Source organism: Jannaschia sp. R86511 (genome assembly GCF_042466345.1).
Taxonomy (GTDB): Bacteria; Actinomycetota; Actinomycetes; order Actinomycetales; family JBBAYJ01; genus Aquipuribacter.
In genome coordinates, this window is sequence record NZ_JAXHCD010000001.1 from 3,662,765 (window position 1) to 3,720,435 (window position 57,671).

Below are 57,671 nucleotides of genomic sequence, written 5' to 3' on the forward strand. Positions count from 1 at the left end.
TGGCCGTGGCCGTCGCGGTCGTGGTGGTGTCCAACACGTTCTCGGTGCTGCTGGCCCAGCGGGTCCGCGAGCAGGCACTGCTGCGCTGCATCGGCGCCACGCGTCGGGACCTGTGGCGGGCCGGGACCATCGAGGCGGGCCTGCTGGGCCTGGTCGCCGGGGTCGCGGGCCTGCTGCTCGGCTGGGGCGTGGCCGCAGCGGCCGCCGTGGTCGTGACGCGTGCGTTCCCGGTCGTCGTCGACACCCCCGTGCCCGGCCCGCTGGAGGTCGGTGGGGCCCTGGGCCTGGGGGCCGTGGCCACCCTGGTGGCGTCGGTCGCGGCGCTCGTCCGGGCCGGCCAGGTGTCGCCGCTGGCGGCGCTGCGCCCCGTCGAGGCGGTGCCGGAGACCGCCCGGGCCTCGGTGCTGCGGGTGGTGCTCGGCACGCTCCTGGTCCTGCTCGGCGGGGCCGGGGCGGTGCTGGGGGCCGTGGCGGGGCAGGTGCTGCTGGCGCTGCCGACCGCCGTGCTCGCCTTCGTGGGCGTGCTGGTGCTCGGTCGACTGCTGCTGCCCTCGGTCGCGGCCGTGCTCGGCCGGGGCGTCCGGGCGGTCGGCGGTCCCGCGGGTGCGCTGGCCGCGGCGTCGGTCGGACGCAACCCCCGCCGCACCGCCGCGACCGCCGGCGCAGTCGTCATCGGGGTCACCCTCGCGGTGACCGCCGCCGTGGGGGCGTCGTCGCTGCGGGCCACCGCGGTGGCCGAGCTGTCGGCCTGGACCCCGGTCGACAGCACGGTGCGGGTGCCGTCGCTGGACGAGGCCGGCACCGCGGCGCTGGCCACCACGCTGGCTGGCACGGAGGGCGTCGCGGGCGCCGGCATCGGGGTGGAGGCCGACGTGGTGCTGATCCCGCAGCGGGAGCCGGGCGAGGAGCTCAGCTCGGCCACGACCGCGCTGGCCGGCGACCTGGCCACGGCGGTTCCGGCCGCCGACGTGCCCGCGGACGACGACACCGTGGTGCTCTCGCCCGACATGGCCGGTGACCTCGAGGTGGCCCCCGGCGACGTCCTGGGCGTCGCGGCCGACGACGGCACCGCCACGGCCGCACCGGGCCGCTCCCTGGTGGTCGTGGTCGACGAGGACACCCCGGTCGCGGTCCAGCTAGGACCCGGCACCGCACGCGAGCTGGGCGGCACGGACCTGGTGATGGTCTCGCTGGTCGACGGGCTCGGCCGGGACGAGGTGCGGACCACGGTCGACGCGGTGACGAGCGCAGCCCTGGCGGCGGACGACGCGGCCGAGGTCGACTCCCCCGTGCTCCAGCTGGGGTCGTTGCAGCAGATGTTCGACGTGCTGCTCGCCGTGGTCGGCGGCATGCTCGCCGTGACGGTCGCCATCGCGCTGGTCGGCGTGACCAACACGCTGTCGCTGTCGCTGACCGAGCGGCGGCAGGAGAACGCGCTGCTGCGGGCGCTGGGGCTGAGCCGGGTCCGGCTGCGGACCATGGTGGCCTTCGAGGCACTGGTGCTGGGCCTGGTCGGGGCGGTCGTGGGCGTCGCGCTGGGGATCGCGTTCGGGGTCGCGGGCACCTACTCGCTGATCGGCGCCAACGGCGTGACCGTGGTCGACGTGCCGTGGCTGGGTCTGCTCGGCCTCACCGCGGTGGTCGCCTCGGTGGCGGTCGGGGCGTCGCTCTGGCCGGCGGACCGGGCCTCCCGGGTCGCCCCGGCGAGCGCTTTGGGCGCGGCTGCCTGAGGATCGTGGCGGGGCGGTACGGGTACGACGGGGCTCAGCGGGTCCGACGCAGCCGTATCGCCCCCTTCGCCGTGCTCGGGTCCACGACCCGGCCGGCCTGGGTGATCTCGACCTCCCCCGCCACGACCAGGCGCCGGGCGGCCATCCGGGCCGGCTCCATCAGCGCCCGCCAGGCCGCCTCGTCGGCTTGCCGGCCGGCCACGGCCCGGGCCACCTCGCTCGGGCAGACGGTCGCGCTGCGGGCGCGGGCGTCCAGCAGCGCCAGCGTGGTCCGTTCCAGGTCGGCGTCGGTGCCGTCCAGGCCGCGGCGGCGGCAGCCCTGGGAGCAGTAGCGGACCTGGTCCCAGTCCCGGGCCCAGCGGGCACGCCACTCGATCGCCCGGCCGCAGACGACGCAGGTCCTGGGCTCGGGCACGGCCGGGGCACGGTCTCGGCGGGAGGGCACCGGACCATGGTGGTCCCGCCGCGGCCGGCGCACACCCCGGGGCCGACGGCGCGCGGTCGTCCGGGGCCGTTCTGTCGGAGGCCTGCGGCAGGCTCCGGCCATGACGACGACCCAGGGCCCGCGGGCCCGGCCCCACCCCCGCATCGACGCGCTGAGCGTGATCTGCTCCGACCTCGGCCGGTCGGTGGCCTTCTACCGCGCCCTGGGCTGCGACCTGCCCGAGCCCGACGGCACCGGGCACCTGGCCTGCGACCTGGGCGGGGTGTCGCTGATGCTCGACTCGGAGGAGGTGCTGGCCTCCTTCGCCCCCGACGAGCCGGTCCCCCAGGCCCCCAACCGGGTCACCCTGGCCGCGCGCTGCGCCACGCCGGAGGCGGTCGACGCCCTGCACGACGAGCTCGTACCGATGGGTCGGGGGTCGCTGATGGCGCCGTTCGACGCCTTCTGGGGCCAGCGGTACGCCGTCGTCCTGGACCCCGACGGCAGCTCGGTGGACCTGTACTGCGACCAGCCGGGGGCGCCCGTCCTGCAGGCGCCCCCGACGTGAGGCCTCAGCGGGCGGAGGAGCCCTCGGTGTAGTCGTCGTCGCCGTCGGACACCCACGCCATCATCTTGCGGAGCTCGCGCCCGGTGGTCTCGATCGGGTGCTTCTCCTGCTCCTCGCGGAAGGCCTTGAACTCCGGGCCGCCGGCGTCCTGGTCGTCGAAGAACCGCTTGGCGAAGGAGCCGTCGACGATGTCGCCCAGGACGTCCTTCATCCGGGCCTTGACGGAGTCGTCGATGACGCGCGGGCCCGAGACGTAGTCGCCGTACTCGGCGGTGTCGCTGACGCTCCAGCGCTGCTTGGCGATGCCGCCCTCGTACATCAGGTCGACGATCAGCTTGAGCTCGTGCAGGCACTCGAAGTACGCGACCTCGGGCTGGTAGCCGGCCTCGACGAGGGTCTCGAAGCCCGCCTGGACCAGCCGGCTGGCCCCGCCGCACAGCACGGCCTGCTCGCCGAACAGGTCGGTCTCGGTCTCCTCGGCGAACGTGGTCTTGATGCCGCCGGCGCGCAGGCCGCCGATGGCGCGGGCGTAGGACAGCGCGAGCGCCTCGGCCTCGCCGGAAGCGTCGGTCTCGACCGCGACCAGGACGGGCACGCCGCGACCCTGGACGTACTCGCGCCGGACCAGGTGGCCCGGGCCCTTGGGGGCGACCATGCAGACGTCGACGCCCTCGGGCGGGGTGATGTACCCGAAGCGGACGTTCAGGCCGTGGGCGAAGAACAGCGCCTTGCCGGGGGCCAGGTTGGGCTCGACGGCCTCGGCGTAGACGGTGCGGGCGACCTGGTCCGGCACCAGCAGCATGATGACGTCCGCCTCGGCGGCCGCCTCGGCGGGCGTCATGACCTTGAGGCCCTCGGCCTGCGCCCGCTCGCGGCTCTTCGATCCCTCGGCCAGGCCGACCCGGACGTCGATGCCGGAGTCGCGCAGGTTGAGGGCGTGGGCGTGGCCCTGCGAGCCGTAGCCGATGATCGCGACGACGCGGTCGGCGAGCACTCCGGCGTCTGCGTCGGCGTCGGTGTAGATGTGGGCCATGGGTCAGGTCTCCTCGGTGGGTCGTGGGTCGGTGGGTCGTGGGTGGGTGGGCCTGCCAGGTGATGCTGGCAGGTCGCTCAGGCGGTGCGCAGCGACCGGTCGCTGATGGCGCGGCCGCCGCGTCCCAGCGCGACCGCGCCGGACTGCACGATCTCGCGGATGCCGAACGGGGTCAGCACCTCCAGCAGGGCCGCGATCTTCTCCGGCCGGCCCGTGGCCTCGATGGTGACGGCGTCGGTGGCCACGTCGATGACCGAGGCCCGGAACAGCGCGACGACCTGGACCACGTCGGCGCGGGTCGTGGCGTCGGCGCGCACCTTGACGAGGATGAGCTCGCGCTGCACCGAGTGCTCGGGCTCGAGCTCGACGATCTTCAGGACGTTGACCAGCTTGTTCAGCTGCTTGGTGACCTGCTCCAGCGGCTGGCTCTCGACGTCGACGACGACCGTGATGCGCGACACCGCGGCGTTCTCGGTCGGCCCGACGGCGAGGCTGGTGATGTTGAAGGAGCGGCGGGCGAACAGGGCGGACACCCGGGCCAGGACCCCCGGCTTGTTCTCGACCAGCACGGACAGCGTGTGGCGGCTCATGTCAGATCCCTCGTCATCTCGGTCCCCTCACTCCTCGCGGTCCCACGTGGGGGCGATCCCCCGCGCGACCTGGATGTCGTCGTTGCTCACGCCTGCGGCCACCATCGGCCAGACCATGGCGTCGCGGTGGACGACGAAGTCGACCACCACGGGCCGGTCGTTGATCGCGAGCGCCTTCTCGATGGTGGCGTCAACGTCGGTCGCGCTGTCGCAGCGCAGGCCCTCGCAGCCGTAGGCGTCGGCCAGCTTGACGAAGTCGGGGATGCGGACCGCCTCGTCGCCCAGCTCCCGGCCGCCCTTGCGGTGCGAGCCGAGGTCGGTGTTGGAGTAGCGGGAGCCGTAGAACAGGGTCTGCCACTGCCGGACCATGCCGAGCGAGGAGTTGTTGATCACGGCGACCTTGATGGGGATGTTGTTGATGGCGCAGGTGGCCAGCTCCTGGTTGGTCATCTGGAAGCAGCCGTCGCCGTCGACCGCCCACACCGTGGTGCCCGGCATGCCGACCTTGGCCCCCATGGCGGCCGGGACGGCGTAGCCCATCGTCCCCAGGCCGCCGGAGTTCAGCCACGTGTTGGGCTTCTCGTAGCGGATGAACTGCGCGGCCCACATCTGGTGCTGGCCGACCCCGGAGGCGAAGATCGCGTCCGGTCCGGACAGCGCCCCGAGCCGCTCGATGACGTACTGCGGGGACAGCGAGCCGTCCTCGGCCTCGTCGTAGCCCATCGGGTAGCGCCCACGCAGGTCGTCCAGCTGGGCCCACCACGGCGCGAGGTCCGCGCGGGCCGCGACCGGGTGGTCGGCCTCCAGCGCCGCCAGCAGCTCGGTGATGACCTCGCGGGCGTCGCCGACGATCGGGACGTCGGCGAAGCGGTTCTTGCCGATCTCGGCGGGGTCGATGTCGGCGTGGACGATGGTCGCGCCCGGGGCGAAGGAGTCCAGCCGGCCGGTGACGCGGTCGTCGAAGCGGGCCCCCAGGGCGACGATCAGGTCGGCCTTCTGCAGCGCGCTCACCGCGGCCACCGTGCCGTGCATGCCGGGCATGCCGAGGTTGGCCGGGTGGGAGTCCGGCAGCGCGCCGCGGGCCATCAGCGTCGTCACGGCCGGGGCGCCGGAGGCGTCGACCAGCTTGGCCAGCACGTCGGAGGCCTCCGCCCGGATCACACCGCCGCCCACGTACAGCACGGGCCGGCTGGCCGAGGCCAGCAGCTGGGCCGCCTCACGGATGCGCTTGCCGTGCGGGCGCGTGACGGGGCGGTAGCCCGGCAGGTCGATGCGCTCGGGCCAGCGGAACGTGGTCTGCGCCTGCAGGGCGTCCTTGGAGATGTCGACCAGCACCGGGCCGGGACGGCCGGTGGAGGCCAGGTGGAAGGCCTCCGCGACCACGCGCGGGATGTCGTCGGGGTCCGTCACCAGGTAGTTGTGCTTGGTCACCGGCATCGTCATGCCCGTGATGTCGGCCTCCTGGAAGGCGTCCGTGCCGATGGCCGCGCTGCTCACCTGGCCGGTGATGGCGACCATGGGCACCGAATCCATGTGGGCGTCGGCGATGGCGGTGACCAGGTTGGTCGCCCCCGGGCCCGACGTCGCCATGCAGACCCCCACCCGCCCGGTGGCGGCGGCGTACCCCTCGGCCGCGTGCCCGGCGCCCTGCTCGTGGCGGACCAGGATGTGGCGGACCTTGTCGGAGTCCAGCAGCGGGTCGTAGGCGGGCAGGATCGCCCCGCCGGGGATGCCGAAGACGACGTCGACGTCGGCGGCCTCGAGCGAGCGGACGAGCGAGGCGGCACCGGTGATCGTCTCGGTCGGTGCCTGGGCTGCGGTGGTGTCGGCGGTGCTCGTGCGCAGGTCGCTCATCTCGCTCCTTCGTCGTTCGTCGGGTGCCCCGCGGCCCGGCACCCCGGACACAGGACGACCCCTCGCCCGCGGTGGGCTGAGGGGTCGCGCGTCGCCGGGCCGTGGCCGTCAGGCTCGGTCAGGCGACGCGCCTACCGAGTACGAGTACCCCGGGCGCCGGGGCCATGTCGGCCACGTCGCGAGCGGGGGAACGGTCCTGAGCCACGGGTGGACGGTACGCCCCTCGGAGGACCGTGTCAGGTGCGGCCGGTCTCTGTCTCACTGGTCGAGACGTCGTCCCGCATACCGGCCAGCTCGATGACGCGGTGCCCACCGCGGCGCACCGGCATGACGACCCGCTCGGGCACGTCGTCGGCCCGGCTGGGCCCGGCGAGCAGGAACCCCTGGGCGACCCGGCAGCCCAGCTGCAGCAGCAGGTCGACCTGGGCGACGTCCTGCACGCCCTCGGCCACCACGGACAGCCCCAGCTCGCGGCCGAGCGCGACGATCGAGCGCAGCACGACCAGGTCGCGCTGCGACACGGCCGCCGCGCGGACGAACGCGCGGTCGACCTTGAGCACGTCGATGGGCAGCCGGTGCAGGTAGGCCAGCGACGAGTACCCGGTGCCGAAGTCGTCCAGCGCCACCCGCACGCCGGTGCCGCGCAGCCGCCGCAGCAGCTCCACCGAGGCGTCCAGGTCACGCAGCAGGAGGCTCTCGGTGACCTCCAGCGTCAGCCGCTCGGGCGGCAGGCCGTTCACGCCCAGCACCCGGCGGACCCGGCCCACCAGGTCGTCGTCCACCAGCTGCAGCGGTGACAGGTTGACCGAGATGCTCGTGCTGCGGCCCTCCCGGCACCAGCGGGCCGCCTGCTCCACGGCGCGCTCCAGCACCTGGGCCCCGACCTCGACGATCAGGCCGGTCTGCTCCAGGCGGGGCACGAACTCCACCGGGGACACCCCGGAGCCGGGCCAGCGCAGGAGCGCCTCGACGCTGACCACGCGACCGTCGGTCATGTCCACCAGCGGCTGGTAGACCAGCTCGAGGTCGTCGTCGTCGACCGCCGCCCGGACCCGGCGGTCGAGCTCGGTCCGGTCGACCGCGGCCTGCAGCATCATCGGGTGCGACACCACGACCCGCTCGCCCCCGGAGCGCTTGGCCTCGTACATGGCCAGGTCGGCGTCGCGCAGGACCGTGTCGGCGTCGCTGCCGACCGCGGCCACGGCCAGGCCGATGCTCGCCGCGATCCGGATCCGGCGGGTGCCCACCGCGTAGGGCATGACCACCTCCTGCAGCACGCTGTCGGCCACCGCCCGCACCCGCGCCACGTCGTCGTCGCAGACCATGACCGCGAACTCGTCGCCGGACAGGCGGCCCACCACGTCGTCGTCCCCGACCGCGAAGCGCAGCCGCCGGGCCGCGGCCACCAGCAGCCGGTCCCCCACGGCGTGGCCCTCGGTGTCGTTGACCGCCTTGAACTGGTCGAGGTCGATGAACACGATCGAGGTCGGGGCCTCCTCCGCCAGGCGCAGCGCGAGCGTCCGCCCGAACCACCAGCGGTTGGGCAGGCCGGTCAGGGAGTCCAGCCGGGCGCGGCGCTCCAGCTCGCGCTGCATCCGCACCCGCTCGGAGACGTCCCGCATGACCAGGGTGAGGCCGCCCGGGACGGCCGGGGTGTCGTGCGGCTGCACCCGCAGCTCGACGTGGCGCCAGCCGCCGCCGGCCCGGACCAGGCGCACCCGGTCCACCACCTCGGCGGACCCGGCGAAGCCCCGGTCCAGGGCCGCGGCCAGCACCTCCCGGTCCGCGTCGTGGGCCAGGTCGACCAGCAGCCGGCCGTCCAGCTCCTCCGGCTCGGTGCCCAGCACCGCCCTCGAGGCGGGGCTGACGAACCGGACGACCCCGTCGGAGCCGCAGACCAGGACCACGTCGGAGCTGCCGTCGACGATGGTGCGGAACCGGGTGGAGGTCTCGTGCAGCCGTCGGGCCAGCCGGCCCTGCGCCCGCAGCAGCAGCGCCGTCTGGAGGATGACGGCGAGGACCAGGCTCAGCGCCAGCAGGACGACCTCGGGCTGCGGACCGCCCTCCGGCCTCAGCCCGGTCGACCAGCGCAGCGTCAGCAGGGCCATGACCGCCCCGGCCACCACCGACGGCAACCAGGTGCGGGACTCCTCCCCCGGCACCTCGTCCCCGGCGCGGGAGCCGCGGGCGGCGGTCTGCTCGGAACCACCCGTGGACTCGAACAGCGGGCGGCTGCCGACGGCGACGGCGGTCGCGCAGACGATCGCGACGGCCCAGGCGGCGTCGGACACGATGTCGGGCGTCCCCTGCAGGCCCCACCGCCAGGTGATGCTGTCGGCCACGGTGGCGGCCGCCATCGACGCGACCAGCGGCAGCAGGGCGACCCGGTGCCCGCGTCCGCTGCGGCGCAGCAGCCCCACGAACAGGGCCAGGGCCACCAGGTCCAGCAGCACCCACACCCCCACCAGGGGCTCGGCCGTGCCGAGCAGGCTGGTCCCGCCCGGTGACGGCCGGTCCCCGGCGAGCACGAGCAGGAACACGTACGGCCCCACCGTCAGCGCCCAGCCGTCCAGCACCAGCATGAGCGCGCGGTCGGCGCTGCGCCTGACCCCGGGCGTGAGCACGAGGGCGGCCAGCAGCAGCAGGTACAGCGCCCCCCGGGCCGCAGCCCCCCAGGTGTGCGCGCCGTGGTCCCCGGTCGCCACGACCACCCCGGCCACCGGGGCCAGGGTCGAGGCGAGCAGCCAGGCGCGCCGTTCGGCCCCCCGAGCCCGGGCGGCCCGCAGCCCCAGGGCGGCGGCGTAGCCGAGCAGCAACGCGATGAGCACGGCGTGTCGGGCCGCCTGGGTGGCCTCGACGTCGTCGCCGGCGCGCCCGAGCACGACGACCAGGAGCGCCGCCGCCGGAGCTCCGAGCAGGCACAGCAGCGCGCGGGTCGCGCCGGTGACCGCGTTGCTCATCTGTTGCTCCGGTCCTGTCCGGTCGGGGGCAGAGACCTGATCATGACCGATCCGGGCCCGTACAGGGGGGGGCGCAGACTCTTCGCGCCGAGGCCCCGTCCGGCCCCGTCCGACGCCCCGCCCCGCGCCCGACGTCAGCCCGTGACGGCGCCGAGGCTGGCCGAGCCGACCGTGCGGACGTACTTGGACAGCACGCCGCGCCGCGGCCGGGGCGTCGGGGGGACGTGGGCGGCACGGCGCCGGTCGAGCTCGGCGTCGTCCACGTGCAGGTCGAGCAGGCCGTTGGCGACGTCCAGGGTGATGGTGTCGCCGTCGGCGACCAGGCTGATCGGGCCGCCGTCGACCGCCTCGGGCGCGACGTGGCCCACGCACAGCCCCGTCGTGCCGCCGGAGAACCGGCCGTCGGTCAGCAGCAGCACGTCCTTGCCGAGCCCGGCCCCCTTGATGGCCCCGGTGATGGCCAGCATCTCGCGCATGCCCGGGCCGCCCTTGGGACCCTCGTAGCGGATGACCACGACGTCGTTGGCGACGGTGGTGCCGTCCTCCAGCGCGTCCATCGCCGCCCGCTCGCCGTCGAAGACGCGGGCGGTGCCGGTGAACACGTCGGAGTCGAACCCGGCGCTCTTCACCACGGCGCCCTCGGGCGCGAGGCTGCCGTGCAGGACCGTGATGCCGCCGGTGGCGTGGATCGGCTCCGTCAGGGCGCGGATGACCGTGCCGTCGGGGCTGGGGGCCTTCAGCGCCAGCAGGTCCTCGCGCAGCGTGCGGCCGCTGACGGTCAGGCAGTCGCCGTTGAGCAGACCGGCCTCCAGGAGCGCGTTCAGCACGACCGGGACCCCGCCGATCCGGTCGACGTCGCTCATCACGTGCCGGCCGAACGGCTTGAGGTCGCCGATGTGCGGCACCTTCGCCCCGATCCGGCTGAAGTCCGCGAGGCTCAGGGGCACCTCGGCCTCGTTGGCGATGGCCAGCAGGTGAAGCACGGCGTTGGTCGAGCCGCCGAAGGCCATGACGACCGCGATGGCGTTCTCGAAGGCCTCGTGGGTGAGGATCTGCCGGGCGGTGATGCCCTTCTCGAGCATGTTCACCACGGCCTCGCCCGAGCGCTTGGCGAAGCCGTCGCGGCGGCGGTCGATGGCGGGCGGCGCGGCGCTGCCGAGCAGGCTCAGGCCGAGCGCCTCGCCCACGCTGGCCATGGTGTTCGCGGTGTACATCCCGCCGCAGGCGCCCTCGCCCGGGCAGATCGCGCGCTCGATGGCGTCGACGTCCTCCCGGCTCATCCGCCCGGCCGCGCACGCACCCACGGCCTCGAAGGCGTCGATGATGGTGACCTCGCGCTCGGACCCGTCGGACATCTTCGCGGTGCCGGGCATGATCGAGCCGGCGTAGACGAACGCCGCGGCCACGTCGAGCCGGGCGGCGGCCATCATCATCCCGGGCAGCGACTTGTCGCAGCCGGCCAGCAGCACCGCCCCGTCGAGGCGCTCGGCCTCCATCACGGTCTCCACGGAGTCGGCGATGACCTCGCGGCTGACCAGGCTGAAGTGCATGCCCTCGTGGCCCATCGAGATGCCGTCGGACACGCTGATCGTGCCGAACTCCATCGGGAACCCGCCGGCCGCGCGCACCCCGTCCTTGGCCGAGCCGGCCAGGCGCTGCAGGCTCAGGTTGCAGGGGGTGATCTCGTTCCAGCTGCTGGCGATGCCGACCTGCGGCTTGTCGAAGTCGGCGTCGCCCATCCCGACCGCCCGCAGCATGCCGCGCGCGGCGGTCCGCTCCAGGCCGTCGGTCACGTCGCGGGAACGGGGCTTGCGGTCCACCTGCTCTGACATGCCAGCAGCCTAGGACGCCGCCGCCGCGCCCCGCCCACCCGTCCCAGCCGGACCGGGCCGCCCGGCCGCCGTGCTGCCGTGCCCACCACCCGACCTGGCCCGCCGGCCCGACCCGACCCGCCCGCCCGTCCCAGCCGGACCGGGCCCCCGGCCGCCGTGCCGCCCTGCCCCGAGCCCACCACCCGACCCGGGCGGCCCGCCCCTCCTGCCCATGCCGTCGGGTGGCACACGGTGTGGTCGTGATCCGGGCTGCTGACGCGCCTGTCCGCGACCACTACGCGTGCCACCCCACCGGCTGCACCCGCCGGGTGCCCCCACCCGGGCCCGGCCCGCCGGGCCCGACCCCGGGCCCGACCCCGACCCGCCGACCCCGACCCCGACCCCGACCCCGACCCCGACCCACCCTCGGGTGGCACACGGTGTGGTCGTGATCAGGGCCGCAGACGCGCTTGTCCACGACCACTGCGCGTGCCACCCCACCGCGCGGGTGACGGAAGGCAGGGGACGAACGGCGTGCGGGGCTGTGGACAGCGCCGACGAGGACGCGGCCGGCTGCCCGACGGTGGGGTGTGGACGAACGGATCCGACGCATGGCCTCACGGCGACGCGACCTCGTCCTGGCCTCGGACGCCGAGTCCGCGGGGGTGACCCGGGCCACCCTGCGGTGGGCCGTGACGACCGGTTCCCTGGTCGAGGTGGGACGGGGGGCGTGGGTCCCCGCGTCGACGTGGGAGGCGGCAGGGCCGCGCTCACGGCACCTGTTCGTCCTGCGCGCCGCCCTGCTGCGCTGCCCGGGGTCGGTGGCCGCCGGGCGCAGCGCCGCGGTGGTGTGGGACCTGCCCGTACCGGACCCGCCGCCACCGGTCCCGGTCCTGCTCCGACCCCGCTCGCAGGCACGGCCGGAGCGTGGCGGCCGGTCGCGAGGTGTGCTGACCCGGCGCGCCTGGCTGGAACCCGACCAGGTGACACGGCACCTGGGAGTCCCCGTCACGACGCCGGAACGCACCTTCGTCGACCTGGCCCGCGGCCTGGACCTCCCGTGGTCGCTCGCCGTCGCGGACGCCGTCCGGCGCCAGCTGGGCCGCAGCCGCGAGGAGCTGCTCGAGGCTGCGGACCGCCACCCGGCCGCCGCGGGGCACGCCCGGGCCCGCCGGGTGGCCGCCGTCGCCGAGTCCCTGGTGGAGTCCCCGCTGGAGTCGGTCGCCCGGGGGGTCCAGCTCGAGCTGGGTCTGCCCCTTCCGGAGGTGCAGGTCTGGATCGGCCGGGACTCCCCCGAGCTGCGGGTCGACATGCTGGTGCGGGCCTACGCGGTGGTCGTGGAGGCGGACGGCCGGCTGAAGTACGAGGGCCCGACCGCGCGGGCGGGGCAGGTGTGGTCGGACAAGCGCCGGCTCGACCGCCTGCTGGTGCTGGGCTACGACTACCAGCCCTTCGTCGCCGCTGACGGCTACCGGCCGCGGGCCTGGGGCCGGGACCTGCTGGCGACGTTCGCACGGTCCTGCCGGCGGCTCGGGCGTCCCGCCCCCCGGTTCGACCTGCCCTGGGCATGACGCCCCCTGCCGACCGGGCCACCCCGGACACGTCTCGCCCGCCCGCCCAGTCTCACAAGCCCCACCACGCGCCCGCCCCGCCCGGCCCCACCACCCGCGCCCCATCCCGCCCGGCCCCACCACCCGCGCCACGCCCCGCTCGACGGGCACAGGTGGCACACGCAGTGGTCACGGAACCGCCCCCGAACGCGACGATCGACGACCACACCGTGTGCCACCGGGGTCGGATGGGCGCCCGACCGGCTGCGGGGCGGGTGGGCGGTGGGGCCGACGCCGGCGGCGGGGCGGCCGCGGGCGGGGCGGCCACGGCCACGGGCGGGGCGGCCGGGGGGGCTGGGGCGTCGCGCCGGCACTCCGCACGCCCGCCCGTCCGGGGTCCCGAGGTGCCGGACCGGGTGGCGGGTGCCCAGGATGGGGGCATGGGACCGAGCAGGAGGACCTCGACGGCGACGACCGCGGCGCTGGCCGCAGCGGTGCTGGGGCTGGGTGGTTGCGCGGAAGGTGAGGTGGCCGCCCCGGGCACCGCCGCCCCGCCCGCGTCCGCGGCCCCCTCCAGCCAGGTCCCCGACACCCCGGACGAGACGACCGCCCCCGCCGACCCGGGCACCGCGTCCGTCCCACCGTCGCCGGAGCCGGAGCCGGAGCCGGAGCCGAGCAGCACGTTCGCCGAGGTCGGGGCGGCCGGGACCCCGGACGTGGCTGCGGCCGAGGACCTCGCCACCGGGCTCGACGTGCCGTGGGACCTGGCCTTCCTGCCGGACGGATCGGCCCTGGTCACGCTGCGGGACGAGGCACGCGTGGTCCATCTCGATCCCGACGGGACCGTCTCACCGGTGCAGGCCGACGGCGACGGCGGGGCGGTGGCCGGCCCGGCACCGGACGGCGAGGGCGGGCTGCTCGGCGTCACGACCGACGCGACCGCGCAGCACGTCTTCCTGTACCTGACGGCCGAGGACGACAACCGGGTGGTCCGCTACGCCTGGGACCGCGAGCGCCTCGCCCTCACCGAACCGACCACCGTGCTGGCCGGCATCCCCAAGGCCGAGGTGCACAACGGCGGGCGGATCGACCTGGGCCCGGACGGCCACCTCTACGTCGCGACGGGTGACGCCCGGGACACCGGGGCCGCGCCGGACACGGGGTCCCTGGCGGGCAAGGTGCTGCGCGTCACGACCGACGGCGACCCTGCCCCAGGCAACCCGGAGCCAGGCAGCCCGGTGTGGACCAGCGGGCACCGCAACGTCCAGGGGCTGGGCTGGTCGTCCGACGGCACGATGTGGGCCGCCGAGTTCGGGCAGAACACCACCGACGAGCTCAACGTGCTGGTGGCCGGGGCCGACTACGGCTGGCCGGAGGTCGAGGGTGTCGGCGAGGTCGACGGGCTCACCGACCCCGTCGTGACCTGGGGCACCGACGAGGCGTCCCCCAGCGGACTGGCCGTCACCGACGACGCCGTGTACCTCGCCGCCCTGCAGGGCGAGCGGCTGTGGCGGGTGCCGGTGGCCGACGGCGAGGTGACCGGGGAGCCCGAGCCGGTCCTGGAGGACCTCGGGCGGTTGCGGCACGTCGAGGTCGCCCCCGACGGGAGCCTCTGGGTGCTGACGAGCAACACGTTCCGTGGGGACCCCCGCGAGGGGGACGACCGTGTCGTCCGGGTGCCCCTGGGCTGACCGCGAGGACCTGCCTGCGCCGGTAGCGTCCCGGGCATGGGGACGGTCGAGGCGGTGCACCGGTCGGGGCAGCACGAGTTCAGCAAGGCGCGCGAGGACCAGGTCGACCTGGTCGCGGGCCTCGGGGTGGCCGGGGACTGCCACGCCGGGGCCCAGGTCCAGCACCGCTCCCGGGTGCGGCGGGACCCCACGCAGCCCAACCTGCGGCAGGTGCACCTCGTCGCCGGCGAGCTGCTGGACGAGCTGGCGGCCGCGGGGCACGACGTCGGCCCCGGTGACCTGGGCGAGAACGTGACGACCAGGGGCGTGGACCTGCTGGGCCTGGCGACCGGGGCCACGCTCCGGCTCGGCCCCGACGCCCTGGTGACGGTCACCGGTCTGCGGAACCCGTGCCGCCAGATCGAGGCGTTCTCGACGGGGATGCTCGCCCGCGTCGCGCACCGGGACCACGACGGCACGGTCGTGCGCCGGGCGGGCGTCATGGGTGTCGTCGTGCTCGGCGGGACCGTGTCGCCCGGCGACCAGGTCCTGGTGGCCCCGCCGCCGGGCGAGCCGGTCCCCCTCGCCCCGGTCTGAGCCGGCTCAGCCGGCCGCGCGCTCCAGGACCAGCTCGCGCACCCGGGCCGCGTCGGCCTGGCCGCGCATCTCCTTCATGACGGCGCCGATGATCGCGCCGGCGGCCTGCACCTTGCCGGCCCGGATCTTGTCGACCACGTCGGGGTTCGCCGCCAGCGCCCGGTCGACGGCGGCGTTGAGCGCGCCGTCGTCGGACACGACCTCGAGCCCACGGGCGGTCGCCACCGCCGACGGGTCGCCCTCGCCGGCCAGCACGCCGTCCAGCACCTGCCGCGCCATCGAGTCCGTGAGTCGACCGGAGTCGACCAGACCCTGCAGCTCGGCGACCTGGGCCGGGGTCACGGCCATGTCGGCCAGATCGGTTCCGTCGTTCTTGGCCCGTCGCGCCAGCTCGCCCATCCACCACTTGCGGGCGGCCTGGGGCGTGGCGCCCGCGTCGACCGTGGCGCCGACCAGGTCGAGCGCGTCGGCGTTGACGACGTCGCGCATCTCCATGTCGGCGAAGCCCCAGTCGGCCTGCAGCCGCTTGCGCCGGGCCGCGGGCGGCTCGGGCAGCCGGGAGCGCAGCCGCTCGACCCACTCCGCGTCGGGCTGCACCGGGACCAGGTCGGGCTCGGGGAAGTACCGGTAGTCGTCCGCGTCGGACTTGGGCCGCCCCGACGTGGTGACGCCGGTGTCCTCGTGGAAGTGCCGGGTCTCCTGCGTCACGGTGCCGCCCGCCAGCAGCACGCCCGCCTGGCGGCCGACCTCGAACCGGACCGCCCGCTCGACCGAACGCAGCGAGTTGACGTTCTTGGTCTCGGTCCGGGTCCCCAGCGGTGAGTCCGGCGTGGGGCGCAGCGACAGGTTGGCGTCGCAGCGCAGGTTGCCGCGCTCCATCTTGACGTCGGACACGCCCAGGGTGCGCAGCAGCTCGCGCAGGGTGCCGACGTAGGCCTTGGCCACCTCGGCGACCCGGGCCCCCGTGCCCTCGACGGGGCGGGTGACGATCTCGATCAGGGGGATGCCGGCGCGGTTGTAGTCGACCAGCGAGTGGTCGGCGCCGTGGATCCGTCCGGTGGCCCCGCCGACGTGGGTGGACTTGCCGGTGTCCTCCTCCATGTGGGCGCGCTCGATCTCGACCCGGACGACCTCGCCGTCCTCCAGCTCGACGTCGAGGTAGCCGTCGACGGCGATGGGCTCGTCGTACTGGGAGGTCTGGAAGTTCTTCGGCATGTCCGGGTAGAAGTAGTTCTTGCGCGCGAACCGGCCGTAGGGCGCGATCGAGCAGTTCAGCGCCAGGCCGATGGTGATGGCGTGGTCGACGGCCTGGGCGTTGAGCACGGGCAGCGCGCCGGGCAGGCCCAGGCAGACCGGGCAGGTCTGGCTGTTGGGCTCGGCGGCGAAGGAGTGCGCACAGCCGCAGAACATCTTGGTCGCCGTCGACAGCTCGACGTGGACCTCGAGGCCCAGGACCGGGTCGAACTGGGCGACGGCGTCCTCGTAGCTCAGGACCGGGGTGTCAGCAACCGTGCTCATGCGTGGGCTCCTGCCTTCTCGACGGGACGGGAGTCGCCGGCGGGTCGCGGCGCGGCCGCCACGGCGGGCGCCCGGTCCAGCAGCGGACCGCCCCAGGCGTCGACCAGGCGCGCCTCCAGGGCCGCGCCGACCCGGTAGAGCCGCGCGTCCTCGGCCACCGGGGCCAGCAGCTGGATGCCGGCGGGCAGGCCGTCCTCGTCGGCCAGGCCGCTGGGCAGCGACATGCCGGGCACGCCGGCCAGGTTGGCGGGGATGGTGGCGACGTCGTTGAGGTACATGGCCATCGGGTCGTCGAGCTTGTCGCCGAACCGGAACGCCGTGGTCGGCGCGGTCGGGGACACCAGCACGTCGGCCTGGGCGAAGCAGGCGTCGAAGTCGCGCTGCACCAGGGTGCGGACCTTCTGCGCGCTGCCGTAGTAGGCGTCGTAGTAGCCGGCGCTCAGGGCGTAGGTGCCCAGGATGATCCGGCGCTTGACCTCGTCCCCGAAGCCGGCCTCGCGGGTGGCGGCCATGACGTGCTCCGCGGTCGAGGCCGGGTCGCCGTCGCCGACCCGCAGGCCGAAGCGCATGGCGTCGAACTTGGCCAGGTTGGAGCTGGCCTCGCTCGGCAGGATCAGGTAGTAGGCGGCCAGCGCGTACCGGAAGTGGGGGGCGGAGACCTCGACGACCTCGGCCCCGGCGGCGCGCAGGTGCTCGAGCGCCTCGGCGTAGCGGGCGCGGACGCCGGCCTGGTAGCCGTCGCCGTCCAGCTCTGTGACCACACCGACCCGGACGCCGCTCAGGTCCCCGGTCGCGCCCTGGCGGGCGGCGGCCACGACGGACGGGGCCGGACCGGGCAGCGAGGTGGAGTCGCGCGGGTCGTGCCCGCCGATGACCTCGTGCAGCAGCGCCGCGTCCATCACCGTGCGGGCGCACGGGCCGGCCTGGTCGAGGCTCGAGGCGAGCGCGACGAGGCCGTAGCGGGACACCCCGCCGTAGGTGGGCTTGACGCCGACCGAGCCGGTGACGGCCGCGGGCTGACGGATCGAGCCGCCCGTGTCGGTCCCGACGGCGAGCGGCGCCTGGTAGGCCGCGACGGCCGCCGCGGAGCCGCCGCCGGACCCGCCGGGGATCCGCTCCGGGTCCCACGGGTTGCGGGTCGGGCCGTACGCGGAGTGCTCGGTGGAGGAGCCCATGGCGAACTCGTCCATGTTGGTCTTGCCCAGCAGCGGCGTGCCGGCGGCGCGCAGCCGCGTCACGAGCGTCGCGTCGTAGGGCGGGACCCAGCCGTCGAGGATCCTGGAGCCGACGGTGGTGGGCATGCCGCGGGTGGCGACGACGTCCTTGACCGCCACGGGCACCCCGGCCAGGGCGTGCAGCTCGCGACCGGCGGCGCGGGCCTCGTCGACGGAGCGGGCGGTGGCCAGCGCCTCGTCGGTGCTGACGTGGAGGAACGCGTGGACACCGGAGGTGGCGTCGCCGTCGACGGCGTCGATGCGCGCCAGCGCGGCCGCGGTCAGGTCGACCGAGCTCACGGAGCCGTCGGCCAGGGCGGCGGACATCTCGGCCGCGCTCAGGCGGGTCAGGTCGTCGCCCATCAGTCCTCCTCGAGGATGCGCGGGACGCGGAAGCGGCCCTCGTCGACGGCGGGGGCGCCGGACAGCGCCTCGGCCGGGGTCAGACCGGGGACGGGCACGTCGGGCCGGGTGACGTTGCTCAGCGGCAGCGGGTGGCTGGTGGCGGGCACGTCGGGCGTGGCCACCTCCTGCACCTGCGCGACGGCGTCCAGGACCACGGACAGCTCCCCCGCCAGCCGGTCCATCTCGTCGTCGGTCAGGGCGATGCGGGCGAGCCCGGCGAGGTGCGCGACGCGCGCGCGGTCCAGGTGCTCGGGAGCGCCCCCGGCCCGGTCCGCGGCCGCGGACGGCCCGGTCGTGGTGGTGTCGGCCATGTTCGGTGAGTCTAGGAGACGACGGGGAGCGCGCCGTCGGCCGGCTCAGGCGTCGGGCTCGGCCGGCTCCGACGTCGGTTCCGGGTCCGCGACCGGATCCGGCTCCGCGGCCGGGAGCGCCTCCACCCCGTGCTCCAGCAACGCCCGGAACCCGGCCTCGTCCAGGACGGGCACCCCCAGCGACTCGGCCTTGTCGGCCTTGCTGCCGGGGTTGTCGCCCACCACCACGGCGGTCGTCTTCTTCGACACGCTGCCCGCGGCCCTGCCGCCCCGGGCGAGGATCGCCTCCTTGGCCTCGTCGCGGCTGAACCCCTCGAGCGAGCCGGTGACCACGACCGTGACCCCCTCGAGCGTCCGCGGCACCGAGGCGTCCTGCTCGTCGGCCATCCGGACCCCCGCCGCGGCCCAGCGGTCGACCACGGCGACCTGCCAGTCCACCGTGAACCAGTCGACCAGGGCCTCGGCGATGACGACCCCGACCCCGTCGGTGTCGGCCAGCTCGGCCACGGCGGCATCGCGGTCCTCGCGCTCGGCGACCTCGCGCAGCGCGGTCATCGTGAAGTAGCGGGCGGCGAAGGCGCGGGCGGCCGAGGGCCCGACGTGCCGGATCGACAGCGCCACCAGCACCCGCCACAGCGGCTGCTCCCTGGCCGCGGACAGGTTCTCGATCAGCCGGTGCCCGTTGGCCGACAGCTCGCCGGACTGGTTGGTGAACAACGGCACCCGCAGCAGCCTGGCCTCGTCGAGGTCGAACACCCCGCCCTCGTCGGCGGCAACCCCGTCATCGCCCAGCACCCCGGCCTCGAGCAAGGCCGACGCGGCCTCCCAGCCCATCGCCTCGATGTCGAACGCCTTGCGCGAGGCCAGGTGGAACAGCCGCTCCCGCAGCTGGCTGGGGCAGGTGCGCCGGTTGGGGCAGCGCAGGTCGATGGCGCTGGAGGTCTCGCGGTGCAGCTCGGTGCCGCAGGACGGGCAGTGCGTCGGCATGACGAACTCCCGCTCGTCACCGGTGCGCTCCTCGACCACCGGGCCGAGGACCTCGGGGATGACGTCGCCCGCCTTGCGGATCCAGACCGCGTCGCCGATCAGCACCCCCTTGCGGCGCACCTCGTCGCCGTTGTGCAGCGTGGCCATCGACACCGTCGACCCGGCCACGAGCACCGGCTCCATGACCGCGAACGGCGTGACCCGCCCGGTGCGGCCGACGTTGACCTGGATGTCCAGCAGCCGGGTGCGGACCTCCTCGGGCGGGTACTTGTAGGCCGTGGCCCAGCGCGGCGCCCGGCTGGTGGTGCCGAGCCGTCGCTGCAGCGGCAGCTGGTCGACCTTGATGACGACGCCGTCGATCTCGTGCTCGACGTCGTGACGGTGCTCGGCGTAGTGGGCGACGTACTGCTCGACCTCGGCCAGGGTCCCGACGACCCGGTACGTGTCGGCCGTGGGCAGGCCCCACGCCCGCAGCACGTCGTAGCCCTGCGACTGCCGGGTGATGTCGAACCCGTCGCGCACCCCGAGCCCGTGCACCCGCATGTCGAGCGGCCGCTTCGCGGTCTTGCGCGGGTCCTTCTGCCGCAACGACCCCGCGGCGGCGTTGCGCGGGTTGGCGAACGGGCTCTTGCCGGCCTCGGTGAGCTCGGCGTTGACCGCGGCGAACCCTGCGACGGGGAAGAACACCTCGCCCCGGACCTCCAGGCGCGGCGGGAACGGGTGCTCGTCGGCCGTGAGCCGTTCCGGCACCGAGGCGATGGTGCGCACGTTCAGGGTGATGTCCTCCCCCGTGTACCCGTCGCCGCGGGTCAGGGCCCGCTCCAGCACGCCGTCGACGTAGACCAGGTTGACCGCCAGGCCGTCGATCTTGACCTCGCAGAGGTACTGCACGTCCTCGCCCGCGGCGTCGCGGACCCGGGCGCCCCACTCGCGCAGCTCGTCGACGCTGAACACGTTGTCGAGGCTGAGCATCCGCGAGGGGTGGTCGACGGCGGTGAAGGCGGTGGAGAACCCCCCGCCGACCCGCTGGGTGGGGCTCTCGGGGCTGACCAGGACCGGGTGGGCCGCCTCGAGCTCGGCCAGCTCGCGCAGCCGGGCGTCGTAGACGTCGTCGCCCACAGTGGGGCTGTCCCGGACGTAGTAGGCGAACTGGTCCGCCCGCAGCTGCTCGGCCAGCTCGGCCGCCCGGGCCCGGACGTCGTCGGGCACGTCCGTGGTCTCCATCGTCGGGTCGACGGTCTCCTCGCTCACGACGCCGATCCTGGCACCGACCCCGGACACCGCACGCGGTCGCGTGCCACCATCGGCTCCTGCGGGCACGGGCCCGCAGGGGGACGGGGTGCGAGATGCGTTGGACGTGGCTGCTCGCGGGTGTCGTCGGCGGCGTGGTGGGCGGCCTGGCGGTGGCCCTTCTGCTGCTGCACGGCCCCGTCGACCTGCTGACCGGGGGTTTGGTGGGCGGGACGACCGGCCCCGACCAGGGGTACGCGATCGGCTGGGGGACGCTGGCCCTGCTCAACGCCGGGTTGGCGCAGACCAAGGGTCACAGCGGCCTGGGCTGGTTCCTCGGGTCGCTGCTGCTGGGCCCGGTGGCCACGTTCCTCCTCGTCGTCATGGAGTCCCCGCGCGGCGCCCAGGAGCGGCTCGAGGCCTACCGGGCGTGGCAGCGGGACCAGGCCCGGCCGGATGGTCAGGACGTGGCGCAGGAGCAGCGCCCCAGCACCGGCTGAGACTCAGATCGCCATGGCTGAGCGCACCGCGTCCCGCGAGGCCGCCCCGCCGGGCCCGGTGTCGCTCACCCGCCCCGACGCCAGCACGTAGTACGTGCTGGCCGCGGTGAGCGCGAAGCCGACGTGCTGCTCGACCAGCAGGACGGACAGCCCGCCCCGACGGGTCAGCGCCAGCACGGTCTCCTGGATCTCGGCGACGACCGACGGCTGGATGCCCTCGGTCGGCTCGTCGTGGATCAGCACCCGGGGCCCGGTCATCAGGGCGCGGGCGATGGCCAGCTGCTGGCGCTGCCCACCGGACAGCAGGCCGGCCCTGCGGTCGAGGAGCGGGGTCAGCGCCGGGAACATGTCCAGCGCCTCGGCCTGCCGCTGCCGGCCGTCCCGGCGGGTGTCGGCGATCAGGCGCAGGTTCTCCGCCGTCGTCAGCTGGGGGAACGACTGCTGCCCCTGCGGGACGTAGGCCAGCCCGCGCCGGACCCGCTGGTGCGGGGGCAACCGGGTGACGTCCTCCCCGTCCAGCAGCACCTGCCCGGACCGCGGCGTGAGCAGGCCGACGGCCGCGCGCAGCAGCGTCGTCTTGCCCGCCCCGTTGTGGCCGAGGACGGCGGCCACCCCGTCGGTGGGCACGGACACCGACACCCCGTGGACCACCTCGGCGCGGCCGTAGCCCACCCGGACGTCGACCAGCTCCAGCATCACGCCACCTCGTCGGCCGGGTCGTGGGCGGGTCCGAGGTAGGCCTCCTGGACCCGGGGGTCGGCCTGCACGTCGGCGTAGCTGCCCTGGGCCAGCACCTGACCGGCGGCCAGCACCGTGACGGTGTCGGCGTAGGCGCGCAGGAACTCCATGTCGTGCTCGACCACGACCACGACGTGGTCGCGGGCCACGGTGCGCAGCAGCTCCCCGGTCTGCGCCCGCTCGTCGGCGCTCATGCCGGCGACGGGCTCGTCCAGCAGCAGCACCCGGGCGTCCTGCACCAGCAGCATCCCGATCTCCAGCCACTGCTTCTGCCCGTGGGCGAGCTCCCCGGCTCGTCGGTCCCGCAGGTGGGCGAGGCCGATGGTCTCCAGCGCGGCCTCCACCGAGGCCGGCACGCCCCGACGGGCCCGCAGCAGGCTGAACGGGTTTCGCAGCGCCCCGGCCGCGATGTCCAGGTTGACCAGGACCGACAGCTCCTCGAAGACGCTGGCGGTCTGGAACGTCCGCCCCACCCCGGCGCGGGCGACCTGGTGGACCTTCTTGCCCAGCAGCTCGACCCCGTCGAACTTCGCCGACCCGGTGGCGGGGGTGAGCCCGGTGACGGCGTCCACCAGGGTGGTCTTGCCGGCCCCGTTCGGTCCGATGAGGAACCGCAGGTCGCCCTGCAGCACGGTCAGGTCGACCCCGCCCACGGCGACGAACCCGTCGAACGTGACCCGAAGGTCGCGGATCTCCAGGTAGTCCTGCCTCATCGCACACCCCCGGGCTGGACCTGGCCGGTCGGGTCGTCGACCAGCGGGACGTCAGCCGTCGCGCCAGTGGGCGGTGGGTCGCCGTCACTCCCGTCGCCGGCCGGGGTCGGACCCGCCCGAGGGTCGGAGCGGTCCTCGGCCCGCCGTCGTCGCCACCGCTCGCCTACCAGCGACACGACGCCGCCGGGCAGGAACGACACGACCAGGATGAAGAGCAGGCCCTGCAGGTAGATCCAGACCGACTCGAGCTCCGCCGACAACGTGCTGCCGGCGTAGGACACCGCGAGCGAGCCGAGGACCGGCCCGAGCAGGGTGGCGCGACCGCCCACGGCCACGCCGATGACGAAGCCGATGGACGGCACGACCCCGACGTTGCTGGGCGAGATGATCCCGACCACGGGTACGAACAGCGCCCCGCCCACCCCGGCGAACACCGCCGCGACGACGTAGGCGAACACCTTGACCAGGGCCGGGTCGTAGCCGAGGAAACGGACCCGCTCCTCGCCGTCGCGCACCGCGGTGAGCAGCTCGCCGTACCGGCTGCGCATCAGCTGGTGGACGATCGCCACCATCCCCAGCAGCACGCCGGCGCAGATGAAGAACAGCATCCGCCGGTTGACCGGGTCGTTGAGCACGAAGCCGAAGAACTGCTGGAAGTTGGACAGGCCGTTGGAGCCGCCGATGGTGCCCTGCTGGCTGATCAGCAGCAGCGCGAAGGCCGACGCCAGGGCCTGGGAAAGGATGGCGAAGTAGGCGCCCTTCACCTTGCGCCGGAACACCGCGAAGCCCAGCACGAACGCCACCACCGCCGGCACCGCGACGATCCCCACGACCGCGGCCGCGGGGTGGCGGAACAGCTCCCACCACCAGGGCAGGCCGCTGCCGGTGACCATGAAGCTGGGCCGACCACCCGGTCCGGCGTCGCTCAGCTGCAGGTGGATGGCCATGATGTAGGCGCCCAGGCCGAAGAACACGCCCTGGCCCAGGGTGAGCATGCCGCCGCGGCCCCAGGCCAGGCCGATGCCGACCGCGACCATGGCCAGGCACAGGAACTGGGCCAGCAGCCGCAGCCGGAAGTCGCTCAGCACCAGCGGGGCCAGGACGAACAGGGCCAGCGCGGCCACGGCGTACCCGCTGAGCCCGACCAGGCGCGAGCGCAGCCGCGAGCCCGGGGACGGGACGGCCACCGCCCCGCTCACGCGAGGCTCCTCGTCCGGACGCTGAAGAGCCCCTGCGGCCGGACCTGGAGGAACACGATGACCACGACCAGCAGCAGCACCTTGGCCGTGCTGACGGACTGGGAGTAGGCGAAGACGGCCTGCAGCGTGCCCAGCGCGAACGCGGCGATGACCGCGCCCTTGATCTGGCCGATGCCACCGACCACGACGACCAGGAACGCGTCGACGATGTAGGTGGTCCCCATGTAGGGCTGGGTGGACCCGATCAGGGTGAGGGCGACCCCGGCCACCCCGGCCAGGCCGGAACCGATGAAGAACGTGATCCGGTCAGTGGTGCGGGTGGCGATGCCCGACGTCTCGGCCAGACCGCGGCTCTGCACCACGGCCCGGATCCGGCGCCCGAGCGCGGTGCGCGTGAGCACCAGGGCCAGCGCGGTGACGCAGCCCAGCGACAGCGCCACGATGAACAGCCGGCTGGTGGTGAACGGGGCACCGAGGATCTCGACGTTGCCCTGCAGCCAGGACGGCGCGCGCACCTCGACCGCGGGAGCCCCGAAGACGTCCCGGGCGACCTGCTGCAGGATCAGCGACACCCCCCAGGTGACCAGCAGCGTGTCCAGCGGGCGGTGGTACAGCCGGCTGATCAGGGTGACCTCGAGCAGCACCCCGAGCAGCCCGCCGACCACGAACGCCAGCGGCAGCGAGACCAGCAGCGAGAGCCCCACGTCGGAGAAGATCTGCTGCACGACGAAGGCCGTGTAGGCCCCGGCCATGATGAACTCGCCGTGCGCCATGTTGATGACGCCCATCTGGCCGAAGGTCAGCGACAGGCCCAGGGCGATCAGCAGCAGCACCGAGCCCAGGCTGATGCCGGCGTACAGCTGGCTCAGGACGGCGTCCACGGCCGGTCCCCTCGCTCCCCCGCCTCAACCGCAGTACGTCTCGTCCTTCTCCAGCGTGGCGGCCCACTCGTAGGTCTCCAGGCACGGGTCCGGCTCGATCGGGGCGTCGGAGGACCAGACGGTGTCGATCAGGCCCTCGTCGTTGACCTGGCCGATCAGGGCGGTCTTGGCGATGTGGTGGTTGTCGCCGTTCACGGTCACCTCGCCCTCGGGGGCGGCGAAGCTCACGCCGTCGGCGGCCTCCTGCACGGCGGCCACGTCGAACGAGCCGGCCTCCTCGACCATGCCCTTCCACAGGTACAGCGACGCGTAGGCAGCCTCCATCGGGTCGCTCGTGACCGCGTCGTCGCCGTAGGCGGCCTTGAACGCCGCGACGAACGCCTCGTTCTCGGCGGACTCGACCGTCTGGTAGTAGTTCCAGGCCGTGTACTGCCCGGCCAGGCGCTCGACGCCGATGCCGGGGACCTCCTCCTCGGCGATCGACACGGAGATGACGGGCATGGTCTCCGCGTCCAGACCGACGTTGTCGTACTGGGTGAAGAAGCTGACGTTGGAGTCGCCGTTCAGGGTGTTGAACACCGCGTCGGCCCCGCTGGCCTGGACCCGGTTGACGATCGTGGGGATGCCCTCGACCGAGCCGAGCGGCTCGTAGTCCTCACCGACGATCTCGATGCCGTACTCCTCGGCGTAGGCCTTGATGATCGCGTTGGCCGTCTGCGGGAACACGTAGTCGCTGCCCACCAGGTGCAGCGACGTCACCCCGAGCTCGTCCTTGAGGTAGTCCAGCGCGGGGATGATCTGCTGGTTGGTGGTCGCCCCGGTGTAGAAGATGTTGTCCGAGGCCTCGAGGCCCTCGTACTGCACGGGGTAGAACAGCAGCGCGTCGTTGCTCTCGAACACCGGCAGCATCGCCTTGCGGCTGCTGGAGGTCCAGCCGCCGAACACCGCGGCCACGCAGTCGCTCTGGACCAGCTTGGTGGCCCGCTCGGCGAACACCGTGGGGTCGGAGGCCCCGTCCTCGGTGACCACCTCGAGCTGCTTGTCCAGCACGCCGCCGTCGGCGTTGATCTCCTCCACCGCGAGCTCGAGGGACCGGCGCACCGTGGTCTCGCTGATGGACATGGTCCCGGACATCGAGTTGAGCAGGCCGACCTTGACGGTGTCGCCGCTGGTGTCGACGCAGGACGCGCCGCCCCCGCCGGCCGAGGCCGAGGGGTCGGCCGCCGCGACGCCGTCATCGACCCGGGCCCCGCCGCAGGCGGCGAGCGTCGTGACGAGCCCGGCCACGAGCAGCGACCGGGCGACGGAGCCGAGGGAGGGTCGGGCAGGGGATGCGGTCATCAGGGGTCCCGTCGAAGAGGTGAGGGGACCCGCGCGGGAGGATCCCCTGCGCTGGGGTGGTGCGGTCTGCGGGCCGATGACCTGGCGTGACATCACCTGCCTGACGGACCGAAACCTAGGAACGCCCCGTTTCCCCTCCTCACGCCGCAGGTGAACGGCCGGTTAACTCCTGCGCCGACCAGCCGCGCCCGCGGCTGGGACACTGGTCCGGCCATGACTGCTGCGCCGCACCACCACGACGACCTCGCCGACCCCACCGACGCCTCCGAGGCGCTGGCCGCCATCGCCGCCACGCTGCCGACCACGGCCACCGCGCCGCTGGCCGACGTGGTCCCGGGCACCGGCCCCGACGAGGTGCTCGAGCTGCTGACGGCCTGGACCCAGGACACGGGCCTGACGCTGTACCCGCACCAGGAGGAGGCCCTGCTCGAGCTGGCCGCGGGCTCGAACGTCGTGCTGTCCACCCCCACCGGGTCGGGCAAGTCGATGGTCGCCCTGGGCGCGCACGCCCTGGCCCTGGGCGAGGGCCGCCGGTCCTTCTACACCGCCCCCATCAAGGCCCTGGTCAGCGAGAAGTTCTTCGCCCTGTGCGAGGTGTTCGGCGCCGAGCGGGTCGGCATGATGACCGGTGACGCCGGCATCAACACCGACGCCCCCATCGTCTGCGCGACGGCCGAGGTGCTGGCCAACCTGGCCCTGCGGCAGGGCCGGGCCGCCGACGTCGGCCAGGTCGTGATGGACGAGTTCCACTACTACGGCGACCGGGACCGCGGCTGGGCCTGGCAGGTCCCCCTGATCGAGCTGGTCGACGCCCAGTTCGTCCTGATGAGCGCCACCCTCGGCGACATGGCCCCGCTGGCCAAGCGGATGCAGGAGCGCACCGGGCGTCCGACCGCCCTGGTCACCAGCGCCGAGCGGCCGGTCCCGCTCGCCTTCGAGTTCTCCAAGGAGCCGCTGCACGAGGCGATCGAGCTGTTGCTGCGCGGCAACCAGGCACCGGTCTACGTCGTGCACCCCACCCAGCGCGACGCCCTCGAGCACGCCTCCAGCCTGATGAGCAGCACCGTCCGCACCAAGGAGCAGAAGGAGGCCATCCGGGCCGAGGTCGGCGCGTTCCGGTTCGGCACCGGCTTCGGCAAGACCCTGTCCCGCCTCATCGCGGCCGGGGTGGGCGTGCACCACGCCGGCATGCTGCCCCGGTACCGGCGCCTGGTCGAGCGGCTCACCCAGCGCGGCCTGCTGGCCGTGGTCTGCGGCACCGACACGCTCGGAGTCGGCATCAACGTCCCGATCCGGACCGTGCTCATCGTCTCGCTGACCAAGTACGACGGGCGCAAGGTCCGGCTGCTGTCGGCGCGGGAGTTCCACCAGGTGGCCGGTCGGGCCGGTCGCGCGGGCTACGACACCTCCGGCACCGTCGTCGTGCAGGCGCCCGAGCACGTCATCGAGAACGAGCGGGCCGCGGCCAAGGCCAGCAACGATCCGGCCAAGCGCAAGAAGATCGTCAAGAAGAAGCCCGTCCCCGGCACGGTCACCTGGGGCGAGGAGACCTTCGACCGGCTGGTGCACGCCCAGCCCGAGCCGCTGACGTCGCACTTCAAGATCTCGCACGCCATGCTGCTGAACGTCGTGGCCCGCCCGGGCGACGCGTTCACCGCCGTCCGGCACCTGATCGAGGACTCCGACGAGCCGCGCAGCCGCCAGCTGCACCACATGCGCCGCGCCATCTCCGCCTACCGGTCGCTGCTGACCGCCGGGGTGGTCGAGCGGGTCGACCCGCCGGACGCCGAGGGGCGCACCGTGCGGCTCACGGTCGACCTGCAGCGCGACTTCGCCCTCAACCAGCCGCTGTCGACGTTCGCGCTGGCCGCGATGGAGCTGCTGGACAAGGAGTCCCTCGACTACGCCCTGGACGTGGTCAGCGTCATCGAGGCCACCCTCGACGAGCCGCGCCAGGTGCTGGCCGCGCAGCGCAACGCGGCCAAGGGCGAGGCCGTGCAGGGCATGAAGGCCGACGGCATCGAGTACGAGGAGCGGATGGAGCTGCTGGAGGAGGTCAGCTACCCGCAGCCGCTGGCCGAGCTGCTGCAGCAGGCCTTCGACACCTACGCCGAGGCCCAGCCCTGGGTCAGCGAGTACGAGCTGAGCCCCAAGTCCGTGGTGCGCGACATGGTCGAGCGGGCCGCGACGTTCACCGAGTACGTCCGCGCCTACGACCTGATCCGCTCCGAGGGCGTGCTGCTGCGCTACCTGGCCGACGCCTACCGCGCGCTGCGTCAGACCGTGCCCGAGGACGCCCGCACCGAGGAGCTGCGCGACCTGGTCGAGTGGCTGGGCGAGCTCGTCCGCCAGACCGACTCCTCGCTGCTGGACGAGTGGGCCCAGCTCGCGGCCGGCACCGACGAGCACGGCGAGGTGCGCCCCGGCAGCGTCGACGACGGCCCTCCCCCGGTCACCCGCAACGTGCGCGCGTTCCGCGTCCTGGTCCGCAACGAGATGTTCCGCCGGGTCCGGATGGCGTCGCTGCGGCAGTGGAACTACCTGGGCGAGCTCGACGCCGAGGCCGGCTGGGACGCCGACGCGTGGCGCGAGGTCATCCAGGCCTACTTCGCCGAGCACGACGAGATCGGCACCGGCCCCGACGCCCGGGGCCCGGACCGGTTCACCATCACCGTCGAGCGCGACGTCTGGAAGGTCTGGCAGGCCTTCGACGACCCGGCCGGGCACCTGGACTGGGGCATCACCGCCGAGGTCGACCTGGCTGCGAGCGACGAGGCCGGCGAGGCCGTGATCCGGGTCGTCGACGTCGGGCAGCTCTGACCCGGTGACGTCGTTCGCACCGATGCAGCTGCGGCTGGTGACCGAGCGCCTGGTCCTCACGCCGCAGGTGCCGGGCGACGCGGGATGGCTCGCGGAGCTGTTCACCCTGCGGGGGCGGGGCGTGGTGACCCCGGAGCAGGCGCGCGACCGGGTCGCAGCCGTGCACCGGACGTTCGCCGAGCACGGCATCGGAGCGGCCGTGCTCCGTCGGGCCGGCCGCGAGGACGCGCTCGGCTACGTCGCGATCGTCGTTGGTCGGGGCACGCCGGCCGAGCCCGAGCTGGCCTACGAGCTGCTCCCGGCCGCCCACGGTCACGGCTACGCGACCGAGGCGTCGCGCGCGTTGCTGGCGTCGGCGTTCGCGACCGGCCGGGACGTGGTGCAGGCGACGATCAGGCCCTGGAACCACGCCTCGCTCCGGGTCGCGCAGACGCTCGGCCTGCGACTGGACCGGACCACCGTCGACGCCGACGGCGAGATCCAGTGGTGGCGGGCCGAGTCGCGGACCTGGGCGACCGTGATACCAGACTGATACCGTTGATGAATGGCCATGACGCTGCGAACCGACTCCGTGCTGGAGGAGGCCCTGGACGCGCTCGTGGAGCGCGAGGGCCTCTCCCGTCAGGAGATCGTCCGCCGTGCCGTCCTCGAGCGGTACGAGCGATCGGGGCACGCCGACCGGGTGACGGAGGCCGGGGAGCGGCTGGCCGACCGGTGGGGCGACGTGCTCGAACGCCTCGGCACGGTCTGAGCCGTGGAGCACCTCGACGTCGAGGACCTGCTCCGCCTGACGCGCATCCTGGGCGCAGGCCCCGTCCGGGACCTGGGCCTGCTGGACGCGGCGGCGAACCGACCGCGGGCGAGCGCCTTCGGCGAGGACGCCTACCCCACGGTGGCGGCCAAGGCCGCCGCCCTGCTCCACTCCGTCGTGTCCAGCCACCCGCTCGTGGACGGCAACAAGCGTCTGGGCTGGCTCGCCTGCGTGGTCTACCTCGACCTGCACGGGTTGCGCCCGGACCTGACGGACGAGGCGGCCTTCCAGATCGTGATGAGGGTCGCCGAGGGCGGGGCCGACGACATCGCCGCGCTCGCGGACGCGCTGCGGTGCACCGAGATCTGAGCGAGCCACGCCGGACGCCTGCTGCGCCCCTACCTACGCTGGCGTAGGTTGTCGCCCAGGGCCGCACGTCCCGTGGCCCGGGATTGGGGTAAGCCATGACGCTGTCCGACACCACGCGCCTGCTGCACGAGCTCGAGCCCGTCGTGGCCGAGAACCTCGACCGGCACCTCGCCACCAGCAAGGAGTGGATGCCGCACGAGTACATCCCGTGGAGCCAGGGCCGCGACTACGTCGGCCCGGACGGCGAGCCGTGGAGCGTCGAGCAGTCGCAGCTGTCGCCCATCGCCCGGACCGCGCTGGAGCTCAACCTGCTCACCGAGGACAACCTGCCCAGCTACCACCGCGAGATCGAGCGCGCCTTCGGCAACGACGGCCCATGGGGCACCTGGGTCGGGCGCTGGACCGCCGAGGAGGGCCGGCACGGGTACGCGCTGCGCGACTACCTGCTCGTCACCCGTGGGGTCGACCCGGTCGAGCTCGAGCGGGCCCGGATGGCCACCATGACCGAGGGCTTCGACTCCGGCGACAAGCCGCTGCTGCGGGTCTGCGCGTACGTGTCGTTCCAGGAGCTCGCCACCCGGGTCAGCCACCGCAACACGGGCAGGTACACCGACGACCCGATCGCCAACAAGCTGATGGCGCGGATCTCGATGGACGAGAACCTGCACATGATCTTCTACCGCAACCTGGTGACGGCCTCGCTGGAGATCAGCCCCGACGAGATGGTGAAGGCCATCCGGGACGAGATCGTCGACTTCCAGATGCCCGGCGCCGGCATCGAGGGCTTCCAGCGCAAGGCGTTCCAGATGGCCCAGGCGGGCATCTACGACCCTCGCAACCACCTGGACGACGTCGTCATGCCGCTGCTGCGCCACTGGGGCGTCATGGAGCTGACGGGTCTTGGCCCCGAGGGCGAGCAGGCCCGGGCCGAGCTGGCCGCGTTCCTGGCGACGGCGGACTCGCAGGCGGCGACGTTCGTCGAGAAGCGTGAGGCGGCCGCGGCCCGTCGGGCGGCGCGGGCCGGCTGAGCCGTCCCGCCCCGGCCCGGCGACGGAGCAGGACGACGACCGCGACGACGGCGACCACCGACGCCGCGCTCAGCAGCCCGGTGACGCCAACGGCGAGGACCGTCCGGGTGAGCCAGCCCTGGAGCGCGGTGGCGGTCTCCACGACCGGGTCGCCGGCGGTCGGGTCCGCGGCGACGCGCAGCTCGTACACCCCGTACCAGCCGACGTAGGCCCCGGCCAGCAGCACCAGGGCGCCCGCCACGCGCGGCAGCACCGGCGCCAACCGCCGCAGCCCCCGCGCCACCTGGTCCTGGGCCAGGGCCACCGACAGCGCCAGCACGCCGACCACGGCCCCCATGCCGACGGCGTAGACCACGAAGGCGCCGAGCACCGCAGCGGGCCCGCCCCGCAGCGCGGTGGCCCACACCGACAGGAACGGCCCGATGGTGCACGACAGGCTGGCCAGGGCGAAGGTCACCCCGTAGGCCGCGTGACCCAGGGCGCCGGAGCCCCGGGCCAGGCGACGCACCCCCGGCAGCTGGAGGGTGGGCAGACCCCGCAGCTCCCGCCCGGCCAGCAGCCGGACCCCGACCACGACCAGCACCGCTCCCACGACGACCGTCACGTAGGGCAGCACCGGCACGACCACCGCGGCCGCGGCCCCGAGGGCCAGCGCCGCCAGCGCGAACACGACGACGAAGCCGACCGTCATCCCCGCGGTGAACCGGAGCGCCCGCGCCACGGCGGCGCCCCGGGGCACGGCAGCGCCGTCGCCGGGTGCGCCGCCCGTCACGGCGAGGGTGACGTAGGCCGGCAGCAGGGCGAACCCGCAGGGGTTGACCGCCGCCACGGCGCCGGCGGCCAGGGCCAGCGCGAGCAGGGCCGGGTCCATCAGCCGCTCCCTCCCGGCGTCCGGCTCAGCCGAGCAGGGCGGCGGTGACCTGGTCCAGGTCGTCCCCGGCCAGCCCGCCCGGCCACAGCGTCGCGTCGCCGGTCGCGTCGACGACGACGTAGGACGGCTGGGACACGACGCCGAACTGTGCCCACAGCGAGCCGTCGGCGTCCTGCAGGTGGGCGAAGCCGTCGACCCCCGTCTCGGCCACGAAGTCGGCCATGTCGTCCGCCGGCCCCAGCCCTGCCACCCCCACGAAGGTGATGTCGCCCTCGGTCGCGGCCGCCGCGGCGGCGACGTCGCCGGACTCGGCCCGGCACACCGTGCACCAGGGCGCCCAGAACCAGTAGACGACCGGGCCGTCGACCGCGGCGGCGTCGAACGCCTCCCCGCCCAGGGTCACCCCCGTCACGGCCGCGGGGTCGTAGTCGACGGGGCTGGACCCGCTGAGCAGCGCCGCCACCCGCGCGGCGCCGCCGTCGGTGCCCGCGGCGGCGTCGTCCGACGGACCGGCGCCCTCGGCCGAAGGACCGTCGGTCGGGGTGCCGGCACCGTCCGCAGCCCCGTCGGAGGCCCCGTCCGCCCCCTCGTCCGCCCCGTCGTCCGCCCCGTCGACAGCGCCGTCGGTCGGGACCGTGGGACCGGGCGCGTCCGCCGCCTCGCCGGAGCCGTCGGCCCCGGCCCCGCAGCCCGCCAGCAGGACGGCGCCGAGCACGACGGGGGTGAGCAGGGCGGGAAGGGGTCGGGTGGCGGTCCGGCGCAGCGTCATGAGGTCCTCGGTCCAGGTCGGGGGCGTCCGGTGATCGTCACACGGCCGGCGCCCGGGCGTCCTGCCGTGACCCCCGTCCGGCGGTGACGAAACGCTGACGTCCTTCCCGGTCGGCTCAGACCCGTTCGCGCAGCAGCTCGGCGGCGCGCGCCGTGCGGGCCAGGTCGGCCCGCTGCAGGCCGCGCTCGGCGTCGGCCGGCTGGGCCGTCAGCGACAGGAACCGCAGCAGCTCGTGGTCCATCCCCACCTGCGACCAGGGTCCGGTGACCAGGCCCGCCAGCTGCTCGGCGTCCGCGGCGGCGCCCCCGCCGGTGGGGGCCAGCAGCAGCGTCCGCTCCTGCTCGACCAGCGCCGCGAGCCGCTCCCAGGCCGGGGCGTTCGCCCCCGAGGCGGTGGCCGGGACGTGCACGCCCAGCCCGTCGGCCCCGCTCTCGGCCAGCAGGCCCACGGGGGACTCCTCGGCGTGGCAGCGCAGCACCACGGCCGCCCCGGTCGCGTGGGCCGCGTCGACCAGCAGCCGCAGGCCGTCCCGGACCTCGTTGGGCGGCACGGCCCGCAGCGTGTCGTAGCCGCTCGCGGTGGGCACCCGGCCCAGCAGCACGGACGGCAGCGACGGCTCGTCCAGCAGCAGCACCACGGGGACCCCCGCGGCGGCCCGGCGCACGGCGGCCAGCACGTCGGCCAGGCCCTCGGCCAGGGACGACACCACGTCGCGGCGGGCGCCGGGGTCGGACACGGCCACCTCGCCGCGCTGCCGCTGCAGCGAGGCCGCGAGCGTCCAGGGCCCCATGACCCCGACGACCAGCGCCTGCGCGCGGCCGACCTCCTCACCCCGCTCGGCCAGGGCGTCGAGGTCCTGGCCCCACCACGACCGGCCCCGGGCCAGGTCCCGGCCCGGCCGGTCGACCAGCCGCCAGCCGGACGGCTGCAGGTCCACGGGCAGGTCGACGAGGAACGACGCGCTGCGACCCACCGCGTCCGCGCCGACGCCGCGCTCGGGCAGCACCGGCAGGAACGGCACGTGGCCCGCCCCCAGCTCACCCAGGACCAGGTCGAGGGCGTGGTCGGGCCGCGTGCCCGGCAGCGGCCCGTGGGCCGTGGCCCACGGGCCGGCCGGCAGGCTCACCACCGCTCGTGGACCAGGGCCCGGACGTGCCGGTCGTACACGGCCGCGACGTCGGCCCGCTGCGCCTCGGTCAGCGGCTCGCTGTCGGCGACGGCCGCGTTGCGACGGGCCTGGTCGGAGTTGCGGGCGCCCGGGATCACGGCCGTCACGCCCGGGGTGTCGATGACCCAGCGCAGGGCGAACTCGGCCAGGGGACGGTCGCCGGCGATCTCGCGCAGGTCCTCCACGGCCCGCAGGCCCACGTCGAACGGCACCCCGGCGAAGGTCTCGCCCACGTCGAACGCGGCCCCGTCGCGGTTGTAGGTGCGGTGGTCGTCGGCCGCGAACGTCGTGGTCGCGTCGTAGCGGCCGCTCAGCAGGCCCGAGGCGAGCGGCACCCGGGCGATGACACCGACCCCGGCCTCCCGGGCCGCGGGCAGCACCTGCTCCAGCGGCTTGAGCCGGAACGCGTTGAGGATGATCTGCACCGTGGCGACCCCGGGCCGCGCGATGGCGGTCAGCGCCTCGTCGCAGGTCTCCACGCTCACGCCGTAGGCCCTGATCGCACCGTCCGCCACCAGCCCGTCCATGACCTCGAACACCGCGTCGTCGGAGTAGACCGGCGTAGGCGGGCAGTGCAGCTGGACCAGGTCCAGGGACTCCACCGCCAGGTTGGTCCGCGACCGGTCGACCCAGGCGCGCAGGTTGTCGGCCGTGAACTGCGCCGGCTCCAGCGGGTCCGCCCGGCGCCCCGCCTTGGTCGCGACGAACACCTCGGGGTGCCGCGCGGCCGACGACTGGCTGATCAGCTGCTCGCTGCGGCCGTCGCCGTACACGTCGGCCGTGTCCAGGAACGTCACCCCGGCCTCCAGGGCGCCGTCCAGCGTGGCCAGGGCGTCGTCCTCGGTCACGTCGCCCCAGTCGGCCCCCAGCTGCCAGCAGCCGAGGCCGACGACGGACAGGGAACGGTCGAGACGGGGGACAGCACGGGACTCCATGCCCCCGAGACTAGGTGCCCGCAGCGAGGCCGGCCTCACGTCGCGGGGGCCCGCAGGGACGCACGCGGGGCTCAGGCCACCGTGAGCCTGTACCCCATCCCCCGCACCGTCTCGATGCGCTGCTTGCCGACCTTGGCCCGCAGGTAGCGGACGTAGACGTCGACCACGTTCGACCCGGGGTCGAAGTCGTAGCCCCACACCCGGCTGAGCAGCTGCTCCCGGCTCAGCACCTGGTCGGGGTGGCGCATGAACACCTCGGCGAGCGAGAACTCCCGCGCCGACAGCTCGACGGTGCGGCCCTCCACGTCCGCCCGCCGGGTCCGCAGGTCCAGGCTCAGCGCGCCCACCCGCAGCACGGTCTCCTCGGCCGTCGACGTGGTGGCGCTGCGCAGCCGCAGCCGGACCCGCGCCAGCAGCTCCTCGAACGCGAAGGGCTTGCGGACGTAGTCGTCGGCACCGAGCGACAGCCCGGTCACGGTGTCGTCGACGGCGTCGCGGGCCGTGAGCACGATGACCGGCACCGTGTACCCCTGGGCCCGTAGCGCCTTCAGCACCGAGAACCCGTCCATCAGCGGCAGCCCGATGTCGAGGATGACGAGGTCGACCTCGTCGCTGCGGGCCAGGTCCAGCGCGGTGACGCCGTCGGGGGCCACCACGGTCGTGAAGCCGTTGGACCGCAGCCCCTTCTCCAGGAAGCTGACGATGCGCGGCTCGTCCTCGGCGATCAGGATCCGGTTCACGGTTCTCCCCTGTCGTTCCGTGCGGAGACCTGCCCGGCGGAGGCCGGACGGGCGTAGAGGTCGACGGCCGGGTCCGGGCCGAGGTCGGGGGTGTCCACCTCGTCGGACGCGTCGTCGGAGGGGTCGGCGTCGCCGTGGGCACCCACCCAGGGCAGGTCGAGCACGAAGGTGGCCCCGGCCCCGGGGGCGTTCTCGAGCAGCACGTGCCCACCGTGGCCGACGGCGATGGCCTGCACGATGGCCAGGCCCAGGCCCGTGCCGGAGTCGCGCGTCTCACCCGTCCCGCGCCCGAACCGCTGGAAGATGCGCTCCTCGTCGGCCGGGTCCACCCCGGCACCGGTGTCCCGGACCCACAGCTGGACCCGGTCGCGGCCGGGCTCGACGCCGCGGACCCGGTCCGAGCCCAGCGCGATGACGTCGCCGTCCTGGGTGTACGACACGGCGTTGCTGGCCAGCTGCAGCAGGGCCTGGGTGACGCGGGAGCGGTCCAGCAGGATCTCGCCCACCGCCAGGCCGTCGATGCGCCACTGCCGGTCGGCCAGGCCGGCCAGCTTCTCCACCACCTCGTCGGTGAGCACCGTGACGTCGACCGGCTCCGGGCGCACGAAGTCGGGGCGCTCCGACTTGGCCAGCGTGATCAGGTCGTCGACCAGCCGGGACATCCGGTCCAGCTCGTCCAGCACCAGGGCCCGGGTCGCCCGGACGTCGTCGGGGTCGTCGGCGTCGACCAGGTCGAGGTGGCCGCGCACGATGGTCACCGGGGTGCGCAGCTCGTGGCCCACGTCGTTGAGCAGGTCGCGCTGGCTGGCGAAGGCGCTCTCGAGCCGGTCGAGCATGTCGTTGAACCGCTGCGCGAGGTCGGAGATCTCGTCGCTGCCGCGCACGTCGATCCGCTGGGACAGGTCGTGGTCGTCGATCCGGGCGGCCGCGCGGCGCAGCTGCGCCAGCGGTGACAGCAGCCGCCCCAGCAGGAACCACCCCACGGCGGCCGCCACCACGACGACGGCGCCGTAGACCACGGCCCGCTCGAAGATCGTGCCGGTGACCTCGTCGTACTCCCCCTGGGTCAGGTAGGTCGCGACGAACAGCGCCTCGCGCGGGTCGTTGGGGTCCTCGACCGGCACGACGGCGAAGGTCAGCGGACCCCGGTCGCTGGTCTCGACCGTGCCGTACCCCGGCGCGGTGGTGGCGAGGATCTCGTCCAGGACCTGCGGCTCGAGCTCGACGTCGAAGCGGGGGGGTCGACTCCTGCGCGACGACCAGCTCGCCGTCGATGATGCCGAGCAGGTACTGGTCCTCCTCGGGCGCCAGGGTGAGCACCAGGGTCTCCAGCACGTTGTCCAGGCCGTCCCACGGCTCGCCCGAGACGGGGTTGATGGAGCCCGAGGCGAGGCTCTTGAACTCCTCGATCTCCTGCTCGAGCTCCTCCGCCACGCGCTGGTCGACGTCGTTGTACTGCACGATGTAGCTGAGCACGGCGGACACCGACAGCCCGACGACGATGAGCAGCACCATCGCGCCGATGACCTGCGTGCGCACCGAGCGGAACACGCGCCACCCCCGGCCCGGCTCAGTCGTCATCGTCGTCCCCGTCGTCGTCGTCCCCGTCGTCGTCCCCGTCGTCGTCATCCCCGTCGTCGTCGTCGTCCGCGTCGTCGTCCGCGTCGTCGTCCGCGTCGTCGTCCGCGCCGGCGTCGTCGTCCGCGCCGGGACCCGCACGGTCGGGGGCCACACGGGTGCCCGTGACCGCGCCGGAGCCGGCACCCGCGTCGTCCGCGTCGTCGTCGTCCGCGCCGGCGCCGGCGCCGTCATCGCCGTCCGCGTCGTCGTCGACCGGCGCCACGGGCGACTGGCTGGGGCTGGGGCTGGGACTGGGACTCGGGCTCGGGCTCGGGGCGGGAGCCGTGCTCGGCGCGCCCGCGTCGGCCTCCTGCTCGGCGGCCGCGACGGCGGTCGCCCCGACCTCGACCCCGGCCAGGTCCGGCCGGACGGGCGTGACGACGAGCGCGGCGGCAGCCACCACGAGCGCGACCGTCGCGGCCGTGGTGGCGGCGACGACGGCGTTGCGTTCCGTGGTGCTGTGCACCTGCCGAGGATCGACGGCCCGGGTTGCCGGGTCATGAGAGCCGGATGAGACGGGTCTCATCCGGAGCCGACCGGGCTCACGCCGCGCGGACGGCCCCGACCACGCGCGTCCCGTCGTACATCGCGAGGGTCTGTCCCGCCGCCACCGCGGCCAGGGGCTCGTCCGGGCGCAGCCGGACCCGCGGTCCGGACACCTCGGTGACGACGGCGGGCACGGGCCGGGCGTGGGCCCGGACCTGCACGTCGAGGACCGCCCCCGGGACCGGGACCGGGCCCGACCAGACCGGGTCCTCCCCGACGAGCTCGGCGACCAGCAGGTCGGCGGCCCCGCCCACGGTGACGGTGCGCGTCGAAGGGGTGATGGACAGGACGTAGCGGGGGGCGCCGTCCGGTGCGGGACGGTCCAGCCGCAGCCCCCGGCGCTGGCCCACGGTGAACCGGTGCGTGCCCTCGTGCCGCCCCACCGGGGTGCCGTCGGTGTCGACCACGGTCCCGGGGGCCCGACCCAGCCGGCGCTCGAGCCAGCCGGCCGTGTCGCCGTCGGGCACGAAGCAGATGTCGTGGCTGTCGGGCTTGTCGGCCACGGCCAGCCCGCGCCGGGCGGCCTCGTCGCGCACCTCGGCCTTGCCGGACACCTCGCCCAGCGGGAACAGCGCGTGGGCCAGCCGCTCCGGCGGCACCGAGGCCAGCACGTAGGACTGGTCCTTGGCCTCGTCGGCGGCCCGGTGCAGCACGCCGCGGCCGGCGACGTGCTCCACCCGGGCGTAGTGGCCGGTCGCCACGGCGTCGAAGCCCAGGGCCAGCGCCCGGTCCAGCAGCGCCGAGAACTTGATCCGCTCGTTGCAGCGGATGCACGGGTTGGGCGTGCGGCCGGCGGCGTAGGCGGCGACGAAGTCGTCCACGACGTCGGTGGCGAACCGCTCGGCCAGGTCCCACACGTAGAACGGCACGTCCAGCACGTCCGCGGCGCGCCGGGCGTCGCCGGCGTCCTCCACGCTGCAGCAGCCCCGCGAGCCGGTGCGCTGCTGGGACGGCGACCGGGACAGCGCCAGGTGCACCCCCACCACCTCGTGCCCGGCCTCCACCACGCGGGCCGCGGCCACGGCGGAGTCCACGCCCCCGCTCATGGCGGCCAGGACCTTCACGACGCCGCCACCGTCCCGGCCACGCGCGCCGCGGCGGCCCGGGCCCGGGCGAGCACCCCGGGCAGGACGGCCAGGGCGCGGTCGACGTCCTCCTCGCTGCTGGTGCGGCCGAAGGAGAAGCGCAGCGCACCGCGGGCGTCGTCCTCGCCGACGCCGATGGCCCGCAGCACGTGCGAGGGCTCGGGAACCCCGGCACGGCACGCCGACCCGGTCGAGACGGACACGCCCTGGGCGTCGAACAGGTACAGCAGCGAGTCGCCCTCGCAGCCGCTGAAGGTCACGTGCAGGTTGGTCGGCAGCCGGGCGCCGGGCTCCCCCGGGTCCGCCCCGCGCACCACCGCACCGGGGTCCAGGGCCAGCACGCCCGCCGCCAGCCGGTCCCGCAGCGCCGCGACCCGGACCGACTCCACCGGCTGCTCGGCCACCGCCTCGGCCACGGCCACGGCCAGCGCCGCGGCGGCGCCCGCGTCGACCGTGCCGGAGCGGACCCCGCGCTCCTGCCCGCCGCCGTGCAGCACGGCCTCCAGCTCGACCCCCCGGCGCACCACCAGCGCACCGGAGCCGACCGGCGCGCCCAGCTTGTGCCCGCTGACGGCCAGCGTGTCGGCCCCCAGCGCCGACAGCGACCCCTCGAGCCAGCCGACGGCCTGCACGGCGTCGACGTGCACCGGGACACCGACGGCGTGGGCGGCCCGCACGAGCTCGGCGACGGGCTGCACGGTGCCCACCTCGTTGTTGGCCCACATGCAGGTCAGCAGGGCGGTGGCGTCCGGGTCCTGCTCGAGCAGGTCGCGGGCGGCCGCGACGTCGACGCGCCCGGTGGCGTCCACCGGCAGCCAGACCACCTGAGCCCCGCGCTCCTGCTCCAGCCACAGCACGCAGTCCAGGACCGCGTGGTGCTCCACCGGGGAGCACAGCACGCGCGTGCGGCGCGGGTCGGAGCGCTGGCGCGCGGCGTACAGGCCCTTGACGCCGAGGTTGTCGGCCTCGGTGCCACCGGCGGTCAGCACCACCTCGCTGGGACCCACGCCCAGCGCGCGGGCGACCGCCTCGCGCGACTCCTCGAGGGTCCGCCGGGCCACCCGGCCGTCGCCGTGCAGCGAGGACGGGTTGCCGCCGGTGGTGACCGCACCCAACCACGCCTGTGCGGCCGTGGGCCGCACGGGCGTGGTCGCCGCGTGGTCGAGGTACACGCTCACCGGGCCAGGGTATGCCGCCGCGGCACACCCGGCGGCACGGCCTCAGCCCTTGCGCCGGGCGACCTCCTCGGTCACCTTCGGCAGGATGGCGGCCAGGTCGCCCACGACGCCGAAGTCGGCCATCTCGAAGATGGGCGCCTCCTCGTCCTTGTTGACCGCCACGACGACCTTGGACGTCTGCATCCCGGCCTTGTGCTGGATGGCCCCGGAGATGCCCGCGGCCACGTACAGCTGCGGCGAGACGGTCTTGCCGGTCTGGCCCACCTGGTTGCTGTGGGGGTACCAGCCCGCGTCGACCGCGGCCCGGCTGGCGCCCACCGCGCCGCCCAGGGCGTCGGCCAGCGCCTCGACCGCGCTGAAGTCGCCGTCGGTGCCCCGGCCGCCGGAGACCACCACGGAGGCCTCGGCCAGGTCGGGACGCCCCGTGGCGGCCTTGTCGGTGCGCTCGACGATGCGGGCGGCCTTGGCCTGCTCCGACACCGTCGGCGTCAGGGTCGTCACCGTGCCGGCGGCGGGGGCGGGCTCCGGGGCCACCGAGTTGGGCTTGACCGCGACCAGCGGCGTGCCGCGGGTCACGGCGCACCGCGTGGTGAACGAGCCGGCGAAGACCGACTTGGTGGCCACCACCTGCTCCCCCTCCAGCGTGACGTCGACGGCGTCGGTGACCAGGCCCGAGCCGGACCGGATGGCCAGCCGACCGGCGACCTCCTTGCCCTCGGGGCTGCTGGGCAGCAGGACCGCGGCGGGCGAGCGCTCGGCGACCAGGTCGGCCAGCACCTCCGCCTTGGGCGCGACGAGGTGGTCGGTGACGTCGCTGCCGCCCACCAGGACGACCTCCACCGCCCCGTGCTCGGCCAGCGCGGCCGGCGCCTCGGCGCCCTCGGCGGAGCCGAAGACGACGGCCACGGGGTCCCCGAGGCGGCGGGCGAGGGTGAGCAGCTCCAGGGACGCCTTGCGGACCACGCCCCCGCTGGAGTCGGGTCCGGGGACGGCGTCGACGACGACGAGTACCTGTGCCATGGCTGCGGGCTCCTTTGGTGTCGGGCTCAGACGAGCCGGGCGGATGCGAGGAAGTCGACGAGCTTGACGGCGCCGTCGCCGTCGTCCACGACGACGGTGCCGGCCGCCTTGGGCGGGCGGGCCTGGGCCTCCAGCGCCCGGGACCAGGCCCCGTCCAGGCCCACCTCGGCGGTCTCGACGCCGATGTCGGCGAGGGCCAGCTCCTGCACGGGCTTCTTCTTGGCCGCCATGATCCCCTTGAACGACGGGTAGCGCGGCTCGTTGATCTGGTCGGTGACGCTGACCAGCGCCGGCAGCGAGGCCTCGATGGTCTCGGTGCTGGCGTCGCCGTCGCGGCGGATCCGGACCGACCCGGCCGACAGCGTGACCTCGGCCGCGTACGTGACCTGGGGCAGCCCGAGCCGCTCGGCGACCATGGCCGGGACCACGCCCATGCCCCCGTCGGTGGAGGCCATTCCGGTCAGGACCAGGTCGTACCCGACGTGCTCCAGGGCCTTGGCCAGCACCAGCGACGTGCCGACCGCGTCGGAGCCGTGGACCCCCTCGTCGCTGACGTGGACCCCGCTGTCGGCCCCCATCTGCAGCGCCTTCTTGAGGGCGTCGCGGGCGTCGGCCGGGCCGATGGTGAGCGCGACGACCTCGACGTCGTCCCCGGCCTCCTTGAGCCGGACCGCCTCCTCGACGGCGTACTCGTCGAGCTCGGACAGCAGGCCGTCGACCGCGTCGCGGTCGGTGGTCGTGTCCGCCGCGAAACCGCGGTCGGACTGCGCGTCCGGGACGTGCTTGACGCAGACGACGATCTTCATCGGTGACACCCTCTCGGCTCGGTTCGGTGGCGTGCTCCGGGCCCCGGGCGGGGGTCGGCCACGACGCCGGACTCTAAGTTACCCGCCGGTAGCATACGGCCTGCCGGCGGTCCCCGTCCTCAGCCTGCCACGCCCGGTCGACGGCGGCCGCGCGCCCCCGGCCGCCGCCCCGGTCGCCGCCGCACCGGGCCCGCCGGTGCCTGCTCCCGCAGCCGCGCCCGCTCGGCGCGGTCGGCGACGACGACGGCCGGCACGCCGGCCAGGACGACGTCGGCGGGGTACCGGCCCCGCACGACCGCGTGGGCCGCGACGACGGTCCCCCGCCCCAGGTCGGCGCCCCGCAGCACGCTGGCGCGCAGCCCCAGCCAGGAACCCTCGCCCACCCGGACCGGGCTCTTGCGGATGCCCTGGTCCTTGACCGGCCGCCCGACGTCGTCGTGCACGTGGTCGAAGTCGGCGACGTAGCACCAGTCGGCCAGCAGCGTCGCGGCGCCGATGTCGACGTCGAGCCAGCAGGTGACGCGCACGTCGGCGCCCAGGACGACCTTGTCCCGCAGCCGCAGCGTCCCCTCGTGCGCCCGCAGCACGCAGCCGTCACCGACGTGGACGAAGGCGCCCAGGTGCAGCCGGCCGTAGCCGGGGACGGTCTCGATGCGCACACCGCGCCCCAGGAAGACCATGCCGTGCGTGACGACGTCGGGGTGCAGCAGCCGCAGCCGGGCGAGGCGCCAGTAGCGAACCAGGTAGCCGGGCGTCAGCGCGCGGTGCGTCCACACCCAGCGCAGCGAGTCCCGGGACAGGTGCCGGTGCTGCTGCGGGTGACGGCCGTCGCGGAGCCGGACGGCCCAGGCGCGCCAGAGCCGGGACATGCCCCGTTCCTAGCAGGTCCCGGGCTCCTAGCCGGTCCCGACCGGCTCCGGGCTCACCGACCCGGTGGCCCCCGTCCGGGTGACGGGGTGGCGCCGCGTGGGTTCCAACCCGGGCAGGCCCGCCTGCACGGCGGCCACGACGCGCTCCCCCAGGTCCGGGCCGCCGACGTCGTCGCCGTCGTCGGCCCCCTCGCCGACGGGGGCCCGGAAGGCGTAGACCGCGGCGACCCGGGCGGCCGCGAGCACGGCCAGGTCGGCCACCCGCCCCAGGTCCGGCACCGGCCCGTACCCGGCCAGGAACGCCTCGGCGGCGTCGCCCGCGCGGGCCGGCGCCGACCCGGCGCTGCGCAGCGCGGCCTGCCGGTCCCGCAGCAGCAGGTGCACCAGCAGGTTGGCCAGGTCGAGGCCGGGCTCGGCGACGGCCAGCAGGTCGAGGTCGATCACGGACACCGACCAGCCCGCGGTGTCGTCACCGGCCAGCAGCACCTGCTTGTCGTGCAGGTCGCGGTGCGTGGTCACGGGGGCCACGGTCGGCGCGCCCCCGCCCAACCGCTCCAGGGCCGCGGCGCAGCCGTCCCACATCGCGGCCACCCGGCCGGGCGCCATGGCGCCGTGCCGGACCGCCCGTTCCAGCCAGGTGCGCGTGACGTCGGCCTCGGTGCCCAGGCGGTGCTCCCGGGCGTGCGCCGGGGCCGGGGCCGCGTGCAGCGCGGCCACCGCCCGGCCCACCTGCCACCACGCCTGCGCCGTGGCCCGAGCGCCCAGGTCGTGCAGGGTCCGCCCGGGGACGGCCGCCGTGATGACGGTGCCGGCCTCGCGGTCGACCGCCAGGACCTCGGGGACCTGGAGCCCAGGCGCCTGCCAGCGCGCCGAGGCCGCCAGCGCGTCGACCTGCTCGCTGCGGACCACCTTGGTGAACGACGTCCCGTCGGCGGCCCGGACGACGGCCCGGCGTTCGGGCCGGTGCGCGACCAGGGTCACCCCGGGGTCCGCGACCAGGGCGGCCAGCCCTCGCAGCCGTCGGTCGGCCCCGCCCGGCTGCAGCACCACCCCGGTGCCGAGGAGGTGGGTCACCCCCGGCGCGGCGGGGCCGCCCTCGACCACCCGGGTGCGGGCGGCCACCTGGGCCGCACGGTCGTCGTCGGCGAACCACTGCCCCGCCGACCAGGCACCGGCACCGGCACCGGACGAACCGGCCGCACGCGCCGCACCGGACTGCCCCGCCTCGCGGGCCGGGCGGACGTGCAGCAGCAGGTGCTCGGGCCCGCGCGGCCAGGCCCGGACCAGCTCCAGACCGGCGGCGGCCAGGTCGGACCGCAGCCCGGCCAGGCCCCTCACCGCAGCACCCCCTCGCGCGCGGAGCCGCTGCGCAGGACCTGGGCCGCGGCCCGGACCGCCTGACCGACCTGGCCGGCCCAGCCGTCGCGGCCGCTCCGGAACGGCTCCGGCGCCCGGCGCAGCAGGTGGGCGGCGGTCCGCACGCGCAGCTCGTCGGCCCCCGGGGGGGCGTGGTGCGCGGCGTACCCCGCCAGCAGGTCGGCCAGCCGGTCGTCGGCGGTCAGCGGGTGCGCGAGGCGCAGCGACGCGGCCATCCCGGCCAGGTCGTAGGAGGCCGGGCCGAGGGCGACCTCGTCGAGGTCGATGAGGCCGGCGTCGCCGTCCGGTGCCACGACCAGCTGGTCCGGGGACAGGTCGCCGTGGAGCAGGACCGGCTCGCGCCGGGGCAGGCCGAGCAGGGCCCGGCCGAGCTCGGTGGCCACCTCGCCGGCCCCGGCGTCGGGCAGCAGCAGGTCCACGGTGCGGGCCGCGGCTACCAGCGCGCGCAGCTCGGCGTCGGGGCCGAGCCCCGGCACCCCGGCCGTCGCCCCGCCGGCGGCGCCGGCCCCGTGCAGCCGGGCCAGCAGCCCACCGGCCGCGTGGTGGGCGGACGCGGTACCGGCACCGGTCACGTCGTCCAGCGCGATGCCGGGCAGGTGCTCGACGGCCACCAGGCCCCGCCGGCGGTTGACGCCGAGCAGCTGCGGGACCGGGTGGCCCGACGCCCCGGCGCCGGCCAGGGCGTGCGCGGCGGCGCGGTAGCGCAGCACCACGCCCGGCAGCGCCGCGGGCCGGCAGGCCCGCAGCACCACGCCCGCCCCGTCCCGGTCCCCGGCCAGCCCGACCCAGCGCCGTTGCGGCTTCCAGGCCAGCGTCACGGCCGGGTCGTGGCCGCCGGCCACCCGGTTCAGCCGCTGACGGGCCCGGTCGTCGGCCGCGTCGAGCCGGCGCAGCCACCGCGACCCGTGCGTCTGCAGCCGGGCCAGCGCCGGCAGGTCACGGTCCGCCGCGGGCCGGCCCAGCACGGCCAGGGCGTCGTGGTCGACCACCACGAGCGACCCACCGCCCCGCAGCAGCGTCTTGTCGAGCTTGGCGGCGCTGTCGCGGTGCCACACGGCCAGGAACAGGTCGTCCCCACCGGTCCGGCCCTCGTCGGAGGTGACGGGCCCGGCCAGCCGCACCCGGGCCACGCCCCCGGCCCCGGGCTTCCAGCGCAGGTACGTGCGCCGGGCCGCACCCGCCGCGGGCCCGAGCCGCTCGGTCAGCCAGGCCGCCAGGGCGTCGTCGTCCAGCAGCAGGCGCAGCCCGGGCACCCCGGGCTCCTGGCGGACCAGCCGCTCGACCCGCTCGGCCTCAGCGCAGCCCACGGTCGACCCCCACGACCATCGCAGGACGCGGCTGCCCCGCGGGCACCGGCCGCGCAGCAGGATCCGGCTGCGCAGCGGGCTCCGGCTGCCCCGCGGCCTCCGGCGTCCCCGGCCGCCGGGCGCGGGTCCGCAGGTCGGTCGGCGCCGCCCCGAGCACCTCCTCCGGGGTGCCGGAGGCCACGACCCGGCCGGCCTCGATCCGGACCACCCGGTCGGCGTCGCGCACGCTCTCGACGTCGTGGGTCACCACGAACGTGGTCCGCCCCTCGGTGAGCCGACCGAGGGCCTCGACCACCTCGTCCTCGGTGTCGGTGTCCAGGCCGGTCAGGGCCTCGTCGAGCACGACGACCGGCGAGTCCCGGACCGCGGCCCGGGCGATGGCGACCCGCTGGCGCTGCCCGCCGGACAGCGTCGTCCCGCGCTCGCCCACGACCGTCTCGTAGCCGTCGGGCAGCGCCTCGATGAACTCGTGCGCGCCGGCCAGACGGGCGGCCGCCACGATCCGGGTCATGTCGACGCCGGGGGCACCGCTGGCGATGTTCTCGCGGATGGTGGTGGCGAACAGGACGCTCTCCTGCAGCACCACGGTCACCTGCCGGCGGACCGAGGCGATGGTCAGGTCGCGCAGGTCGTGGCCGTCCACCAGGACCTGGCCACGGTCGGGGTCGCGCAGCCGCGACAGCAGGGTCACCAGGCTCGACTTGCCCGACCCGGAGGGCCCGACCACGCCGACCCGCTCGCCCGGGTGGACCACCAGGTCCACGCCGTGCAGCACGGGGTGCCCCGGCACGTAGGCCACCGTGACGTCACGGAACTCGACGTGACCGCGCAGCGGCGGCGCCTCGCGCGCCCACGACCGGTCCTGCAGCTCGGGCTCGATGCGCAGCAGGTCGACGACCCGCTCGCCCGAGGCCGCGGCGCGGGCCAGCCGGCCGGTGTACTTGGCCATGTCCCGCATGGGCCGGAACGCGGTCTTGAGGTAGGTGAGGAACACCGTGGGCTCGCCCGGGGTCAGGGCGCCGTCGACCACGCGGAGCGCGCCGACGTACAGCACGAGCCCGGTGGCGACCCCGACGAGCACGTCGGTCTTGCGTTCCAGACCGGCGGCCAGCTTCTTGGCCTGGACGCCCTCCTTGAGGCTCTTGACGTTGCTGCCTCCGAACGCGTCCTGCAGCGGCTTCTCCATCGAGTAGGCCTGGACGACCTTCATGGCGCCCAGCGACTCGGTGGCCAGCGACGCCAGCGCCCCCTCGTTGACGCGCTGCTTGCGCGACACCCCGCTGATCCGCCGGGTCAGCCGCACGCTGATCAGCCCGAACAGCGGGAAGACCACCAGCACCACCAGGGCGAGCTGCCAGTCCAGCACCGCGATCACGACCAGCATCCCGGCCAGGGTCACCAGGTTGCCCAGCAGCGGCAGGGCCGCGGTCACCGTGGCCTCCTGCAGCCGGCCGATGTCCCCGGTGACGCGGGTGACCAGGTCGCCGGTCCGGGCCTTGTCGTGGAACGACAGCGACAGCGTGTTCAGGTGCGCGAACAGCTGGGCCCGGACCCGGGTGAGCACCCGGTTGCCCGCCAGGGCGAAGAAGATCGTCATCAGGTAGGCCGACAGCGCCCGCAGCGCCACGACGGCGACCACGCCGATGCTGGCCACCAGCAGGATCGTGCCGAGGTCGGCGGGCTGGGCGACGCCGATCTCGGCCCCGTTGGCGGCCACGACGGCGTCGATGACGAACTTGAGCGGCCACGGCTCGAGCAGCCGCATGGCCACCGTGCCCAGCAGCGCGACGCTGCCGGCCACCAGCAGCCGACGCTCCTGCAGGATCTCGGGGCGGAACTGGCGCAGCGTGCGCCGGATGCCGGGCGCGGACTCCCGCAGGGTCTGGGGGCGGGAGCGGCCGAACCGGGTCCGGCCGGCCGGGCTCACGCCACCACCCCGACGCGGACCGGTGCGGCCGTCGCCGCCGGGGCCGAGGCGGCCCGGTGGGCGGGGCGGTCGGCGGGGCGGTCGGCGGCCCGGTCGGCGGGGCGGTCGCCGACGGCCGCGACGGCCAGGACCCGGTCGAGCACCGCGGACCAGGTGTGCTCGCGCTCGGCGGCCGCCCGGGCGGCCGCGCCCACGCGGGCCCGGCGCTGCGGGTCGGCGGCGAGCGCGGCGAGGGCGTCGGCGAGGTCGCCTGGGTCAGCGGGCCGGCACAGGGCGCCGAGGTCGCCTTCGCGCAGCAGCCCGGCCATGCCCGGCACGCGGCTGGCCACCACGGGCAGGCCCGCGGCCAGGTACTCGTAGACCTTGAGCGGCGAGAAGTAGAAGTCGGCGAGGTCGGCGTAGGGCGCGCAGCCGACGTCGACGCCGTGCAGCCGGGCCGCCACCTGCTCCGGCGGCAGCGCACCGACCAGCTCGACGGCGTCGGTGATGCCGAGCCGCTCGGCCCGCTCGGCCAGGGCGTCGCGCTCGGGGCCGTCCCCGACGACCACGAGACGCCAGCCGGGCTCGCGGTCCAGCAGCAGGGCGACGGCGTCGACCAGGTGCTCGGTGCCGTGCCACGGCTTGAGGGTCCCGACGAACCCGACCGTGAGGGGCCGCACCCCGCCCGCGCGGACGGCGGGCGTGATGCGGTCGGTGTCGGTGCCGTTGGCGACGACGTGGACCCGGGCGGGGTCGGTGACGCCGCGCGCCCAGACGGCCACGGCCTCGCTCACGCAGACCACGGCCCCGGCGTGGGCCAGCGCGTGCCGGGCCACGGCCTCCGCGCCGGCCCGGTCGTGCAGGACGCGGTGGGCGGCCTGCTCGCGCACCAGCGGGGCGTTGACCTCCAGCACCGACGGCACGCCGCGCGCGGCGGCCCAGGCGGTGCCGGTGCGGCCCCACAGCGAGTAGCGCTCCAGCAGCAGGTCCAGCGGGGCCTGCCGCGCCAGGCGGTCCAGCACGGCGGCCACCGCGGCGTCGCTGCACCGGGCCGAGGCCTCGCGCTCGGGCGCCGGGCGGCCGGTGACGGCGGGCAGCTCGTGCACCGTGACCCCGGCCAGGGCCGCGGGGGCCGGGCCACCCGGCCGGGGGGTCAGCAGGTGCACCTCGGCCCCGCGCCGGACCAGCTCGCCCAGCACGGCCTGCAGGTGGACCGACGCCCCCTTGCTGCCGAACACCGGGATGCCCGGGTCGCAGCTGACGACGGCGACGCGGCTGCCGGGGGTGACGCCGACGCCGCAGGTGGCGGTGACGCCGGAGGTGGCGGTGACGCCGGAGGTGGCGGTGACGCTCATGCCGGCACGACCTCACGCCGGCGCGCGCCCTCGGCGCCAGCCGCCCCGACCGCCGGGTTCGCGACCGCCGGGTTCGCGACGGCCCCGACGCTCTCCGCCGCGGCGTCCCCGGTCGGCCGCACCGGTTCGGAGCCGGCGCGGGCGAACACGGCCCGCATGCCCTGGGCCTGGACGTCCCGGTCGAAGCGCTGCTCGACCAGGGCCCGGGCGGCCCGCGCCAGGTCGGCCCGCGCCGCCTCGTCGTCCAGCAGGCCGCGGATCGCCGCGGCCAGCTCGGCCGGGGCGCGCTCGGGCACGAGACGACCGGTCCGGCCGTCCACCACGGCCTCGGGCATGCCGGTGACCGGCGTCGCGACGACCGCGGTGCCCAGGGCCATGGCCTCCAGCACCACGGTGGGCAGGCCGTCGCGGTTGCCGTCGGTGCCGACGACGCACGGGGCGGCGAACACCGCCGCGCCGGCCACGTGCTCCCGCACCTCGTCCTGGGTGGCCGCGCCCAGCAGCCGCACCCGGTCGGTCAGCCCGAGCTGCTCGACCTGCCGGGCCAGGTCGTCGTGCAGCGGCCCGGAGCCGATGACGTCGCAGGTGACCGGGTCGCCGTCCGCGGCCAGCAGGGCCACGGCGCCGATCAGGTCGTCCAGGCCCTTCTTCTCGACCAGGCGACCGACGGAGACCACGTGCCGCGGCCGGCCGGCCGGCTCCCGGTAGCCGAAGGCCGTGAGGTCGATGCCGTTGTAGACCCGGACCACCCGGTCGGCGGCCGGCCCGAACCGGGTGCGCAGGTGCTCGAGGTTGTAGTCGCTGACGGTGACCACGGCCAGGGCGTCGCGCAGCTTGACGCGCAGGTCGGCCTCGTCGACCGAGTCGTGGAAGATGTCCTTGGCGTGCGCGGTGAACGAGTAGCCGACCCGGGCCAGGCGCGCCGCGAGCCGGGCGACGGTGGTGGCGACGCTGCCGAAGTGGGCGTGCAGGTGCACCAGGCCCCGCTCGCGCACCGCCGTGGCGACCTCGACGGCCTGCAGCACGTCGCGGACGTCGTGGCGCAGCAGCTCCGGCCACGCCGAGGCCAGGCCGGGCAGCTGGTCGGCGGCGGCGCCGAGGCGGTCCCACGCCTCGCTCGCCCGCACAGAGGACCACGGCACCCACGTCACGCCGGCCCTGACCTCGGCGAGCGCCGCGTGGAACCGGGCGTCCGCGGGCGGTCGGAGCGAGAAGACGTCGACCTCGGTGCCGGCGGCCTCCTGGGCGAGGATCTCGTTGACCACGAACGTCTCCGAGAAGCGGGGGTACATCTTGAGCACGTAGCCCACCCGGCCGGGAGGCCCGGACGCGGTGGACGGGGCGGTCTCAGACGGCGACACGGACGGCCTCCTGCAGGTGGGTGGTGGTGCCGGCGACGAGGTCACGGGCCAGCGCGGGGACGACGGCGAGGCCGTCCAGGTCGACCCGGTGGCGGGCGGGCAGCCGGTCGACGCCGATGGTGCGGTGCAGCCAGTCCCCCACCGCGGCGGGGGTGCAGCGGTCGGGGTGCAGCACCTCGACCAGGCCGAGGTCGGCGAGCCGCTCGGCCCGGACCAGCTGCTCCAGGCGGGGCCGGACCCGCGGCACGAGCAGCGCGGGACGCCCGGCGGCCAGCACCTCGCAGACGCTGTTGTAGCCGGCCATCGACACCACGGCGGAGGCCCCGGCGATGAACTCCACGGCGTCGGGCACGAACTCCAGCAGCCGGGTGGCGGGGTTGGCGTCGGCGGCCTCGCGCAGCAGGCGGCGGTGCTCGGCCGACATGTACGGGCCGCTGACGGCCACGGCCTCGACCCCCTCGGGCACGTCGGCGCGCAGGAACGCGTGGGTCAGGTGGAAGCCGTCCTGGCCCCCGCCGACCAGGCACAGCGCGTAGGGGTCGCGCGGCGGGTGGACGCGGGCCTGCGAGCGCGTCCGGGTCCGGGTGCCGTCGCCGCGGCCGCGGCCCAGGTAGCCGGTGTAGCTGGTCATGGCGGCGACCTCGGGCCCGAGGCCGTACTCGGCCACCGGGTCGAACACGGCCGGGTCGCCGTAGACCCACACCGCGTCGTAGCTGTCGGCCAGCACCTGGTCCGTGCGGTCGCGGTGCCACTCGGCCCGGGTGGCGTCGTGGTCGTCGAGGATCTCGCGCAGGCCCAGCACGACCTTGGTCGGCAGCGCCTGCCGCAGCACGCGCAGCACGCCGTCCAGCTCCTGGCCCACCCCGCGGGCGACCTTGTCCACCACGAGCAGGTCGGGCCGGAACGACAGCAGCGCGGCGGTCATGACGGCCGTGCGGAGGTCCAGCACGTCCGCCAGCGGGGCGTCCAGGACGCGGGCGGTGTAGGCGCCGTGCAGGTCCTTGGCCACCGCCGGCAGCGTGAGCACCTCGGTGCGCGGCGGCAGGGGCAGCGCCGTCGCCTCCGGGGCACCGGTCAGCAGCAGGACGTTGGGGGCGGGGTCGGCGGCGACGAGCGCCGCCGCGAGGGCGATGTTGCGGCGGATGTGCCCCAGGCCCTGCGTGTCGTGGGAGTACAGCGCGACACGTCGCACCTGCGGTGCGCGGTCCCGGGTCGTCGGCTCGGCCACGGTGACTCCTCTGACTCGCGACGAGCGCCCCGCGGCTGCGGGGCGGCTTAACCGCCGGTGAACAGAAGGTGTCCGATTCGTGTGGGACCACCATGAGCGCCCCGTGGCAGGGCTCTCATCTGGGTGAGAGTCCTCTCACCCGTGCTTCAGGTACCTGAGCGGGCCGGGGCGCCGGGCCCGCGTCCGCTCAGGTCTTCGTGCCGGTGACCGAGACGTCGTAGAACAGCGCGTCCGGCAGGACCCGGTTGAGCACCTTGTCGACCGCGCCCAGGCGCTGCCAGCCCTTGTAGGCGAACATCGCCCAGCCCCAGCCGAGCCGGTCGGGGTTGACGGCCGCCTCGAAGGTCCGCACCGGCCAGCCCAGGAACGCGGCCAGCAGCTCCTCGGTCGCCGTCGTGACGTCGACGGCGCCGGCGCGCAGCGCGGTGCGGGCCAGCTCGGACGGGTCGAAGGTGTGCAGGTCGACGACGGCCTCGAGCGCGGCCGCCCGCGAGGAGGAGTCGAGCTCCTCCTTGCTGCGCGCCCACCGCTCGCGCAGCGGCGACAGGTGCGTGACGCGGGTGGTCAGCGCCCAGGTGGCCCGGCCCAGGGCGCGGGCGTAGCGGTCGCCGATCACGGTGGGCTCCCCGGCGAACACGAACCGTCCGCCCGGGCGCAGCACGCGCAGGCACTCGCGCAGGCCGGCCTCGACGTCGGGCACGTGGTGCAGCACGGCGTGGCCCAGCACGAGGTCGAAGGAGTCGTCCGGGTACGGCAGCTCGGTGATCCCGGCCGTGGCCCCCTCGACGTCGTCGTAGCCGAGGTTGCGGGCGTTGCCGAGGGCGACGTCGACCATGCCCTGCGACACGTCGGTGACCACGACCTCGTCCAGCCAGCCGGCCTGGCGCAGGTTGAGCGAGAAGAACCCCGTGCCGGCCCCGATCTCCAGGGCCCGGCCCATCGGCCGGGAGGTGCCGGCCGCGGCGGGGCCCAGGGCGTGGGCGAACCGGTCGGCGGCGAAGGCGATGCAGCGCTCGTCGAAGCTGATCGACCACTTGTCGTCGTAGGTGCCCGACTCCCAGTCGTGGTAGAGCACCTGGGCCAGGTCGGTGTCGTCCCAGGCGGCCTCGACCTCGGCCTCGGTGGCCGGCCGGACCGCGGGGGCGACCCGGTCGGCAGGGGTGGTGCGGGGCGGGTCGGCGGGTGTCGCGTCGCCGGTCCGGTCGGGCCCGCCGTCGGGCGTCTCGTCGGGCACGTCAGCGCCCCTCGAACTCGGCCTTGCCGGGCCCCCGCTCGACGAACGAGGCGAGCCCGTGCTGGGCGTCCCGGGTGCCGAACAGCGCGGCGAACAGCGCCCGCTCCAGCTGCAGGCCGCTGGCCAGGTCGCCGTCCAGGCCGTGGTCGATCGCGTCCTTGGCGGCCCCGACCGCGACCGCGGCCCCGTTGACGTAGCGCGCGACCCGGGCCCGGGCGGCCTGCTCGGCCGTGCCGGCCGGCGCGACCTCGTCGGCCAGGCCGAGCGCGAGCGCCTCCTCCGCGCCGACCATCCGGCCGGAGAACACCAGGTCCTTGGTCCGGGCGCTGCCGACGAGCCGGGCCAGGCGCTGCGTGCCGCCGCCCCCGGGGATCAGGCCCAGGGTGATCTCGGGCAGGCCGACCCGGGCCTCGGCGTCGACGACGCGGAAGTCGCAGGCCAGGGCCAGCTCGAACCCGCCACCCAGGGCGTAGCCGGTGATCGCGGCCACCGTGGGCACGGGCAGCGCGGCCAGCTCGTCCAGGGCGCCCTGCAGGTCGCGCGCCAGGTGCAGCACGTCGGCCGGGCCCAGACCGGCCATCTCCTTGATGTCGGCCCCCGCCGCGAAGACCTTCGCCGAGCCGACCACGACCAGGGACCCCACCCCGCTGCTGCGCGCGTGGGCCACGGCCTCACGGATGCCGTCGCGCACGGCGGCGTCGATGGCGTTCATCGGCGGGCGCTCCAGGCGCAGCGTGCCGATCCGCCCGTCGACGGAGAAGCTGACGTGCTCCCCGCAGCGCACCGGCGCCGTCGCCCCGTCCGCGCGCCCCGCGGCCCCGTCCGTACCGGTCTGCTCCGCCCGATCCATGGACCCGAGTCTGCCAGCCGGGCCAGGGGTGGGCAGACTGCGCACGTGGTCGACGACGCCGGGGCGCCCCAGGTCCGCGTGAGCGGTCCTGGTCGGCCGTACCCGCTGGGCTGCCGACCGGTCGGTGACGGGGTCGACGTGGCCGTGCTGGCCGCGCACGCCGAGCGAGTCGAGCTGTGCCTGCTGAGCCCGGACCCCACCAGCCCCACTGGCTGGGCCGAGCAGCGGCTCACCCTGCCGGCCGTGACCGACGGGGTCCACCACGGTCACGTCAGCGGGGTCGGGGCCGGTCAGCGGTACGTGCTGCGGGCGCACGGGCCCTGGGACCCGGCCCGCGGCCAGCGTCACAACCCGGACAAGGTGCTGCTCGACCCCTACGCCCGGGTCCTGGAGGGCGCGGTCGTCATGGGCCCCGCCGTCAAGGACCACGTGGTCGTCGACGACCGGCCGAGCGAGCAGCGCAGCCGGCTGGACTCCCTCGGCCACACCCCGGTCGGCGTCGTGGTCGCGGACCCCGCGCCGCTGGCCGACGACCGGCCGCACCACCCCTGGTCGCGGACCGTGGTGCTGGAGACGCACGTGCGCGGGCTCACCATGCGCATGCCCGGGGTGCCGCCCGAGCTGCGGGGCACCTACGCCGGCCTGGCGCACCCCACGGTGCTGGCCCACCTGCAACGGCTGGGGGTCACGGCGGTCGAGCTGCTGCCCGTGCACGCCAGCACCGCCGAGGAGCACCTGGCCGCCCGCGGCGCGGTCAACTACTGGGGCTACAACACGTTGTCTTACTTCGCGCCCGAGCCGCGCTACAGCGCCGCCGTGCGCCGCGGCGAGGACGCGTCGGCCGTCCTGACCGAGTTCCGCGACATGGTGCGGGCGATGCACGCCGCGGGCGTCGAGGTGCTGCTCGACGTGGTCTACAACCACACCTGCGAGGGCGGCGTCGGCGGGCCGACCCTGTCCTGGCGCGGGCTGGACAACGCCACCTACTACCGCACCGACGGCGGCGCGTACCGCGACGTCACCGGTACGGGCAACAGCCTGGACTCCTCCCAGCCGGAGGTCGTGCGGCTGACGATGGACTCGCTGCGCTGGTGGGTGCAGCAGATGGGCGTCGACGGGTTCCGCTTCGACCTGGCCCCCGCCCTGGCCCGCCGCGCCGACGACACCGACGGCACGGGCGGCTGGGACCCCGACCACCCGTTCTTCGTGGCCGCGCGGACCGACCCGGTGCTGGCCGGGACCAAGCTCGTCGCCGAGCCCTGGGACATCGGGGCGTACGGCTGGCGGACCGGGCAGTTCCCCGTGCCGTTCGCCGACTGGAACGACCGGTACCGCGACTCGGTGCGCGACTTCTGGCTGGCGGGCTCGCGGGCGGAGCTGGAGGGCCGGCCCGGGCCGGGCGTGCGCGACCTGGCCACCCGGCTGGTCGGCTCCGAGGACCTGTTCGGCGGGCCGCGCCGCACGGGTGCCCGCAGCCCCCTGGCCGGGGTCAACTTCATCGCCGCGCACGACGGGTTCACCCTGGCCGACCTGGTCACCTACGACCACAAGCACAACGAGGCCAACGGCGAGGACAACCGCGACGGCCACGGGCACAACCTGTCCTGGAACCACGGTCACGAGGGGCCCACCGACGACCCGGTCGTCACGGAGTCCCGGCGCCGGACGCTGCGGGCGCTGCTGGGCACCCTGGCGGTCTCGACCGGGGTGCCGATGCTGCTGGCCGGGGACGAGCTGGGCCGCACCCAGCGCGGCAACAACAACGGCTACTGCCTGGACGACGCGACCACCTGGCACGACTGGCAGCTGGCGCCCTGGCAGCGCGACCTGACCGACACCACGGCGTTCCTGCTGCGGCTGCGGGCGCAGAACCCGGTCCTGCGCCAGGACCGGTTCTTCGGGCCCCGCCCGGAGCGTCGCGAGGACGGGACCCGGGACGTCGGCTGGTTCGACGGCGACGGCGACGAGCTGGCCGAGGACGACTGGTCCGACCCGTGGCGACGGACCCTGCTGATGTTCCTCAACGGCGACGGCGTCGCGGTGGCCGACCGGGTCACCGGCCCCGACGGCGCCCCGCTGCGGCCGGCGTCGTTCCTGGTCGTGCTGCACGGCGGCGCCCATCGCCGCGAGGTGCAGCTGCCCGAGCCGCCCTGGGCGGAGCGCTTCCGGCCGGTCTGGTCCAGCGAGCAGGCGCGCCCCGTCTGGCCCGCCGGGCCCGGCGGCGGCTTCGGCGTCCCCCCGCGCGACGAGCTGGGCGGCACCCGGGTGGCCGTGCCGCCCCGCAGCCTCACGGTGCTCCGGGCCATCCGCCCCTGACCCGCGAGGCCCGCCCGCCCGACCACCCCGGCCCGACCACTACCCCCCGACCACCCCCGCCCGACCGCCCCCGCACGACGCCGAGAAGGCCCCATCGTCGCCCTGAGGTGCTCAGGCCGGGCCGATGGGGCCTTCTCGGCGATCGGTGGTGGGAGTCGCGTGGTGGGACCCGGACCCGCGTGGTGGGACCCGGACCCGGGTGGTGGGACCCGGACCCGGGTGGTGGGACCCGGGTGGTGCGGGCTCAGCCGGCGTTGGCGACCAGGCCCATCTCGGCCACCGAGGCCAGCGCCCCGTGGGTGGGCAGGACCCGGACCGTGTAGCCGAACGGGCCGGTGCGGCGCAGCTCCACCGTGGCGGAGAACTTGTGCCGGCCGTGCTCGTAGGACTCGGTGTGCTCCAGCGTGGCGCTGGCGGTGTCGGTCAGCGCGTCCGCGTCGTTGACGCGGCCGTGGACCAGCTCGACGCACACGTCCTCGGGCCGCAGGTCGCCCAGGCTGACGTAGGCGTCGACCCGCAGCGAGTCGCCCACCTGCGGGCTGTCCGCCACGTCACCGGACTCGACGTGGTCCACCCGGACCGCGTGCCAGCCCGCCGTGACGTGGTTCTTCCAGGCCGCGAGCTCCTTGGCCCCGGCGTGGCCCGGCGCCGCCTCCAGCGAGCGCGAGCCGCGCGCGCTGGGGGCGTACAGCTCGTTGACGTAGTCGGCCACCATCCGGTCGGCCAGGACCTTCGGCCCGAGCGTGGCCAGGGTGTGGCGGACCATCTGCAGCCAGCGCCGCGGCAGGCCGTGCTCGTCCCGGTCGTAGAACCGCGCCGCGACCGAGGTCTCGATCAGGTCGTACAGCGCGGCCGCCTCGAGGTCGTCGCGGTGGTCGGGGTCGTCGACGCCGTCGGCGGTGGGGATCGCCCAGCCGTTCTCGCCGTCGTACCACTCGTCCCACCAGCCGTCGAGGATCGACAGGTTGAGCCCGCCGTTCAGCGCCGACTTCATGCCCGACGTGCCGCAGGCCTCCAGCGGGCGCAGCGGGTTGTTGAGCCACACGTCGCAGCCCGGGTACAGCGACTGCGCCATGGCGATGTCGTAGTTGGGCAGGAACGCGATCCGGTGGCGCACGTCGTGCTCGTCGGCGAACCGGATGACCTGCTGGATGAGCCGCTTGCCCTGCTCGTCGGCCGGGTGCGACTTGCCTGCGATGAGCAGCTGGACCGGACGCGTCGGGTGCAGTAGCAGCGAGCGCAGCCGCTCCGGGTCGCGCAGCATGAGCGTGAGCCGCTTGTAGGTCGGCACCCGGCGGGCGAAGCCGATGGTCAGCACGTCCGGGTCGAACGCGTCGTCCACCCAGCGCAGCTCGGCGGGCGAGGCGCCGCGGCGCAGCCACGAGCGGCGCACCCGGCGGCGGGCCTCCACCACCAGCTGCTCGCGCAGCGTGCGACGCAGGGCCCAGATGTCCTCGTCGGGGACGTGGGCCACCGACGCCCAGTCGACGGCGCCGCGGTCGGAGCCGTCGCCGTCCACGCCGCCGTGCTTCGCGATCAGGTCGACGACGCGGGTGTCGACCCAGGTCGGGTGGTGCACGCCGTTGGTGATGGAGCTGATCGGCGTCTCGGTGGGGTCGAAGCCGGTGAACAGGCCCTCGAACATGTCGCGGCTGACCACGCCGTGCAGGCGGGAGACGCCGTTGGCGCGCTGCGCGAGGCGCAGGCCCATCACGGCCATGTTGAACACGCTGGGGTCGCCGCCGGCGAAGTCCTCGGCGCCCAGGGCCAGGATCTTGTGCACGTCGAGGCCCGCCACGGCGTTGTCCCCGCCGAAGTAGGTCTCGATCTGGTCCCGGCCGAAGCGGTCGATGCCGGCCGGCACCGGGGTGTGGGTGGTGAACACCGTGCCGGCGCGCACCGACTCCAGGGCCTCGTCGAACGCCAGGCCCTCCTGCACCAGCTCGCGGATCCGCTCCAGGCCCAGGAAGCCGGCGTGACCCTCGTTGGAGTGGAACACCTCCGGCTGCGGCGAGCCGGTCAGGCGGCTGAACAGGCGCAGGGCGCGCACCCCGCCGATGCCCAGCAGCATCTCCTGCTGCAGCCGGTGCTCCTTGCTGCCGCCGTAGAGCCGGTCGGTGACGGTGCGGGCGCGCTCGTCGTTCTCGGGGATGTCGGAGTCCAGCAGCAGCAGCGGGACGCGGCCGACCTGGGAGCGCCAGACGTGCGCGTGCAGCTGGCGCCCGCCCGGCAGACCGACCGTGACGACACCGGGGGTGCCGTCGGCCTCGCGCAGGATCGACAGCGGCAGGCCGTCGGGGTCCAGCACCGGGTAGGTCTCCTGCTGCCAGCCGTCGCG

47 protein-coding genes and 1 pseudogene (2 of these 48 running past the window's edge) are annotated in these 57,671 nt (G+C 75.2%); 12 read left to right on the forward strand and 36 right to left on the reverse strand.

Going from position 1 to position 57,671, the window contains the following annotated elements:
• A protein-coding gene (locus SJY06_RS17090; RefSeq protein ID WP_380168732.1) for an FtsX-like permease family protein crosses the window boundary here: on the forward strand, positions 1–1,730 show its 3' portion. 841 nt of this gene lie to the left of the window's left edge; the window shows 1,730 of its 2,571 coding nt (coding positions 842–2,571); the start codon falls outside the window, past its left edge; its stop codon occupies positions 1,728–1,730.
• A 34-nt stretch (positions 1,731–1,764) separates the two neighbouring features.
• Here the strand turns inward: SJY06_RS17090 and SJY06_RS17095 are convergent, their stop codons facing one another.
• Entirely contained in the window at positions 1,765–2,175 is a 411-nt protein-coding gene (locus SJY06_RS17095) for a DUF3253 domain-containing protein (RefSeq protein ID WP_380168733.1), read from the reverse strand.
• 100 nt (positions 2,176–2,275) lie between these two features.
• On the opposite strand from SJY06_RS17095, the gene SJY06_RS17100 reads away from it, so the two are divergent.
• A complete protein-coding gene (locus SJY06_RS17100; protein WP_380168734.1) occupies positions 2,276–2,722 on the forward strand; it encodes a VOC family protein in 447 nt (148 codons plus the stop codon).
• 4 nt (positions 2,723–2,726) lie between these two features.
• Here the strand turns inward: SJY06_RS17100 and ilvC are convergent, their stop codons facing one another.
• The 5 genes from ilvC to ilvD all read right to left on the reverse strand — a co-directional run bounded on the left by ilvC (position 2,727) and on the right by ilvD (position 10,991).
• Positions 2,727–3,755 (reverse strand): ketol-acid reductoisomerase, encoded by a 1,029-nt coding sequence (gene ilvC / locus SJY06_RS17105; protein WP_380168735.1) that lies wholly within the window; start codon positions 3,753–3,755, stop codon positions 2,727–2,729.
• A gap of 77 nt (positions 3,756–3,832) precedes the next feature.
• The gene (gene ilvN, locus SJY06_RS17110) at positions 3,833–4,345 is read right to left on the reverse strand and encodes an acetolactate synthase small subunit (RefSeq protein WP_380168736.1); all 513 of its coding nucleotides are present in this window, start codon (positions 4,343–4,345) and stop codon (positions 3,833–3,835) included.
• Positions 4,346–4,372: 27 nt separating this feature from the next.
• Positions 4,373–6,199, reverse strand: a complete 1,827-nt coding sequence (locus SJY06_RS17115) for an acetolactate synthase large subunit (RefSeq protein ID WP_380168737.1) — start codon at positions 6,197–6,199, stop codon at positions 4,373–4,375.
• A gap of 236 nt (positions 6,200–6,435) precedes the next feature.
• Complete coding sequence (locus tag SJY06_RS17120; protein WP_380168738.1) at positions 6,436–9,159, reverse strand: putative bifunctional diguanylate cyclase/phosphodiesterase; 2,724 nt, start codon at positions 9,157–9,159, stop codon at positions 6,436–6,438.
• Between the two features lie 134 nt (positions 9,160–9,293).
• Positions 9,294–10,991 (reverse strand): dihydroxy-acid dehydratase, encoded by a 1,698-nt coding sequence (gene ilvD, locus SJY06_RS17125; RefSeq protein WP_380168739.1) that lies wholly within the window; start codon positions 10,989–10,991, stop codon positions 9,294–9,296.
• 569 nt (positions 10,992–11,560) lie between these two features.
• Here ilvD and SJY06_RS17130 point away from each other — a divergent pair.
• From SJY06_RS17130 to SJY06_RS17140, 3 genes are all read left to right on the forward strand, one after another.
• The gene (locus tag SJY06_RS17130; RefSeq protein ID WP_380168740.1) at positions 11,561–12,541 is read left to right on the forward strand and encodes a type IV toxin-antitoxin system AbiEi family antitoxin domain-containing protein; all 981 of its coding nucleotides are present in this window, start codon (positions 11,561–11,563) and stop codon (positions 12,539–12,541) included.
• Between the two features lie 419 nt (positions 12,542–12,960).
• Entirely contained in the window at positions 12,961–14,211 is a 1,251-nt protein-coding gene (locus tag SJY06_RS17135; protein WP_380168741.1) for a PQQ-dependent sugar dehydrogenase, read from the forward strand.
• Positions 14,212–14,247: 36 nt separating this feature from the next.
• Positions 14,248–14,787: an MOSC domain-containing protein gene (locus SJY06_RS17140; protein ID WP_380168742.1), complete on the forward strand. Its 540-nt coding sequence runs from the start codon at positions 14,248–14,250 to the stop codon at positions 14,785–14,787.
• A gap of 6 nt (positions 14,788–14,793) precedes the next feature.
• On the opposite strand, the gene gatB is transcribed toward SJY06_RS17140, so the two are convergent.
• From gatB to ligA, 4 genes are read right to left on the reverse strand one after another with little or no spacing between them, the layout of a single operon-like run.
• The gene (gatB, locus tag SJY06_RS17145) at positions 14,794–16,305 is read right to left on the reverse strand and encodes an Asp-tRNA(Asn)/Glu-tRNA(Gln) amidotransferase subunit GatB (RefSeq protein ID WP_380168743.1); all 1,512 of its coding nucleotides are present in this window, start codon (positions 16,303–16,305) and stop codon (positions 14,794–14,796) included.
• Positions 16,302–17,882, reverse strand: a complete 1,581-nt coding sequence (gene gatA / locus SJY06_RS17150; protein ID WP_380168744.1) for an Asp-tRNA(Asn)/Glu-tRNA(Gln) amidotransferase subunit GatA — start codon at positions 17,880–17,882, stop codon at positions 16,302–16,304. Before gatA ends, gatB begins: the two co-directional genes overlap by 4 nt.
• Complete coding sequence (gatC, locus tag SJY06_RS17155) at positions 17,882–18,235, reverse strand: Asp-tRNA(Asn)/Glu-tRNA(Gln) amidotransferase subunit GatC (protein ID WP_380168745.1); 354 nt, start codon at positions 18,233–18,235, stop codon at positions 17,882–17,884. The genes gatA and gatC overlap by 1 nt, the downstream gene beginning before the upstream one ends.
• A 45-nt stretch (positions 18,236–18,280) precedes the next feature.
• A complete protein-coding gene (gene ligA, locus SJY06_RS17160; protein ID WP_380168746.1) occupies positions 18,281–20,473 on the reverse strand; it encodes an NAD-dependent DNA ligase LigA in 2,193 nt (730 codons plus the stop codon).
• Between the two features lie 95 nt (positions 20,474–20,568).
• Between ligA and SJY06_RS17165 the strand changes: the two genes are divergently transcribed.
• Positions 20,569–20,952 (forward strand): hypothetical protein, encoded by a 384-nt coding sequence (locus SJY06_RS17165; RefSeq protein WP_380168747.1) that lies wholly within the window; start codon positions 20,569–20,571, stop codon positions 20,950–20,952.
• Positions 20,953–20,955: 3 nt separating this feature from the next.
• On the opposite strand, the gene urtE is transcribed toward SJY06_RS17165, so the two are convergent.
• Genes urtE through urtA form a run of 5 tightly spaced genes read right to left on the reverse strand, consistent with a single transcriptional unit; the run spans position 20,956 to position 25,824 of the window.
• Positions 20,956–21,648 carry an urea ABC transporter ATP-binding subunit UrtE gene (urtE, locus tag SJY06_RS17170; protein ID WP_380169728.1) on the reverse strand — a complete coding sequence of 231 codons (693 nt, stop codon included), beginning with the start codon at positions 21,646–21,648 and terminating at the stop codon, positions 20,956–20,958.
• On the reverse strand, positions 21,648–22,403 hold the full coding sequence (gene urtD, locus SJY06_RS17175) for an urea ABC transporter ATP-binding protein UrtD (protein WP_380168748.1): 756 nt from the start codon (positions 22,401–22,403) through the stop codon (positions 21,648–21,650). Before urtD ends, urtE begins: the two co-directional genes overlap by 1 nt.
• Positions 22,400–23,602, reverse strand: coding sequence for an urea ABC transporter permease subunit UrtC (urtC, locus tag SJY06_RS17180; protein ID WP_380168749.1), 1,203 nt, complete (start codon positions 23,600–23,602; stop codon positions 22,400–22,402). Before urtC ends, urtD begins: the two co-directional genes overlap by 4 nt.
• Entirely contained in the window at positions 23,599–24,483 is an 885-nt protein-coding gene (urtB, locus tag SJY06_RS17185) for an urea ABC transporter permease subunit UrtB (protein WP_380168750.1), read from the reverse strand. Before urtB ends, urtC begins: the two co-directional genes overlap by 4 nt.
• Before the next feature lie 24 nt (positions 24,484–24,507).
• Positions 24,508–25,824, reverse strand: coding sequence for an urea ABC transporter substrate-binding protein (gene urtA, locus SJY06_RS17190; RefSeq protein ID WP_380168751.1), 1,317 nt, complete (start codon positions 25,822–25,824; stop codon positions 24,508–24,510).
• Between the two features lie 213 nt (positions 25,825–26,037).
• Between urtA and SJY06_RS17195 the strand changes: the two genes are divergently transcribed.
• The 5 genes from SJY06_RS17195 to SJY06_RS17215 all read left to right on the forward strand — a co-directional run bounded on the left by SJY06_RS17195 (position 26,038) and on the right by SJY06_RS17215 (position 30,792).
• The gene (locus SJY06_RS17195) at positions 26,038–28,644 is read left to right on the forward strand and encodes a DEAD/DEAH box helicase (RefSeq protein ID WP_380168752.1); all 2,607 of its coding nucleotides are present in this window, start codon (positions 26,038–26,040) and stop codon (positions 28,642–28,644) included.
• Positions 28,645–28,648: 4 nt separating this feature from the next.
• Positions 28,649–29,176, forward strand: a complete 528-nt coding sequence (locus SJY06_RS17200) for a GNAT family N-acetyltransferase (protein ID WP_380168753.1) — start codon at positions 28,649–28,651, stop codon at positions 29,174–29,176.
• Between the two features lie 12 nt (positions 29,177–29,188).
• A complete protein-coding gene (locus SJY06_RS17205) occupies positions 29,189–29,395 on the forward strand; it encodes a ribbon-helix-helix protein, CopG family (RefSeq protein ID WP_380168754.1) in 207 nt (68 codons plus the stop codon).
• 3 nt (positions 29,396–29,398) lie between these two features.
• A complete protein-coding gene (locus SJY06_RS17210; protein ID WP_380168755.1) occupies positions 29,399–29,764 on the forward strand; it encodes a type II toxin-antitoxin system death-on-curing family toxin in 366 nt (121 codons plus the stop codon).
• Between the two features lie 95 nt (positions 29,765–29,859).
• On the forward strand, positions 29,860–30,792 hold the full coding sequence (locus tag SJY06_RS17215) for an acyl-ACP desaturase (RefSeq protein WP_380168756.1): 933 nt from the start codon (positions 29,860–29,862) through the stop codon (positions 30,790–30,792).
• A gap of 217 nt (positions 30,793–31,009) precedes the next feature.
• Here SJY06_RS17215 and SJY06_RS17220 read toward each other — a convergent pair.
• The 20 genes and pseudogenes from SJY06_RS17220 to SJY06_RS17315 all read right to left on the reverse strand — a co-directional run.
• Positions 31,010–31,663: pseudogene (locus tag SJY06_RS17220) on the reverse strand (cytochrome c biogenesis protein CcdA); the annotation flags it as partial.
• Positions 31,664–31,688: 25 nt separating this feature from the next.
• Positions 31,689–32,432, reverse strand: a complete 744-nt coding sequence (locus SJY06_RS17225; RefSeq protein WP_380168757.1) for a redoxin domain-containing protein — start codon at positions 32,430–32,432, stop codon at positions 31,689–31,691.
• A 115-nt stretch (positions 32,433–32,547) separates the two neighbouring features.
• On the reverse strand, positions 32,548–33,558 hold the full coding sequence (locus SJY06_RS17230) for a methionine synthase (protein WP_380168758.1): 1,011 nt from the start codon (positions 33,556–33,558) through the stop codon (positions 32,548–32,550).
• Positions 33,555–34,535 carry an aldo/keto reductase gene (locus SJY06_RS17235; protein ID WP_380168759.1) on the reverse strand — a complete coding sequence of 327 codons (981 nt, stop codon included), beginning with the start codon at positions 34,533–34,535 and terminating at the stop codon, positions 33,555–33,557. Before SJY06_RS17235 ends, SJY06_RS17230 begins: the two co-directional genes overlap by 4 nt.
• 71 nt (positions 34,536–34,606) lie before the next feature.
• Entirely contained in the window at positions 34,607–35,275 is a 669-nt protein-coding gene (locus tag SJY06_RS17240; RefSeq protein ID WP_380168760.1) for a response regulator transcription factor, read from the reverse strand.
• Positions 35,272–36,399, reverse strand: a complete 1,128-nt coding sequence (locus SJY06_RS17245) for a sensor histidine kinase (protein ID WP_380168761.1) — start codon at positions 36,397–36,399, stop codon at positions 35,272–35,274. Before SJY06_RS17245 ends, SJY06_RS17240 begins: the two co-directional genes overlap by 4 nt.
• Positions 36,400–36,845: 446 nt before the next feature.
• The gene (locus SJY06_RS17250) at positions 36,846–37,361 is read right to left on the reverse strand and encodes a hypothetical protein (protein WP_380168762.1); all 516 of its coding nucleotides are present in this window, start codon (positions 37,359–37,361) and stop codon (positions 36,846–36,848) included.
• A 76-nt stretch (positions 37,362–37,437) separates the two neighbouring features.
• A complete protein-coding gene (gene mnmA / locus SJY06_RS17255) occupies positions 37,438–38,505 on the reverse strand; it encodes a tRNA 2-thiouridine(34) synthase MnmA (RefSeq protein ID WP_380168763.1) in 1,068 nt (355 codons plus the stop codon).
• Positions 38,502–39,704, reverse strand: a complete 1,203-nt coding sequence (locus tag SJY06_RS17260; RefSeq protein WP_380168764.1) for a cysteine desulfurase family protein — start codon at positions 39,702–39,704, stop codon at positions 38,502–38,504. The genes mnmA and SJY06_RS17260 overlap by 4 nt, the downstream gene beginning before the upstream one ends.
• Before the next feature lie 42 nt (positions 39,705–39,746).
• Complete coding sequence (locus SJY06_RS17265; protein ID WP_380168765.1) at positions 39,747–40,724, reverse strand: electron transfer flavoprotein subunit alpha/FixB family protein; 978 nt, start codon at positions 40,722–40,724, stop codon at positions 39,747–39,749.
• Between the two features lie 26 nt (positions 40,725–40,750).
• Positions 40,751–41,530 carry an electron transfer flavoprotein subunit beta/FixA family protein gene (locus SJY06_RS17270; protein ID WP_380168766.1) on the reverse strand — a complete coding sequence of 260 codons (780 nt, stop codon included), beginning with the start codon at positions 41,528–41,530 and terminating at the stop codon, positions 40,751–40,753.
• Between the two features lie 119 nt (positions 41,531–41,649).
• The gene (locus SJY06_RS17275) at positions 41,650–42,399 is read right to left on the reverse strand and encodes an acyltransferase (protein WP_380168767.1); all 750 of its coding nucleotides are present in this window, start codon (positions 42,397–42,399) and stop codon (positions 41,650–41,652) included.
• A 27-nt stretch (positions 42,400–42,426) separates the two neighbouring features.
• The gene (locus SJY06_RS17280) at positions 42,427–43,737 is read right to left on the reverse strand and encodes a hypothetical protein (RefSeq protein WP_380168768.1); all 1,311 of its coding nucleotides are present in this window, start codon (positions 43,735–43,737) and stop codon (positions 42,427–42,429) included.
• Positions 43,734–45,083, reverse strand: a complete 1,350-nt coding sequence (locus SJY06_RS17285; protein ID WP_380168769.1) for a hypothetical protein — start codon at positions 45,081–45,083, stop codon at positions 43,734–43,736. The genes SJY06_RS17280 and SJY06_RS17285 overlap by 4 nt, the downstream gene beginning before the upstream one ends.
• Complete coding sequence (locus SJY06_RS17290; RefSeq protein WP_380168770.1) at positions 45,070–47,010, reverse strand: ABC transporter ATP-binding protein; 1,941 nt, start codon at positions 47,008–47,010, stop codon at positions 45,070–45,072. Before SJY06_RS17290 ends, SJY06_RS17285 begins: the two co-directional genes overlap by 14 nt.
• Complete coding sequence (locus SJY06_RS17295) at positions 47,007–48,344, reverse strand: glycosyltransferase (RefSeq protein ID WP_380168771.1); 1,338 nt, start codon at positions 48,342–48,344, stop codon at positions 47,007–47,009. The genes SJY06_RS17290 and SJY06_RS17295 overlap by 4 nt, the downstream gene beginning before the upstream one ends.
• The gene (locus tag SJY06_RS17300; RefSeq protein ID WP_380168772.1) at positions 48,341–49,705 is read right to left on the reverse strand and encodes a glycosyltransferase; all 1,365 of its coding nucleotides are present in this window, start codon (positions 49,703–49,705) and stop codon (positions 48,341–48,343) included. Before SJY06_RS17300 ends, SJY06_RS17295 begins: the two co-directional genes overlap by 4 nt.
• A complete protein-coding gene (locus tag SJY06_RS17305) occupies positions 49,692–50,933 on the reverse strand; it encodes a glycosyltransferase family protein (protein ID WP_380168773.1) in 1,242 nt (413 codons plus the stop codon). The genes SJY06_RS17300 and SJY06_RS17305 overlap by 14 nt, the downstream gene beginning before the upstream one ends.
• A gap of 187 nt (positions 50,934–51,120) precedes the next feature.
• Positions 51,121–52,167 carry a class I SAM-dependent methyltransferase gene (locus tag SJY06_RS17310; protein ID WP_380168774.1) on the reverse strand — a complete coding sequence of 349 codons (1,047 nt, stop codon included), beginning with the start codon at positions 52,165–52,167 and terminating at the stop codon, positions 51,121–51,123.
• Between the two features lies 1 nt (position 52,168).
• Entirely contained in the window at positions 52,169–53,017 is an 849-nt protein-coding gene (locus SJY06_RS17315) for an enoyl-CoA hydratase/isomerase family protein (RefSeq protein WP_380168775.1), read from the reverse strand.
• A gap of 45 nt (positions 53,018–53,062) precedes the next feature.
• Here SJY06_RS17315 and glgX point away from each other — a divergent pair, with 45 nt between their 5' ends.
• Positions 53,063–55,333: a glycogen debranching protein GlgX gene (gene glgX / locus SJY06_RS17320; protein ID WP_380168776.1), complete on the forward strand. Its 2,271-nt coding sequence runs from the start codon at positions 53,063–53,065 to the stop codon at positions 55,331–55,333.
• A 244-nt stretch (positions 55,334–55,577) separates the two neighbouring features.
• On the opposite strand, the gene glgP is transcribed toward glgX, so the two are convergent.
• Positions 55,578–57,671, reverse strand: the 3' portion of a protein-coding gene (glgP, locus tag SJY06_RS17325) for an alpha-glucan family phosphorylase (protein ID WP_380168777.1). The gene runs 483 nt beyond the window's last position; 2,094 of the gene's 2,577 nt are visible here — the last part of the coding sequence; its start codon lies beyond the right edge, outside the window; the stop codon is at positions 55,578–55,580.

What these genes read in the sequence shown, in the direction of transcription:
- SJY06_RS17100 (WP_380168734.1), top strand. Translation starts at nt 2,276, where the DNA reads ATGACGACGACCCAGGGCCCGCGGGCCCGGCCCCACCCCCGCATCGAC.
- ilvC (WP_380168735.1), bottom strand. Translation starts at nt 3,755, where the DNA reads ATGGCCCACATCTACACCGACGCCGACGCAGACGCCGGAGTGCTCGCC.
- ilvN (WP_380168736.1), bottom strand. Translation starts at nt 4,345, where the DNA reads ATGAGCCGCCACACGCTGTCCGTGCTGGTCGAGAACAAGCCGGGGGTC.
- SJY06_RS17115 (WP_380168737.1), bottom strand. Translation starts at nt 6,199, where the DNA reads ATGAGCGACCTGCGCACGAGCACCGCCGACACCACCGCAGCCCAGGCA.
- SJY06_RS17120 (WP_380168738.1), bottom strand. Translation starts at nt 9,159, where the DNA reads ATGAGCAACGCGGTCACCGGCGCGACCCGCGCGCTGCTGTGCCTGCTC.
- ilvD (WP_380168739.1), bottom strand. Translation starts at nt 10,991, where the DNA reads ATGTCAGAGCAGGTGGACCGCAAGCCCCGTTCCCGCGACGTGACCGAC.
- SJY06_RS17135 (WP_380168741.1), top strand. Translation starts at nt 12,961, where the DNA reads ATGGGACCGAGCAGGAGGACCTCGACGGCGACGACCGCGGCGCTGGCC.
- SJY06_RS17140 (WP_380168742.1), top strand. Translation starts at nt 14,248, where the DNA reads ATGGGGACGGTCGAGGCGGTGCACCGGTCGGGGCAGCACGAGTTCAGC.
- gatB (WP_380168743.1), bottom strand. Translation starts at nt 16,305, where the DNA reads ATGAGCACGGTTGCTGACACCCCGGTCCTGAGCTACGAGGACGCCGTC.
- gatA (WP_380168744.1), bottom strand. Translation starts at nt 17,882, where the DNA reads ATGGGCGACGACCTGACCCGCCTGAGCGCGGCCGAGATGTCCGCCGCC.
- gatC (WP_380168745.1), bottom strand. Translation starts at nt 18,235, where the DNA reads ATGGCCGACACCACCACGACCGGGCCGTCCGCGGCCGCGGACCGGGCC.
- SJY06_RS17165 (WP_380168747.1), top strand. Translation starts at nt 20,569, where the DNA reads ATGCGTTGGACGTGGCTGCTCGCGGGTGTCGTCGGCGGCGTGGTGGGC.
- urtE (WP_380169728.1), bottom strand. Translation starts at nt 21,648, where the DNA reads ATGCTGGAGCTGGTCGACGTCCGGGTGGGCTACGGCCGCGCCGAGGTG.
- urtD (WP_380168748.1), bottom strand. Translation starts at nt 22,403, where the DNA reads ATGAGGCAGGACTACCTGGAGATCCGCGACCTTCGGGTCACGTTCGAC.
- urtA (WP_380168751.1), bottom strand. Translation starts at nt 25,824, where the DNA reads ATGACCGCATCCCCTGCCCGACCCTCCCTCGGCTCCGTCGCCCGGTCG.
- SJY06_RS17195 (WP_380168752.1), top strand. Translation starts at nt 26,038, where the DNA reads ATGACTGCTGCGCCGCACCACCACGACGACCTCGCCGACCCCACCGAC.
- SJY06_RS17205 (WP_380168754.1), top strand. Translation starts at nt 29,189, where the DNA reads ATGGCCATGACGCTGCGAACCGACTCCGTGCTGGAGGAGGCCCTGGAC.
- SJY06_RS17215 (WP_380168756.1), top strand. Translation starts at nt 29,860, where the DNA reads ATGACGCTGTCCGACACCACGCGCCTGCTGCACGAGCTCGAGCCCGTC.
- SJY06_RS17225 (WP_380168757.1), bottom strand. Translation starts at nt 32,432, where the DNA reads ATGACGCTGCGCCGGACCGCCACCCGACCCCTTCCCGCCCTGCTCACC.
- SJY06_RS17235 (WP_380168759.1), bottom strand. Translation starts at nt 34,535, where the DNA reads ATGGAGTCCCGTGCTGTCCCCCGTCTCGACCGTTCCCTGTCCGTCGTC.
- SJY06_RS17265 (WP_380168765.1), bottom strand. Translation starts at nt 40,724, where the DNA reads ATGGCACAGGTACTCGTCGTCGTCGACGCCGTCCCCGGACCCGACTCC.
- SJY06_RS17270 (WP_380168766.1), bottom strand. Translation starts at nt 41,530, where the DNA reads ATGAAGATCGTCGTCTGCGTCAAGCACGTCCCGGACGCGCAGTCCGAC.
- SJY06_RS17275 (WP_380168767.1), bottom strand. Translation starts at nt 42,399, where the DNA reads ATGTCCCGGCTCTGGCGCGCCTGGGCCGTCCGGCTCCGCGACGGCCGT.
- SJY06_RS17295 (WP_380168771.1), bottom strand. Translation starts at nt 48,344, where the DNA reads ATGAGCGTCACCGCCACCTCCGGCGTCACCGCCACCTCCGGCGTCACC.
- SJY06_RS17315 (WP_380168775.1), bottom strand. Translation starts at nt 53,017, where the DNA reads ATGGATCGGGCGGAGCAGACCGGTACGGACGGGGCCGCGGGGCGCGCG.